General features: G+C 72.2%; 50 protein-coding genes (2 of these 50 only partly in view). 19 read left to right on the top strand and 31 right to left on the bottom strand.

The genetic code is table 11. The features are described 5' to 3' along the window. Nucleotides 1-431, top strand: the final stretch of a protein-coding gene (locus tag ACFVDP_RS04160; RefSeq protein WP_383482862.1) for an MFS transporter. It extends 904 nt beyond the left edge of the window; only the last 431 of its 1,335 coding nucleotides appear in the window; its start codon lies beyond the left edge, outside the window; it ends in the stop codon at nt 429-431. Between the two features lie 73 nt (nt 432-504). Here the strand turns inward: ACFVDP_RS04160 and ACFVDP_RS04155 are convergent, their stop codons facing one another. Next, nucleotides 505-2,091 carry a DHA2 family efflux MFS transporter permease subunit gene (locus ACFVDP_RS04155; RefSeq protein WP_383482860.1) on the bottom strand — a complete coding sequence of 529 codons (1,587 nt, stop codon included), beginning with the start codon at nt 2,089-2,091 and terminating at the stop codon, nt 505-507. Between the two features lie 106 nt (nt 2,092-2,197). Then, entirely contained in the window at nt 2,198-2,671 is a 474-nt protein-coding gene (locus ACFVDP_RS04150; protein WP_383482857.1) for a MarR family winged helix-turn-helix transcriptional regulator, read from the bottom strand. A 298-nt stretch (nt 2,672-2,969) separates the two neighbouring features. Here ACFVDP_RS04150 and ACFVDP_RS04145 point away from each other — a divergent pair, with 298 nt between their 5' ends. Further along, the gene (locus ACFVDP_RS04145; protein ID WP_383482854.1) at nt 2,970-5,180 is read left to right on the top strand and encodes an MMPL family transporter; all 2,211 of its coding nucleotides are present in this window, start codon (nt 2,970-2,972) and stop codon (nt 5,178-5,180) included. 71 nt (nt 5,181-5,251) lie between these two features. Here the strand turns inward: ACFVDP_RS04145 and ACFVDP_RS04140 are convergent, their stop codons facing one another. Further along, a complete protein-coding gene (locus ACFVDP_RS04140) occupies nt 5,252-5,842 on the bottom strand; it encodes a TetR family transcriptional regulator (protein WP_383482851.1) in 591 nt (196 codons plus the stop codon). A gap of 68 nt (nt 5,843-5,910) precedes the next feature. On the opposite strand from ACFVDP_RS04140, the gene ACFVDP_RS04135 reads away from it, so the two are divergent. Together ACFVDP_RS04135 and ACFVDP_RS04130 are read left to right on the top strand one after the other, a co-directional pair. Continuing rightward, entirely contained in the window at nt 5,911-6,729 is an 819-nt protein-coding gene (locus ACFVDP_RS04135) for a class I SAM-dependent methyltransferase (protein WP_383482848.1), read from the top strand. A gap of 160 nt (nt 6,730-6,889) precedes the next feature. Continuing rightward, a complete protein-coding gene (locus ACFVDP_RS04130; protein ID WP_383482845.1) occupies nt 6,890-7,072 on the top strand; it encodes a hypothetical protein in 183 nt (60 codons plus the stop codon). A 32-nt stretch (nt 7,073-7,104) separates the two neighbouring features. Here the strand turns inward: ACFVDP_RS04130 and ACFVDP_RS04125 are convergent, their stop codons facing one another. From ACFVDP_RS04125 to ACFVDP_RS04105, 5 genes are all read right to left on the bottom strand, one after another. Continuing rightward, nucleotides 7,105-8,562 carry a family 43 glycosylhydrolase gene (locus ACFVDP_RS04125; RefSeq protein ID WP_383482844.1) on the bottom strand — a complete coding sequence of 486 codons (1,458 nt, stop codon included), beginning with the start codon at nt 8,560-8,562 and terminating at the stop codon, nt 7,105-7,107. A 110-nt stretch (nt 8,563-8,672) separates the two neighbouring features. Then, complete coding sequence (locus ACFVDP_RS04120) at nt 8,673-9,614, bottom strand: carbohydrate ABC transporter permease (RefSeq protein WP_383482841.1); 942 nt, start codon at nt 9,612-9,614, stop codon at nt 8,673-8,675. A gap of 1 nt (nt 9,615) precedes the next feature. Beyond that, a complete protein-coding gene (locus ACFVDP_RS04115) occupies nt 9,616-10,521 on the bottom strand; it encodes a carbohydrate ABC transporter permease (RefSeq protein ID WP_383482838.1) in 906 nt (301 codons plus the stop codon). Between the two features lie 18 nt (nt 10,522-10,539). Continuing rightward, the gene (locus tag ACFVDP_RS04110; protein WP_383482835.1) at nt 10,540-11,883 is read right to left on the bottom strand and encodes an extracellular solute-binding protein; all 1,344 of its coding nucleotides are present in this window, start codon (nt 11,881-11,883) and stop codon (nt 10,540-10,542) included. Between the two features lie 91 nt (nt 11,884-11,974). Beyond that, nucleotides 11,975-13,777 carry a glycoside hydrolase family 2 protein gene (locus tag ACFVDP_RS04105; RefSeq protein ID WP_383482832.1) on the bottom strand — a complete coding sequence of 601 codons (1,803 nt, stop codon included), beginning with the start codon at nt 13,775-13,777 and terminating at the stop codon, nt 11,975-11,977. A 150-nt stretch (nt 13,778-13,927) separates the two neighbouring features. Here ACFVDP_RS04105 and ACFVDP_RS04100 point away from each other — a divergent pair, with 150 nt between their 5' ends. Next, nucleotides 13,928-14,950, top strand: a complete 1,023-nt coding sequence (locus tag ACFVDP_RS04100; RefSeq protein WP_383482829.1) for a LacI family DNA-binding transcriptional regulator — start codon at nt 13,928-13,930, stop codon at nt 14,948-14,950. Nucleotides 14,951-15,191: 241 nt separating this feature from the next. Further along, complete coding sequence (locus ACFVDP_RS04095) at nt 15,192-16,247, top strand: P1 family peptidase (RefSeq protein WP_383482827.1); 1,056 nt, start codon at nt 15,192-15,194, stop codon at nt 16,245-16,247. Between the two features lie 34 nt (nt 16,248-16,281). On the opposite strand, the gene ACFVDP_RS04090 is transcribed toward ACFVDP_RS04095, so the two are convergent. Genes ACFVDP_RS04090 through ACFVDP_RS04080 form a run of 3 tightly spaced genes read right to left on the bottom strand, consistent with a single transcriptional unit; the run spans nt 16,282 to nt 18,654 of the window. After that, nucleotides 16,282-16,689 carry a RidA family protein gene (locus tag ACFVDP_RS04090; protein WP_383482824.1) on the bottom strand — a complete coding sequence of 136 codons (408 nt, stop codon included), beginning with the start codon at nt 16,687-16,689 and terminating at the stop codon, nt 16,282-16,284. Further along, nucleotides 16,686-17,813 carry a mandelate racemase/muconate lactonizing enzyme family protein gene (locus ACFVDP_RS04085; protein WP_383482822.1) on the bottom strand — a complete coding sequence of 376 codons (1,128 nt, stop codon included), beginning with the start codon at nt 17,811-17,813 and terminating at the stop codon, nt 16,686-16,688. The genes ACFVDP_RS04090 and ACFVDP_RS04085 overlap by 4 nt, the downstream gene beginning before the upstream one ends. Before the next feature lie 37 nt (nt 17,814-17,850). After that, on the bottom strand, nt 17,851-18,654 hold the full coding sequence (locus ACFVDP_RS04080) for a creatininase family protein (RefSeq protein ID WP_383482819.1): 804 nt from the start codon (nt 18,652-18,654) through the stop codon (nt 17,851-17,853). A 41-nt stretch (nt 18,655-18,695) separates the two neighbouring features. Here ACFVDP_RS04080 and ACFVDP_RS04075 point away from each other — a divergent pair, with 41 nt between their 5' ends. Further along, a complete protein-coding gene (locus ACFVDP_RS04075; protein WP_383482816.1) occupies nt 18,696-19,649 on the top strand; it encodes an ROK family protein in 954 nt (317 codons plus the stop codon). An 11-nt stretch (nt 19,650-19,660) separates the two neighbouring features. Here the strand turns inward: ACFVDP_RS04075 and ACFVDP_RS04070 are convergent, their stop codons facing one another. Genes ACFVDP_RS04070 through ACFVDP_RS04050 form a run of 5 tightly spaced genes read right to left on the bottom strand, consistent with a single transcriptional unit; the run spans nt 19,661 to nt 24,741 of the window. Next, the gene (locus ACFVDP_RS04070; protein WP_383482813.1) at nt 19,661-20,482 is read right to left on the bottom strand and encodes an ATP-binding cassette domain-containing protein; all 822 of its coding nucleotides are present in this window, start codon (nt 20,480-20,482) and stop codon (nt 19,661-19,663) included. Beyond that, nucleotides 20,479-21,309, bottom strand: coding sequence for an ATP-binding cassette domain-containing protein (locus ACFVDP_RS04065; RefSeq protein WP_383482810.1), 831 nt, complete (start codon nt 21,307-21,309; stop codon nt 20,479-20,481). Before ACFVDP_RS04065 ends, ACFVDP_RS04070 begins: the two co-directional genes overlap by 4 nt. Continuing rightward, entirely contained in the window at nt 21,306-22,205 is a 900-nt protein-coding gene (locus ACFVDP_RS04060; RefSeq protein WP_383482807.1) for an ABC transporter permease, read from the bottom strand. Before ACFVDP_RS04060 ends, ACFVDP_RS04065 begins: the two co-directional genes overlap by 4 nt. Further along, complete coding sequence (locus ACFVDP_RS04055; RefSeq protein WP_383482804.1) at nt 22,202-23,167, bottom strand: ABC transporter permease; 966 nt, start codon at nt 23,165-23,167, stop codon at nt 22,202-22,204. Before ACFVDP_RS04055 ends, ACFVDP_RS04060 begins: the two co-directional genes overlap by 4 nt. Continuing rightward, the gene (locus tag ACFVDP_RS04050) at nt 23,167-24,741 is read right to left on the bottom strand and encodes an ABC transporter substrate-binding protein (RefSeq protein WP_383482801.1); all 1,575 of its coding nucleotides are present in this window, start codon (nt 24,739-24,741) and stop codon (nt 23,167-23,169) included. The genes ACFVDP_RS04055 and ACFVDP_RS04050 overlap by 1 nt, the downstream gene beginning before the upstream one ends. 54 nt (nt 24,742-24,795) lie before the next feature. On the opposite strand from ACFVDP_RS04050, the gene ACFVDP_RS04045 reads away from it, so the two are divergent. Both ACFVDP_RS04045 and ACFVDP_RS04040 read left to right on the top strand, forming a co-directional pair. Then, nucleotides 24,796-25,641 carry a helix-turn-helix domain-containing protein gene (locus ACFVDP_RS04045; RefSeq protein ID WP_383482799.1) on the top strand — a complete coding sequence of 282 codons (846 nt, stop codon included), beginning with the start codon at nt 24,796-24,798 and terminating at the stop codon, nt 25,639-25,641. Beyond that, on the top strand, nt 25,638-26,699 hold the full coding sequence (locus tag ACFVDP_RS04040) for a serine hydrolase domain-containing protein (protein ID WP_383482796.1): 1,062 nt from the start codon (nt 25,638-25,640) through the stop codon (nt 26,697-26,699). Before ACFVDP_RS04045 ends, ACFVDP_RS04040 begins: the two co-directional genes overlap by 4 nt. Here ACFVDP_RS04040 and ACFVDP_RS04035 read toward each other — a convergent pair. The 3 genes from ACFVDP_RS04035 to ACFVDP_RS04025 form a co-directional block, all read right to left on the bottom strand. After that, entirely contained in the window at nt 26,671-27,582 is a 912-nt protein-coding gene (locus ACFVDP_RS04035) for a GNAT family N-acetyltransferase (RefSeq protein ID WP_383482793.1), read from the bottom strand. The genes ACFVDP_RS04040 and ACFVDP_RS04035 overlap by 29 nt on opposite strands. Nucleotides 27,583-27,776: 194 nt before the next feature. After that, the gene (locus tag ACFVDP_RS04030; RefSeq protein ID WP_383482791.1) at nt 27,777-28,175 is read right to left on the bottom strand and encodes a DUF3618 domain-containing protein; all 399 of its coding nucleotides are present in this window, start codon (nt 28,173-28,175) and stop codon (nt 27,777-27,779) included. Next, nucleotides 28,172-28,558: a phage holin family protein gene (locus ACFVDP_RS04025; protein WP_383484323.1), complete on the bottom strand. Its 387-nt coding sequence runs from the start codon at nt 28,556-28,558 to the stop codon at nt 28,172-28,174. Before ACFVDP_RS04025 ends, ACFVDP_RS04030 begins: the two co-directional genes overlap by 4 nt. Nucleotides 28,559-28,909: 351 nt before the next feature. Here ACFVDP_RS04025 and ACFVDP_RS04020 point away from each other — a divergent pair, with 351 nt between their 5' ends. Then, nucleotides 28,910-30,430, top strand: coding sequence for a catalase (locus ACFVDP_RS04020; protein ID WP_383482788.1), 1,521 nt, complete (start codon nt 28,910-28,912; stop codon nt 30,428-30,430). Nucleotides 30,431-30,647: 217 nt separating this feature from the next. Then, a complete protein-coding gene (locus tag ACFVDP_RS04015) occupies nt 30,648-31,310 on the top strand; it encodes a GntR family transcriptional regulator (protein WP_383482785.1) in 663 nt (220 codons plus the stop codon). On the opposite strand, the gene ACFVDP_RS04010 is transcribed toward ACFVDP_RS04015, so the two are convergent. Both ACFVDP_RS04010 and ACFVDP_RS04005 read right to left on the bottom strand, forming a co-directional pair. Next, nucleotides 31,295-32,596 (bottom strand): MFS transporter, encoded by a 1,302-nt coding sequence (locus ACFVDP_RS04010; protein WP_383482782.1) that lies wholly within the window; start codon nt 32,594-32,596, stop codon nt 31,295-31,297. The two genes, ACFVDP_RS04015 and ACFVDP_RS04010, sit on opposite strands and share 16 nt — an antisense overlap. 88 nt (nt 32,597-32,684) lie before the next feature. Then, nucleotides 32,685-33,620: a carbamate kinase gene (locus tag ACFVDP_RS04005; RefSeq protein ID WP_383482779.1), complete on the bottom strand. Its 936-nt coding sequence runs from the start codon at nt 33,618-33,620 to the stop codon at nt 32,685-32,687. 165 nt (nt 33,621-33,785) lie between these two features. Between ACFVDP_RS04005 and ACFVDP_RS04000 the strand changes: the two genes are divergently transcribed. From ACFVDP_RS04000 to ACFVDP_RS03985, 4 genes are read left to right on the top strand one after another with little or no spacing between them, the layout of a single operon-like run. Further along, complete coding sequence (locus ACFVDP_RS04000; RefSeq protein ID WP_383482776.1) at nt 33,786-34,709, top strand: DUF2877 domain-containing protein; 924 nt, start codon at nt 33,786-33,788, stop codon at nt 34,707-34,709. After that, nucleotides 34,706-36,256 carry an acyl-CoA synthetase FdrA gene (fdrA, locus tag ACFVDP_RS03995; protein ID WP_383482773.1) on the top strand — a complete coding sequence of 517 codons (1,551 nt, stop codon included), beginning with the start codon at nt 34,706-34,708 and terminating at the stop codon, nt 36,254-36,256. The genes ACFVDP_RS04000 and fdrA overlap by 4 nt, the downstream gene beginning before the upstream one ends. 2 nt (nt 36,257-36,258) lie before the next feature. Beyond that, a complete protein-coding gene (locus tag ACFVDP_RS03990) occupies nt 36,259-37,710 on the top strand; it encodes a DUF1116 domain-containing protein (protein WP_383482769.1) in 1,452 nt (483 codons plus the stop codon). 46 nt (nt 37,711-37,756) lie between these two features. Continuing rightward, nucleotides 37,757-39,085: a cytosine permease gene (locus tag ACFVDP_RS03985; RefSeq protein WP_383482766.1), complete on the top strand. Its 1,329-nt coding sequence runs from the start codon at nt 37,757-37,759 to the stop codon at nt 39,083-39,085. Nucleotides 39,086-39,109: 24 nt separating this feature from the next. On the opposite strand, the gene ACFVDP_RS03980 is transcribed toward ACFVDP_RS03985, so the two are convergent. Then, a complete protein-coding gene (locus ACFVDP_RS03980) occupies nt 39,110-40,135 on the bottom strand; it encodes an ATP-binding protein (RefSeq protein WP_383482763.1) in 1,026 nt (341 codons plus the stop codon). 348 nt (nt 40,136-40,483) lie between these two features. Between ACFVDP_RS03980 and ACFVDP_RS03975 the strand changes: the two genes are divergently transcribed. Then, the gene (locus ACFVDP_RS03975) at nt 40,484-42,835 is read left to right on the top strand and encodes a LuxR C-terminal-related transcriptional regulator (RefSeq protein WP_383482760.1); all 2,352 of its coding nucleotides are present in this window, start codon (nt 40,484-40,486) and stop codon (nt 42,833-42,835) included. A 165-nt stretch (nt 42,836-43,000) separates the two neighbouring features. On the opposite strand, the gene ACFVDP_RS03970 is transcribed toward ACFVDP_RS03975, so the two are convergent. The 6 genes from ACFVDP_RS03970 to ACFVDP_RS03945 all read right to left on the bottom strand — a co-directional run bounded on the left by ACFVDP_RS03970 (nt 43,001) and on the right by ACFVDP_RS03945 (nt 50,856). Next, nucleotides 43,001-44,005 carry a hypothetical protein gene (locus tag ACFVDP_RS03970; protein WP_383482758.1) on the bottom strand — a complete coding sequence of 335 codons (1,005 nt, stop codon included), beginning with the start codon at nt 44,003-44,005 and terminating at the stop codon, nt 43,001-43,003. Between the two features lie 25 nt (nt 44,006-44,030). Continuing rightward, complete coding sequence (locus ACFVDP_RS03965) at nt 44,031-45,320, bottom strand: TRAP transporter large permease subunit (RefSeq protein WP_383482755.1); 1,290 nt, start codon at nt 45,318-45,320, stop codon at nt 44,031-44,033. A gap of 3 nt (nt 45,321-45,323) precedes the next feature. Then, entirely contained in the window at nt 45,324-45,893 is a 570-nt protein-coding gene (locus ACFVDP_RS03960; RefSeq protein WP_383482751.1) for a hypothetical protein, read from the bottom strand. Further along, entirely contained in the window at nt 45,890-48,022 is a 2,133-nt protein-coding gene (locus ACFVDP_RS03955) for a hydantoinase/oxoprolinase family protein (RefSeq protein WP_383482748.1), read from the bottom strand. Before ACFVDP_RS03955 ends, ACFVDP_RS03960 begins: the two co-directional genes overlap by 4 nt. An 85-nt stretch (nt 48,023-48,107) precedes the next feature. Beyond that, entirely contained in the window at nt 48,108-49,706 is a 1,599-nt protein-coding gene (locus ACFVDP_RS03950) for an FAD-dependent oxidoreductase (protein WP_383482745.1), read from the bottom strand. A 37-nt stretch (nt 49,707-49,743) separates the two neighbouring features. After that, nucleotides 49,744-50,856, bottom strand: coding sequence for a LacI family DNA-binding transcriptional regulator (locus ACFVDP_RS03945; RefSeq protein ID WP_383482742.1), 1,113 nt, complete (start codon nt 50,854-50,856; stop codon nt 49,744-49,746). Nucleotides 50,857-51,153: 297 nt separating this feature from the next. Between ACFVDP_RS03945 and manD the strand changes: the two genes are divergently transcribed. From manD to ACFVDP_RS03930, 3 genes are all read left to right on the top strand, one after another. Then, entirely contained in the window at nt 51,154-52,398 is a 1,245-nt protein-coding gene (gene manD, locus ACFVDP_RS03940; RefSeq protein ID WP_383484320.1) for a D-mannonate dehydratase ManD, read from the top strand. A gap of 92 nt (nt 52,399-52,490) precedes the next feature. Next, nucleotides 52,491-52,910 carry an ATP-binding protein gene (locus ACFVDP_RS03935; protein ID WP_383482739.1) on the top strand — a complete coding sequence of 140 codons (420 nt, stop codon included), beginning with the start codon at nt 52,491-52,493 and terminating at the stop codon, nt 52,908-52,910. A 99-nt stretch (nt 52,911-53,009) separates the two neighbouring features. Then, the gene (locus ACFVDP_RS03930; RefSeq protein ID WP_383482736.1) at nt 53,010-53,780 is read left to right on the top strand and encodes a DUF1206 domain-containing protein; all 771 of its coding nucleotides are present in this window, start codon (nt 53,010-53,012) and stop codon (nt 53,778-53,780) included. Between the two features lie 16 nt (nt 53,781-53,796). On the opposite strand, the gene ACFVDP_RS03925 is transcribed toward ACFVDP_RS03930, so the two are convergent. The 3 genes from ACFVDP_RS03925 to ACFVDP_RS03915 all read right to left on the bottom strand — a co-directional run. Beyond that, on the bottom strand, nt 53,797-55,008 hold the full coding sequence (locus tag ACFVDP_RS03925) for a sialidase family protein (RefSeq protein WP_383482734.1): 1,212 nt from the start codon (nt 55,006-55,008) through the stop codon (nt 53,797-53,799). 142 nt (nt 55,009-55,150) lie between these two features. Next, entirely contained in the window at nt 55,151-56,398 is a 1,248-nt protein-coding gene (locus tag ACFVDP_RS03920) for a phosphatidylserine/phosphatidylglycerophosphate/cardiolipin synthase family protein (protein WP_383484317.1), read from the bottom strand. A gap of 96 nt (nt 56,399-56,494) precedes the next feature. Then, on the bottom strand, nt 56,495-56,577 hold the final stretch of the coding sequence (locus tag ACFVDP_RS03915) for a chitinase (RefSeq protein ID WP_383482731.1). The gene runs 667 nt beyond the window's last position; only the last 83 of its 750 coding nucleotides appear in the window; the start codon falls outside the window, past its right edge — the gene reads right to left on this strand; it ends in the stop codon at nt 56,495-56,497.

The following is a 56,577-nucleotide window of genomic DNA, read 5'->3' as shown; positions in this document are numbered from 1 at the left end:
TCTGCGGCATGCTCATCGCCGGCCGCACGGCCGACCGGATCGGCCCGCGCAAGGTCGTCATCGCCTGGTTCGTGCTGACCGCGGTCTTCGTCTACCTCATGGGCGTCGAGATGTCGGTGGGCGTCCTGTACGCGGTCGTCTTCTTCGCCGGTCTGCTGCTCTTCTCCGGACAGACCATGGTCTACGCGACGGTCGGCACCCACCACAACGACGAGGACCGCCCCACCGCGCTCGGCTGGGTCTCGGGCATGGGCCGCTTCGGTGCCATCTTCGGCCCGTGGATCGGCGGCGCGCTGATCTCGGCGGGCAACGCCGACCTCGGCTTCACGATGTACGCCTGCGCCGCCGTCTTCGGCGCCGTGATGATGGCGCTCGCCGCACTCACCATCAAGGCTCGCGCGAAGACCGGCACCGCGCCGGCCGCCGTCTAGGACGAGGCGCCGGGCGTCCTGCGGCTCAGAGGACTCAGAGGACTCAGAGCCGAAGGACGCCCGGCAGCGCGGGTCAGTGCCCGTGCTGCGGGGCGCTCCGCCCGCGCAGGACGACCGCCGAGGCCACCGCGCCGAGCACGCACAGCAGACCGGTGACGAGCACGGCGGAGTGCACCCCGTTCATGAACGCCTGCGAACTGCCCTTCACGACAGCGGACTTGAGCCCGCCCGGCATCGATTCCGAGACCGGCGCGACGCCCATCGACACCGCGTCCTTCGCCTCCGCCAGCTGCCCGGCGGCCTGCCGCGGCACCCCGGCCGAGACCAGCTCACCGTGGAGCGTCGCCCCGACCCGGCCGCTGATCAGCGAGACCAGGACGGAAGTGCCGAGCGCGCCGCCCACCTGCAGCGCCGTCGCCTGGAGTCCTCCGGCCACGCCCGCGTCCTCGACCGGCGCGCTGCCGACGATCGCCGACGACGACGCCGACATCACCATGCCGACACCCAGACCCAGTGCCACGAACGGCGGCCACAGCGCCCCGTACCCGGAGTCCGCGCTCCAGGTCAGCATCAGGAACGACGCGGCGCCCTGCAGCACCATGCCGAGCGGCATCGTCAGACGCGGCCCGAACCGGTCGGTCAGCGCCGCCCCGAGCGGCGAGGCCACGACCGAGGCGAGGCTCAGCGGCAGCGTCCGCACACCGGCCTCGACCGGGCTGAATCCGCGCACGTTCTGCAGATACAGCATCACGAAGAAGATCCCGCCGAGCAGCACGAAGAAGTTCAGCGCGGTGATGACGGTGCCGACGGTCAGCGCCGGACTGCGGAACAGCCGCATCGGCAGCAGCGGATGCGCAATACGCGCCTCGTACAGACCGAACGCGACGAGCAGCACGAGGCCCGCGATGATCGCGCCGAGCGTCCCGGCGGAGGTCCAGCCCCACGTCTCGCCCTTGACCACGCCGAACACCACGACCAGCATGCCGAGCGCCAGCAGGACCACACCCACGATGTCGAACCTGCTCCCGGCCGCGGCCGTGTTCCTGCTCTGCGGCAGCACGAACGCGCTGACGACGATCGCGAGCACGCCGACCGGCGCGTTGATGTAGAACACCGACTCCCAGTCGACGTGCTCGACGAGCAGGCCGCCGACGATCGGGCCGAGCGCCGTCGACACGGACGACACCATGGCCCAGATGCCCACCGCCATACCGAACTTGCGCGGCGGGAACACCGCGCGCAGCAGCCCCAGCGTGTTCGGCATCAGCAGCGCCCCGAAGAAGCCCTGCAAGGCACGGAAGGCGATGACCAGTTCGATCGACCCGGCCAGGCCGATGGCCACCGAGGCGACGGTGAACCCGGCGACGCCGACCAGATAGACGGTGCGCCGCCCGAACCGGTCGCCGAGCTTCCCACCGAGGATCAACGCGGCGGCGAGCGCCAGCAGATACGAGTTGGTGACCCATTGCAGCCCGGCGGTCGAGGCATCGAGGTCGCGGCCGATCTCCGGGTTGGCGATGGAGACCACCGACCCGTCGAGGCCGACCATGAACAGGCCGAAGGCGACGGCGATCAGCGTCAGCCAGGGGTTGGCGCGCCGCCCGGCGGGCGCCGGTGGCAGGGGCGCGGGGGCGAGCGGAGCTACGGACGAAGAGGGCATGGAGCTGCCTTGTCTGGTGAATGGGTCGAGCGTGCCCGGGGGCACGAAAGAGCCCTGCCCCGGACGGCCGGGACAGGGTGGGATGCGGGGAACCTGAGGGGCTGGGTCAGTCCTCGGTCGGCCGCAGATGGACGTCGAGCGCGTTCAGCGCGCCCAGCGCGGAGCCGAGCGCGTCCAGTTCGCCGCCCGTCAGATGCCGCAGCGCGGCGGCGAGGTGACGGCGCGCGATGCCCTCCGCCTCCGCGATGCGCTCGCGCGCCACCGCGGTGGTGTGCAGATGGGCCACCCGCTTGTCCGCGGCGTCGCCGCGGCGCTCCAGCAGCCCCTCACGGGTGAGCTGCGAGACGAGGGCGCTGACATTGTTCGGCTGCATCAGCAGCGCCCGCGCCGCCTCCCGCACGGTGATCCCCTCCTGGTCCGCCACGAGACGGAGCAGGGCGATCTGGGCCTCGGGCAGCCGGTCGTGCGGGAAGTCCCCGAGGATCCGCCGGTCGAGCGTCCGGTGCAGCGTCGGCAGGCACGCCGCGAGCGCGGAGGCGACGCGGTCGATGTCCTGGCGGGCGGCGGCGGAAGCGGGCATGCCGCAGAAGATAGGTCTACGTGAATAGGTATGTCAACATAGCCAAAACATCAGGGTCGCGCTCCACCGTGGGGTTTACACCGATGGGACCCGACTCCTCCCCGGGTATGACACCCGCCCCCGGCGCCTACCGCAGCCGTGGGCGCGGACTGTGCCTCAGAGGCTGACCTCCGGGCCCGCCCGGGCGGCGAGGATGGAGTCAGATCCTGCCGACCCTTCTGACGTGCAACGACGCACCGTCGGACGGTCGCACCTGCCTGAGAGATCTCTCACGACCCCGACGGGAGCCCCCTTCGCCGTGGCTACGTTCCTGTACAAACTCGGCCGGCTGTCCTTCAGGCGCCGCCGCTACGTCGCTCTGCTGTGGGTGCTGCTGCTCGGCGGGATCGGCTTCGCGTCGTCGGCCGCGCCCGCCCCGCCCGCGGACTCCTTCTCCATGCCGGGCACCGAGTCGCAGAAGGCCTTCGACCTCCTCGACGAGAAGTTCCCCGCGGCCAACTCCGAGGGGGCGACCGCCCGCGTCGTCATCCGCGCGCCGGGCGGCGAGAAGCTGACCGACCCCGCGGCCAAGGCCGACGTGCGCAAGATGGTGACGCAGCTCGGCGAGGGACCGCAGGTCGCCTCGGTCGCCGACCCGTACAAGGCGAACGCCGTCAGCAAGGACGGCTCCACCGCCTACGCCTCCGTCACCTACAAGGTCGCCGGCACCGAGCTGACCGACAAGGCGCACGAGGCCCTCACCCAGGCCATCGACGACGCCCGCGACGACGGCTTCACCGTCGAGGCGGGCGGCGACGCCGTCGAGGCCGACCAGGACATGGGCGGCAGCGCCGAGATGATCGGCATCGCGATCTCCGCGGTCGTCCTGATCCTCACCTTCGGCTCGCTGGTCGCCGCGGGCATGCCGCTGCTGACCGCGATCATCGGCGTCGGCATCGGTGTCTCCGGCATCGCCGCGCTCGGCAGCGTCCTGAACCTGTCCGGCACCACGTCCACGCTGGCCTCGATGATCGGCCTCGCGGTCGGCATCGACTACGCGCTGTTCATCGTCTCCCGCTACCGAGCCGAGATAGCCGAGGGCCGCGAGGGCGAGGAGGCGGCAGGACGCGCCGTCGGCACCGCGGGCTCCGCGGTCGTCTTCGCGGGCCTCACCGTCGTCGTCGCGCTCAGCGGCCTGTCGGTCGTCAACATCCCGATGCTCACCAAGATGGGCCTGGCCGCCGCGGCGACCGTCGCCATCGCCGTCCTCATCGCGCTCACCATGATCCCGGCGCTGCTCGGCTTCGCCGGCAAGAAGGTGCTGCACCGCAAGGACCGCAAGAAGACCGGCCCGATCGCCGACACCGGGAAGCCCAACCTCGGCACCCGCTGGTCCCGCTTCGTACTGCGCCGCCCGCTCGGCGTCCTGCTGGTCGGCGTGCTCGGCCTCGGCGCGATCGCCGTCCCGGCCGCCAGTCTCGAACTGGGCCTGCCCGACGACGGCTCGTCGGCGCCGGACAGCACCCAGCGCAAGGCGTACGACATGCTGTCCGACTCCTTCGGCGCGGGCTTCAACGGCACGCTGATGGTGACCGTCGACGGCAAGGGCGCGGCCGGTACCGCCAAGCAGGTCGGCGCCGACCTCGCCAAGGTCGACGGCGTCGTGGCGGTCACCCCGGCGCAGGTCAACCCCGCCGGGGACACCGCGATCATCACGGTCGTCCCCAAGACGGGACCGAGCGACCACAAGACCGAGGAACTCGTGCGGACGATCCGCTCGGACGCCACGTCCTGGTCGTCGGACACGGGCGCGGAGATTCTGGTCACCGGCGCGACGGCCATGACGATCGACTTCTCGCAGACCCTGGACGACGCGCTGGTCCCGTACCTCCTGCTGGTGGTCGGCCTCGCCTTCCTGCTGCTGATGCTGGTCTTCCGCTCGGTCCTCGTCCCGCTCAAGGCCGCGCTCGGCTTCCTGCTCTCCGTCGCGGCGGCGCTCGGCGCCGTGGTCGCGGTCTTCCAGTGGGGCTGGCTCGCGGACCTCTTCGGGGTGGAACAGCCCGGCCCCATCATGTCGATGATGCCGATCTTCCTGATCGGCGTGGTCTTCGGACTCGCCATGGACTACGAGGTGTTCCTCGTGACCCGGATGCGCGAGGCCTACGTCCACGGGGCGCGGCCCGGCGAGGCCATCGTGACCGGCTTCCGTCATGGCGGCCGGGTCGTCGGCGCCGCCGCCGTCATCATGATCAGCGTCTTCTCCGGCTTCATCATGGAGAACAACAGCATGATCAAGATGATGGGCTTCGGCCTCGCGATCGCCGTCCTCTTCGACGCGTTCGTGGTCCGCATGGCGATCGTGCCCGCGGTCATGGCGCTGCTCGGCAAGTCGGCCTGGTGGCTGCCCCGCTGGCTCGACAAGGCCCTGCCCAACGTCGACGTGGAGGGCGAGAAGCTGCAGAAGAGCCTGACCACCGAGGCGCCGTCCGCGCAGGACGACGACCGTGAACTGGAGACGGCGCGCGGCTGATCCTCCGCACTGCCGCCCGTCCGGGCCCGCTCCGAGTCATCGGGGCGGGCCCGTGCGCGTGTTCGGGCCGGTCAGCCGCTGAGCGCCCCGCCCACGACCGACTCCACGATCCTGCGGACCTCCGCGCGCGCGGGCGGGCCGTCGTCGCGGCCCGCGAAGAGGAGATGGCCGGTGCCGACCAGGGTGAGGGCCAGCGTGTCGACGTCGGCGCCGGGCGCGATCCGGCCGGCCGTCCGCTCGGCGCCGAGATAGGCGATCAGCGCCTGCGTGGCCTGCGCGAGCACCGTGACGCCGGGCCGGCCCGCCGCGCGCAGCCGGGCGCGCAGTCCGTCGCGGAAGGTGATCAGGGTGACCAGGGAGAGCGCGACCGGGGTGAAGAGGGCGGTCAGCGCGTCGGTGAGGTGGTCGACGACGGAGCCGGTGCCGGCCGACCCGGCCAGCGTCGCGCCCCGCGCGTCGATCCCGCCGACCCGGTCGAGGATCAGCTCGCACAGGAACGCGTCGAAGTCGGCGAAGTGCCGGTGCAGCACGCCCTTGGCGCAGCCCGCCTCGTCCGTGACGGCCCGGCTGGTGAGCGCGGCGGCGCCGTCGCGCAGCAGGACGCGCTCGGCGGCGTCGAACAACTGCGCGCGCACATCGCGGATGGCCACCCCGGTCGGCACCTGCACATCTCCTTCGTCGGACGGTCCAACCGTAGACGAGTGGGCAAGTGCCCACCTAGAGTGGGCGCATGCCCACTCACCCTGTTCCCGGCCCGGACGAACCGCACAAGGCCCGCGGCATGGCGGAGTCGTTCGGCACCGATCCCGGCCGCTACGACCGCAGCCGGCCCCGCTACCCGGACGCGCTCGTGCGGCGGATCGCCGCGGCGGCGCCCGGCCGTGACGTCCTCGACGTGGGATGCGGCACCGGTATCGCCGCGCGCCAGTTCCGGGCGGCGGGCTGCACGGTCCTCGGCGTCGACGTCGACGCGCGCATGGCCGGCTTCGCACGCGAGCGCGGACTGCCCGTCGAGGTCGCCGGGTTCGAGACCTGGGACGACGCGGGCCGCACCTTCGACGCGGTCGTCGCCGGGCAGACCTGGCACTGGATCGACCCCGCCGCGGGCGCGGCGAAGGCGGCCGGTGTCCTGCGCCCCGGCGGCCGCATCGCCCTGATGTGGAACGTCTACCGGCCCGCACCCGCCCTCGCCGACGCGTTCGCCGCCGCCCACCGCGCGGCACTGCCCGACGCCCCGCGCATGCCATGGAAGCGCTCCGCGCCGGACGCGTACGACGCCATCTTCGAGAAGGTGGCCGACAGCCTGCGCGCCACCGGATCCTTCGGCGCGCCCGAGCGCTGGCAGGTCGCCTGGGAGCAGCCCTACACCCGGGACGCCTGGCTGGAACACCTGACGACCAGCGGCGAGGCGGCACTTCACACCCCGCGCCAGACGGCGGAGCTACTCGCCCGCACCGGAGCCGTCATCGACGAACTCGGCGGCACGTTCACGATGCCGTACGTCGCGGTGGCGGTCACCGCGGTACGCACCGGGGCAGCCGTCGCCTGACCCGCGGCCTCGGTGGCGTTGTCAGTACCGGGTGCTATCCCTGGGAAGGGAAGAGGCACAACGGACCGACGACGGAGGAGTCATCATCCAGGACGGACGGCAGCGGCGTTCCGGGCAGGATCTGTGTGTACGGCGGCATCCCGAGACACAGGTGGAGTGCGTGCTCCCCGACACGCACTACCCGCGCCCGCACTACGCCTTGGACGGAACCACCTGGCACGACGGCCTGTGCGGCGCGTGCCACGGCAGCGGGAGTCGCGACGGGGAGGTCTGCGACTCCTGCCGCGGCGGAGGCTTCTGCCTCCTGGAGATCGAGATCGACGCGGACACCGAAGGGGAGTGAGGGACGTGACGTGACGGGCGGGGACTGGGGCGTCAGTCCGTGTAGACCTCGGCCCGGTCCACACTGACGAACGAGCCGCTGGAGGCGGCACTGTGCTCGCCGGTGACCCGCACCCGCAGCGTGTGCGGGCCGCTCGTCAAGCGCGGGCTCAGATACTGGAGCGTCTCGCCGGTGCGGATCGCGCCGTAGAAGTCGACGCGCTGCTCGGGGCCGCCGTCGACACTGACCGCCGCGATCCCGTTCCCGGTGTCCTTGACCGACAGGAGCGCGATCCGGGTGCCGGTGAAGCTGAACGTCGCGGTGTTGCCCGCCTTGTCGCTCCAGTGGTCGTCGCTCCAGAAGCACTGCGCGGCGCAGCCGGTGCCCGAGTTCCAGGTGCCCGTGTACGTCACGCCGCCGGTGCCGCTGGTCCGGCTGTCGTCATTGATCCAGTAGTTGCCCGAACCGGGGTCGCCGGACGGCAGGTTCTGGGTCGCGCCCATCGCCAGCGGCGTTTCGAGGTTCGGGCTGCCGTCGGCGTTCCAGGTGATCTTCTGCGCGCGGGTCGTCCGGTTGGAGTACGTGTTCGTGGCCGTGGTCTTCGCGTGGTAGACCAGCCAGTCCTCGGTCCCGTCGGGGGACTTGAAGAAGGCGTGGTGGCCGGGGCCGAACACGCCGCGGGAGTCGGCACGGGAGAACACCGGCCCCGGGGCTTGCGTCCAGTTGCCCGGGACGAGCGGGTCGGCCTTGTCCGGCAGGGACATCATCCAGACCTGGTAGTCGGGCTTGCCGGTGTCGCAGGTCGAGTACGTCATCCACGTACGCCCGTTGCGGTTCAGGAACTCCGGGCCCTCGCGCACCTCCGGGCAGCCCCCGGCGGCGTCGATCGCGACCGCGTCGCCCGAGACGGTGTACGGGTTCGACATCGGCGCGATGTTCAGCCCGTTGTGCTGGTACGCGTTGATGCCGCTGTACGCGAGATAGAGCTTGCCGTTGTGCTGGAGGATGCCCGGGTCGATCGCGAAGTCGCCGGTGTGGTTGGGCGGGGTGAGCTTCGCCTTGAAGTGGTACGGGCCGGTCGGGTCGGCGCCCGACGACTCCAGGACGAAGAGCCGGTGGTGGTCGTCCGTGCCGTCGTCGGCCGTGTAGTACAGGTACCAGTGGTCGCCGAAGCGGTAGAACTCCGGCGCCCAGATGTGCTGGTTGCGGGAGGTGTCGGTGTCCGTCCACACCGTCTTCGGCTCGGCGTCGAGCAGGGTGCCCAGGGACGGCGAGCTCCACATCTTGATGCTGTCGCCCTGGGTGGTGGTCAGGTGGTAGGCCCCGTTCGCGTACGAGACGAACGGATCGGGGCCGGTGTTCAGCGGATTGCGGAAGGTGCCGCTCGCGGCCACGGAACTCGCCGGCTGTTCGGCGGGCTCCTGATGGGCGGCGGCCCGCGGGCTGCAGGCCAGCCCCGCGAGCAGAGCGAGGAGTGCGGGAACGAGGGCGGTACGGGACCGTGCGCGCACGAGCGGCTCCTTACATCGATGTAAGTCCCAGAACTTCAGGACCGTAGAGAAGGGATCGGGGCGGTGTCAACGAGGCACACCCGGTCAGGAGTTGTTCCTGGTGCGGATGGCTACTGTCCGCCCAGACCGGTCGTCGCGACCGACTTGACGATGTGCCGCTGGAAGAAGACGAACACGGCGACCAGCGGCAGGGCCGCGAGCACGGCCGAGGCCATCGACTGCGCGTACTGGATCCCGTACGCGTCCTTCACCGTGGTGATGCCGACCGGAAGCGTCATCAGGGACGGGTCGGACGTCGACACGAACGGCCACAGGAAGTTGTTCCACGCCCCGATGAACACGAAGATCGCGACGGCCGCGAGCATCGGCCGGGACAGCGGCAGCAGCACCGACCAGAAGATCCGCCAGTGTCCGGCGCCGTCGATCCGGGCCGCCTCCTCCAGCTCGACCGGGAGCGAGTCGAAGTGCTTCTTCAGGATGAACACCATCACGGGTGCCACGGTCTGCGGCAGGATCACCGCCGCGTACGTGTCGAGGAGATGCAGCGTCAGCATCTGCTCGAACCACGGCACGATGAGGATCTGCGGCGGCACGAGCACCGCGGCGATCGTCAGCGTGAACAGCCACTTGCGGCCCTTGAACAGCGTGCGGGAGAAGGCGTAGCCGGCCATCGCGGAGACCAGCACGGTGATCACGGTGACGGCGGCGGAGATCAGGAAGCTGTTGAGCATCCACAGGGGCAGGTCGCCGCGCTCCCACACGGTGCTGAACGCCTGGAAGGTGAAGCCGTGCTTCGGCCAGATCCAGTGCGTCGGATCGCTCGCGTCCTGTTCGGACTTGAAGGCCGTGAGCAGCGCCCACCCCATCGGCAGCAGCCAGACCAGGGCGGCGACCGCGAGGACCAGCAGGGCGAGGACGCGCGTGGTGCGGCCGGCGCCGAGCGTCAGGTTCGTGGTAGTGCGGCCGGTACCGGCGCCCGGGCGGCGCGGCGGGCGGACGGGAACGATGCGCTGCCGGGCGGGGCGCACGGGGGCGTCGGTGGTGGTCGTCATGTCACTTCTCCCGGCGGCGGAGTACGGCGAACTGGGCGGCGGAGGCGAGCAGCACGAGGGCGAAGAAGATGTAGCTGATCGCCGACGCGTAGCCGAGCCGGTAGCCGGTGAAGCCGACGTCGTAGATGTACTCGACGACCGGCCGCGTCGAGTTGTTCGGGCCGCCCTTCGTCAGCAGGTACACCTGGTCGAAGACCTTCAGGGAGGCCAGGAGCTGGAGCACGGCGATGACCGTCGTGATGCGGCTCAGCTGCGGCAGCGTGATCGAGAACAGGCGCCGCCAGGCACCGGCGCCGTCGATGGCCGCGGCCTCGTACAGGTGGTCGGGGATCGACTGGAGGGCGGCCAGGTAGAGCAGGAAGTTGAAGCCGACCGTCCACCACAGGGTCGTCAGCGCGATCGCCCACAGGGCCACCGACTCGTCACTCAGCCAGGCGACGTGGTCGAGGCCGACCGCGCCCAGGAGGTGGTTGTAGACGCCGAGATCGGGCTGGTACAGCCACAGCCACAGCAGGCCCACGACACCGACGGGCAGCAGGTACGGCGCGAAGAACGCCAGGCGCCACACCCACTGGCCGGGCAGCCCGGTGTGCACGAGGAGCGCCATGCCGAGCGCCACCACGACCAGCGGGACGGTCGAGATCAGCGTGAACAGGACGGTGTGCCACAGGGCCCGCCACATCTCGGCGTCGCCGAACGCCTCGCTGAAGTTGTCGAGGCCGACGAAGGACGGGGCGTGGGCGGACAGGGCCCGGTCCGTGAGCGCCATCCACAGGCCCTGGCCGAGCGGCCACAGCATGAACACGGCGAACAGGGCGAGGAAGGGGAGGGCGAAGAGCAGGCCCGGGGGCAGCAGCCGGCGCGCTGACAGCGGTCTCGGCCGGGGCGAGGCGTGCGGAGAGGACATCGTTGTGCCTCCAGAAGGTCAGGCCGGGCTGGGCTTGGAGAGGAAGGTGTTGACGCGGCGCACCATCGCGCGCGCCGCACGGTCCGGGGCGAGACCGTCGAGCAGGGCCTGCTGGAGCACCTGCGACATGGCGTTCTGGAAGTCGGAGCCCGCGCCGACGAACCAGGCCGCCGGGTCGAGGACCACCTGCGAGGCGGCCGACTTGTAGTGGGCCTGCGGCAGCAGTCCGGCGTACGCCTTGGTACGGGTGACCGGCGTGTACGCGGGGATGTGCCCGGCGGTCGCCCAGGTCTGGCCCGCCTTCAGGAGCGCGGCCGCCGCCTGGTGCGTGCGACGGCGGTGCGCGGCGTCCGGGCTGTCGCGGTGCGGGAGCACGAACGAGTGCGAGTCGGCGTAGATCGCCGGGGTGCCGAACACGGTCGGGAAGGGGGCGGCGTCCACCTTCTTGTCCGCGGTGCGGAACGTGCCGAGCTCCCACTCGCCGGACAGCGCCATCGCCGTCTGCCGGTTGGTGAACGCGGCGACGCTCGCGTTGTAGTCGAGCCGCCCGGGGTTGGCCTTGTCGCCGACCAGTTTGGCCATGAACGAGATGACCTCGGCCATCCGGTCCAGGTCCACCTTCGCGGGCCCGCCGGGCGGCAGGTCGAAGACACCGCCCGTCTGCTTGTACAGGCCGTAGAAGAGCCGCCAGCCCTGCGCGGTGTCGTTGACGTACCCGAAGGAGATGCCCTGCTTGCCCGACGCCTTCGCCAGCTCCCGCCCTGCGGCCAGGAACTTGTCGGGGGAGGAGAACGCGTCCAGGTCGAGCGTGCCGTCCGCCTTCAGCAGCCCCGCCTTCTTCGTCGGCTCCGGGTGGAAGAAGACGATGAAGGGGTGGGTGTCGAGCGGGATCGCGTACGTCCCGCCGTCGTACTGCGTCCGCTCCCACACCGCGTCCGCGAAGTCGCCCTTGTGGATGCCGAACTCGGCGAGCAGATCCATGTCCCACGGGTCCACGAGCCCGGTCGGCGCGTAGCCCGCGAGCCGCGACATGTGCGCGACGGCGAAGTCCGGGCCGCGCCCGCCGGCCGACGCCATGGCGAGCTTGGTGTAGTAGGGGGTGCCCCACTCCAGGACGGTGCGCTCGATGTGCGTGCCCGGCATGTCGGGCTGCGCCTTGCGCACCATCTCGTTGAGCAGGCCGCCGTCGGCCCCCTGGAACAGGTCCCACAGGCGGACCGTGCTGTCGCCCGCTGCCAGTGCGCTGCCGCAGCCGCTGAGCGCGCCCGCGCCGAGGACCGAGGCCCCCGCGGCGAGTGCGGCCGTCAGGGCGCGCCGTCTGGTGAGCGCGGGGCGACCGACGGGGGCGGGTATGCCGGTCATAGGGCTCCTTCCCGGTGGGCGGCGGGGTCGTCCCGACACCGCCGCCCACGGACATACATCGATGTAAATTGCAGGAATGGGCTGAGCTGGTTCAGTTCTCGAAGGCGGCCGCGCGGAGCTGGGCCGCCCGCAGCCGGGCGGTGTCGACCTTCTCGGCGCGGTCGAAGCGGTAGACGCCGTTGCGCTCCTGGAAGACGTCCGTGAGCTGGGTGTAGCAGTAGCCGAACATGTCCGGGTCGTCGAGCAGGACGCCCGTGAGCCCGGTGAACCGGTCGATGAACTCCTCGGCGCTGCGCGGCCGTTCGCCGTAGCCCCAGGAGTCGTCGAGCACATTGCCGGCCGCCTCCGCGGCGGCCTGCGCGTCCCACCAGATGCCGCCGAACTCGCTGCAGAAGTACGGCTGGCCGTTGTACGGCACTGACCAGGAACGCCCGTCGGGACCGGTGTTGAGGTACGGCTCGTTCTCCGCGAGGCCGCGCATCGTCTTCGCGAACGCCGCCGGGTCCTGCTCGTAGCAGTGCGAGTCGTACACGTCGGTCTCCGGCACCCGGTGCGCGTACCCGGAGGCGTCGATCACCGGACGGGTGCCGTCGGCCTGCTTCGTGGCCCGGAACATCGCGTGCGTGACGTCGTCGAGCTGCGTGATCCGGTCGTGCAGGTTCTGGTACGTCTCGTTGAGCGGGCACCAGCCGATGACCGACGGGTGCGAGTAGTCCCGCTCGACGGCCTCCAGCCACTGGGCGACGTAACTCGCGTCGGGCCGCTGGTTGTCGTCGCGGACGCCGACCTCGCAGCCCCAGTCGCCGAACTCGCCCCACACCAGATAGCCGAGCCGGTCCGCGTGGTAGAGGAAGCGCTCCTCGAAGACCTTCTGGTGCAGCCGCGCGCCGTTGAAGCCCGCGGCGAGGCCGAGTTCGATGTCGCGCACCAGGTCGGCGTCGCTCGGCGCCGTCATCAGGCCGTCTGGGTAGTAGCCCTGGTCGAGGACGAGGCGCTGGAAGACGGGCTCGCCGTTCAGGAGCAGCCGCTTGCCGTCGATGGAGACCGAGCGCAGACCGGCGTACGACGTCACGCGGTCCACCGGCGCGCCCTCGGCGTCGACGATCTCGAAGGTCAGGTCGTACAGGTGCGGGTCGGCCGGTGACCACACGCGCTGCCGGTCCGCGGGCACGGCGAGCGCCAGACGCGGGCTGAGGTCGAGGTCGGCGCGGGCCTCGGCCGTGACGACCTCGCCCCGCTCGTCGGCGAGGGTGGCGCGCACGCGGTGGCCCGGGGCGTTGCCGGTCAGCGGCAGTTCCAGGTAGAAGGTGCCCGAGGCGAGGTCCGGGGTGATCCGGGGGCGCCGCAGAGCGACCGTGCGCGGCACCGGCTCCAGCCACACCGTCTGCCAGATGCCGGTGGTGCGGGTGTAGTGGCAGTGCGAGTTCGCGTACCAGGTGGCCTGCTTGCCGCGGGCCTGCGGGCCGTGCCGGGTGTCGCGGGCCCGTACGACGAGCGTCAGTTCCTCGCCCGGGGCGGCGATGTCGCCGAGGTCCGCGGTGAACGGGGTGAAGCCGCCGCGGTGCCGGGCCACCTCCGTCCCGTTCGCCCACACCGTCGCGTCGTGGTCCACCGCGCCGAAGTGCAGCAGCACCCGGGTGTCCGTCCAGTCGGCGGGCACCGTCACGGTGCGCCGGTACCAGACGGCCTCCAGGAAGTCCGTCTCCTCGATCCCGGACAGTTCCGACTCCGGGCAGAACGGCACGGTGATGCGGTCGCTCAGCTCCCGCTCGCGCAGGCCGCGTTCCAGGCCCGTGTCGGACCGGTCGATCTCGAACTGCCAGGTGCCGTTGAGATTCAGCCAGGCGTCGCGGGCGAACTGCGGTCGCGGGTACTCGGGGCGGGGGACAGGCATGGTGCTCCTTGCCAGGTGAATGCTGTGCCAGTTGGTGCGCGGCTCATGGCACCATGGCGATTACATCGTTGTAAATATCCGGGCGGGGCGGGATCCGGCCCGAAACCGTTTCGTGATGCTCGATACGATCGCGGACGGCAGACGGAAGGAATGGACAGCGTGGCGGCCAGACCCAGGATCAAGGACGTTGCGGAGTACGCGGGTGTCTCGCCCAAGACGGTCTCCAACGTGATCAACAACTTCGAGCATGTCTCCGACCGGACCCGCGAGGCCGTCCGCGAGGCGATCGACGCCCTCGGCTACCGGGTCAACATCGCGGGCCGCCAGCTGCGGCAGGGCCGCACGGGCATGATCACCCTCGCCGTCCCCGAACTCGACGTCGCCTACTTCTCCGAGCTGGCCAAGCACGTGATGACCGAGGCCGACCGGCACGGCAGGACCGTGCTGCTGCACCAGACCGGTGGCTCGCGCGAGCGGGAACTGGCCGCGCTGCACGGCTTCGACGCCCAGTTCTCCGACGGGATCATCCTCAGCCCGCTCGCCCTGCAACCCCGTGACATCGCCACCCGCGACCGCCGGCTGCCCGTGGTCCTGCTCGGCGAGCGGCCCGCCGAGGGCAGCACCGACCATGTCGCCATCGACAACGTACGGGCGGCGCGCGAGGCCACCGAACACCTGCTGGCGCGCGGGCGTCGGCGGATCGCGGTGGTCGGCGGCCGGGTACGCGGCCGGCAGGGCACCGACCGGCTGCGCACGGACGGCCACCGGCAGGCCCTGAAGGCGGCCCATGTGCCCTTCGACAGCGATCTCGTGTTCGCGGTCGACGCCTACCACTGGCGGGACGGCGCACGCGCCGCGACCACGCTCCTCGAACAGGACACGCCGCCGGACGCGCTGCTGTGCCTCAACGACCACCTCGCGCTGGGCGCGCTGCGGGCCCTGCACGAGAAGGGCGTGAGCGTGCCGAAGGACGTCGACGTGGTCGGCTTCGACGACATCGAGGCGTCCCGGTTCAGCGTGCCCACGCTGACGACGGTGGCCCCGGACAAGAAGGAGATCGCGCGCGCCGCGGTGGCCCTGCTCGTCGACCGGATCGACGACCCCGACGGCGGGCCGTTGCAGGACCACGTGGTCGGGCACGAGGTGATGGTGCGGGAGAGCACCGGGGGATGAGGACGCCGGGGCTGAGAGAGAATCCCCGGACCGGTCGACCTGGACGGAGGATCCTGAGCGCCCGTCCACCGGCGGCTGCCACCCGTCTCGCGCCGGTGGGGACCGAACCGAGCCGCAAGGGACGACGCATCGCGCCATGACACCTCACTCCAGCCGCAGCCCCGGCAACGAGCCCGTTTCCCGATCCCGACCCCAGCCCCGCACTCGTCCCCGACCCCGGGATCTCGGCATCGCCCCGGGCGTGCTGCCGCCCGGCCCGGCGAACTCGCTCACCGACGTACCGGGTGTGCGCGTCGGGCACCTCACGCTGGACCACGACGACGCCGAGCTGCCGGTACGCACCGGGGTCACGGTCGTCGTCCCCGCGCCCGGCTCCGTGTTCCGCGACAAACCCGCGGCGGGCCTGGAGGTCGTCAACGGTTTCGGCAAAGCCGCCGGACTCAGCCAGATCGCCGAACTCGGCGTCCTGGAAACCCCGTTGGCCCTCACCAATACGCTCGGAGTCGGCGCCGCGTTCGAGGGGCTCGTGCGGCACGCGCTGGCCGGGCACCCCGAGATCGGCACGACCACGGGCACCGTCAACCCGGCCGTGTTCGAGTGCAACGACGGCTGGCTCAACGACATCCGCGGCCTGCACGTACGTCCCCGGCATGTGCTCGACGCCCTGGACGCGGCGACCGACGCCCCCGTGGCGGAGGGCGCGGTCGGGGCGGGCGCCGGCATGGTCTCCTTCGGCTGGAAGGCGGGCATCGGCTCCAGCTCGCGTCTCGTCGACGCCGGTGACGGCATCCGCTGGACCGTGGGCGCGCTGGTCCTGGCCAACTTCGGCAGCGCCGACGACCTGACCGTCACCGGGGTCCCCGTCGGCCGTACGCTCACGCCCGAACAGGCCGTGGAACAGGCCGAGTTCGCGCGCGGAGCGGGTTCCTGCGTCGCACTCATCGCCACGGACGCCCCGGCCGACGCCCGTCAGCTGCGGCGCATCGCGAAGCGGACGACGGTCGGGCTCGCCAGGACCGGCGGCATCATCCAGCACGGCAGCGGCGAGTACGCGCTCGCCTGGTCCACGACCCACCGCACCCCGCACATCCCGCAGGGCCCGGCGCGTGCCGCGTCCGCCGTCGCGGAGCACGGCCCCGTGCTCGACCTGCTCTTCCGGGCCGCGGCCGAGGCCACCGAAGAAGCCGTCCTCGCCTCACTGTTCGCGGCGCGTCCGGTCACGGGCGTACGAGGGCACCACGCACCGGCGCTGCCGGCGCGGGAGGTGGCCCGGCTGGTCGGTGCGGCCGCCCCGTGAGACCACGGGCGCCCGTGGTCCCACAGCCGCCGGATCAGGACGCGCGGCGCAGCGCCACCACGTCGATCTCGACCAGGATGTCCATCAGGTCGGAGCCGACGGTGGTGCGCACCGGACGGGGCTCGGCGAAGTGCTCCCGGTACACGGCGTCGTAGGCGGCGAAGTCCCTCTTCAGGTGCTGGAGATGGACGGTCGACTTCACCACGTCGTCCAGGTCGAGGCCGTCCGCCCGCAGTAGGGCCCGCAGATTCGCGAGGACCTGCCGGGTCTGTTCCTCGACGGTGCCGGCGACCGCGCCCGTGACCGGGTCCTGCGGGCCGAGGCCCGAGGTGAACAGATACGGTCCGGCGGCAAGCGCCTTGCTGTAGCCGCCGGCCGGCGGCGGGGCGTCGTCGCTGTGGACGGCACGCTTCGGCGCGACCTCCGTGAACTCGCCGCTCATCGGGTCAGGTCCCCTTCCTTCTCGTTCACCGCGGCGTAGTGACGCAGCTTGTCCTCGTCGACGGTGACGCCGAGACCCGGCCCGTCCGGCACGCGCAGGCGGCCCTCGCGCAGCGTGAGCGGCTCGATGATGTCGTCGGCGTGCAGGTAGTACATGGAGTCGATGGCGCGGGAGAGCACCGGCGTGCTGGCGACGACGGCGAGATGCGCGGCGGTGGCGATGCCGAGTTCGCCGCCGCTGTGCAGGTTCATGCCGAGTCCGAACGTCTCGCAGTGCGCGGCCAGCGCCTTCGTCGGCGCGATGCCGCCCCACTTGTAGACGTCACCGTGGATGACGTCGACGGCGCCGAGGCGCACCGCGGGCGCGAAGTCCTCGAAGCGGACCACGCACATGTTCGTGCACAGCGGGATGCGCACCTTCTGCCGGACCTGGCTCATCCCCTCGATCCCGACGCACGGGTCCTCCAGGTACTCCAGGTCGAGCTCCTCCAGGGCTATCCCGGCCCGCACCGAGTCGGGCACCGACCAGGCCGCGTTCGGGTCGACCCGCAGGTTCACCTCGGGCAGCGCGCCGCGCAGCGCCCGCAGGATCGCGACGTCGCCCTGCACATCGGTGGTGCCCTTGAGCTTCACGGCGGTGAACCCGCCCTCGGCGACCACGCGCGTGGTGTGCTCGGCGAGCACCGACGGCAGGTCGGCGGGGGCGGCGTCGGGCGCGTCGGCGCGGGTGATCAGCGCGGTCAGCGGCACCTCGTCGCGGACCGGGCCGCCGAGCAGGTCGGTCACCGACTGGCCGGTGGCCTTGCCCATGACGTCCCAGCAGGCGACGTCGAGCGCGGCGAGCGCGGCATAGCCGAGGTAGCCGTAGAAGAACGGCACCATGTGGTGGCGGCGGTGGAAGGACTCCAGGGCGAACGGGCTGGTGCCGATCAGGTCCTCGGCCAGATCGCGGACGATCGCGGCGACCGGCCGGCCCCACATCGTCTCGCCCCAGCCCTCGATCCCGGAGTCGGTCCTGATCCGCACCACGGTGCGGGTCTCGCCGGTCTTCGTCTCGAAGGAGCTGGTGAACGGGTTGACCAGCGGCAGATTGACCACGTGGACGTCAACGGCGGTGATCTTCATGGGAGTTGCGGGTTCCTCTCGGGGACAACAGGGGGTGTCAGCGGGGCAGGGCGGGGCGGGTCGCGGCGTCGAAGGCGAGCACCGCGCGGGCCAGGCCCCGTACGCGGACGTCCAGGAGCCGGGCGCCGTGCTCGGCGTCCGCGCCGGCCGCGTCGTCGGTGGCCCCGCCGACGCGCTCCCACTCGCCGTGGCGCTCCACGGTCAGGCCCGGGTGGGGCGGCCGGTCGAACAGGGGCGGCGGATCGACCGGCTCCCACGCCGGCCGCTCGGCCCGGACGAGGCCGGGGTGGGCCGCCAGCATCAGGGACGTCTCGAACCAGCCGGCGTGCCCCGGCACCAGCGCGGCGCGCTCGCCCTCGCTGTCGTCGCTGCCGTCACCGTCGGTCAGCGTCCAGTACGAGCACGCCGCCGCGGTCACCTCGGCGCGCAGGGCGAAACGCTTCACGGCCAGCCGCATGATCTCGTCGTTGCCGCCGTGCCCGTTGACGACGAGGACCCGGCGGTGCCCGCTCGCCGCCAGCGAGTCGAGCAGTTCGTCGAGGACCGCGCCGAGCACGGGCGCGGACAGGGTGAGGGCTGCGGCGAACGTGTGGTGCGGGCTGTGCCCGTACGGCAGCGTCGGCAGCCGGACGAGGTCGGGCACGTCGGCCCCGGCCGCGGCCTGCTCGTCGAGGAGGGTCAGTGTCCGCGAGAGGACCGCGTCCACCAGCATCGTGTCCGTCCCCATCGGCAGATGCCCGGCGTGCTGCTCCTGCGAGCCGATCGGCAGCACGGCGATCGCGTCGGGGGCCGCGGCGCGCGTCTCGCGCCAGGTGCTCTCGGTCAGATTCCGGAAGGTCATGCCGCTGTCTCCCCGGTCCGGGGGCATGACAGAGTCGGCGCATGGCGCATGAACGTATTCCTTTGCGGTTGGTTCCCGATCCGCGGCCGGACGACCCGGCCGGGGAGCGGGACGGGGGTGTGCTGGGCGCCGTCGAGGTCCTGCCCGGCACGGTGCGGGCCGCGCTGCTCACCCGCGGTGGAGTCGTACGGGACCGGGCGCAGGCCCGCTTCGACGCGACGAGCGCGGATCCGGCCGTGGTCGACCGGGCGCTTGGCGAGGCCGCCCGGGTGTGGGCCGGTCACGCCCCGGCCGGGATCGGTGTCGCCGCTGCCGGTGTCGTGGATCCGACGGGCGGCCGGATCATCGAGGTGAACGACGCGCCGGCGCTGCGCGGGTATCCCGTCGCCGACCGGCTGACGGCGCTGACCGGCGCCCCGGTGCGGGTCGAGCACCGGGCGCGGGTGCAGGTGCTCGGCGACCGCTGGTTCGGTGCCGGGCGCGGGCGTCGCTCGTTCGCCTCCGTCGCCACCGGCGAGGTGCTCGGCGTCGGCATCCTCTACGACGGCCAGGTGCTCGCCCCGGCCGGCGGGCGCAGCGGCGCCCACATGACCGTCACCGCCACCGGCGAGCTGTGCACCTGCGGACGGCGCGGCTGCTGGAAGACCGTCGCGACGAGCCGCTGGCTGCGCGGCCGGGCGGCCGAACTCGGTCTGGAATCGGGAACGTTGAGCGATCTCGTGACCTCCGACCACTCCGCCGCCCTCGGCCTCGTCGAGGAGTACGCGGAGAACCTCGTGCTCGGCCTCGCCACCGTCCAGCAGCTCTTCGCGTGCGGCCTGTTCGTGCTGCACGGCGAGGCCCTCGACGGCGGTGAACCGTTCCGCACGCTGGTCGAGTCCCGGCTGCGCGAGGATGCGCTCGGCGGCGGCGAGGCGCCCACCGTGGTGCTCGGCGAACCGTCGGACACCGGCGCGCTGCTCGGCGCGGCGGGCCTGGTGCTGTCCGGGCAGTAGGGCGGCCCCGGTCATCCCGTGGCCTGCCGCATCCGCCGGGCGCGGGCCGGATCGGGCACCGGCACGGCGTCCAACAGCCGCCGCGTATAGGCGTGTTCGGGCTCTCCGAACACCTGATCCGCGGTGCCGCACTCGACGATCCGGCCCTGCCGCATCACGGCGACCCGGTCGGCGATCTGCCGGACCACGGCCAGATTGTGCGAGATGAAGAAGTAGGTCAGGCCCAGGCGCTGCTGGAGATCGGCGAGCAGATCGAGGACGCGCGCCTGCACCGAGACGTCCAGGGCGCTCGTCGGCTCGTCGAGGACGACCAGGCGCGGCTCCAGGGCCAGCGCCCGCGCGATCGAGATGCGCTGCCGCTGCCCGCCGGAGAACTCGTGCGGATACCGGTCGAGGATCGAGCCGTCCAGGCCGACGGCGTTCAGCAGCTCACCGGCCCGCTCCCGCACCCGGGCCCGGCCGCCGCGCCCGCGCGCCCACTCCTCGTGGGTGACGAGCGGCTCACCGACGATGTCGGCGATCCGCAGCCGCGGATTCATGCTGGAGTACGGGTCCTGGAGCACGACCTGCATCTGCCGGCGCAGCGGCCGCAGCTCGGCGCCCCGCACCGCGAGCAGGTCCGTGCCGTCGAAGCGGACACTGCCCGAGGTCGGTTCCAGGAGCCTCAGCAGCAGCCGGGTCAGGGTCGTCTTGCCGCAGCCGGACTCGCCGACCAGCGCGAACGTCTCGCCCTCGCGCACGGTCAGCGACACGTCGTCGACGGCGACGTGCGGCGGCCGCCCGGGAAACTCCTTGCGCAGGCCGCTGATCTCCAGCAGCTCGTTCGTCGTCATGCGGCGGGCTCCAGACGAGGGGTGGCGGCCAGCAGGTCGCGGGTGTACGCGGCGGCGGGACGGGCGAAGACCTGCTCGACGTCCCCGGACTCGACGACCTCGCCGTGGCGCATCACGACGACCCGGTCGGCGGTCTCGGCGACCACCCCGAGGTCGTGCGTGATCAGCACGACGGCCATGCCGTGCCGCTCCTGGAGCGTCACGAGCAGTTCGAGGATCTGCCGCTGCACCGTCACGTCGAGGGCCGTGGTGGGCTCGTCGGCGATCAGTACGCGTGGGCGGGCGACGAGCGCGGAGGCGATCATCACGCGCTGGCGCAGGCCGCCGGACAGCTCGTGCGGGTACTGACGGCAGCGCCGCTCGGGATCGGGGATGCCGACCTCGTCGAGCGCGGTCAGGGCCAGGGCGCGGGCCTCGGCGCGGGAGTGGCCGCCGTGCAGCCGCAGCACCTCGGTGACCTGGTCGCCGACCCGCTGCAAGGGATCGAGGCTCGTCATCGGGTCCTGGAACACCATGGAGATGTCGGCGCCGCGCACCCGGCGCAACTCCTGCTCGCGCAGGGCCAGTACGTCCCGGCCGTCGAGCAGCACCTGCCCGCCCGCGTACACGCACGGCGGTTCGGGGTTCAGGCGCAGCGCGGACAGCGCGGTCGCCGACTTGCCGCTGCCGGACTCGCCGACGACGGCGAGGGTCTCCCCGGCGCCGACCGAGAAGCTGACGCCGCGCACCGCGTGCACGGTGCCGGAGGCGAGGGCGAAGTCGACGCGCAGGTCACGGAATTCGAGGAGCGGCGGGGTGGGGGAGTGGTCGGTCGTCGGGTCGGTCATCGGCGGTACGCCTTCGGGTCCGCGACGTCGCGCAGCGCGTCGCCCATGATGTTGATGGCCAGCGAGGTGAGCATGAGGGCGACGCCGGGGAAGACGGCGATCCACCAGGACGTGCCGAGGTAGAGCTGCCCGTCGGCGAGCATGCCGCCCCAGGTCACCGTCTCCTTCGGAACGCCCAGGCCCAGATAGCTGAGCGAGGCCTCGGCGACCACGGCCGCCGCGATGTGCAGTGTGCCGATGGTGGCCAGCGGCGCCATCACGTTGGGCAGCAGATGCCGCCGCATGATCGCCAGGTCGCTCACCCCGATCGCGCGGGCCTCGGTGATGAAGTCCCGGGTGCGCAGCGACAGCACTTCGGAGCGGACCACACGCGCGTACGACACCCAGCCGGTGATGCCGAGGACGAGGATCACGTAGCCGAGGCCCGAGCCGACGAAGCCGACGACCGCGAGCGCCAACAGGATCGCGGGGAAGGCGAGTTGGACGTCGGCGACGCGCATCACGACACGGTCGGTCCAGCCGCCGAGGTAGCCCGAGGCGAGACCGGCGGTGGTGCCGATGACGCCCGCGAGGAGAGCGGCGCCCGCGCCCACGAGCAGCGAGACCCGGGTGCCGTACACGACGCGAGAGAGCAGGTCGCGGCCGAGCTGGTCGGTGCCCAACAGGTGGGCGGAGCTGCCGCCGGACTGCCACGCGGGCGGCTGGAGCCGGGCCAGCAGGTTCTGTGCGTTGGGGTCGGCGGGCGCGATCAGCGGGGCGAACACCGCGCAGACCACGATCAGGACGAGGAGGGCGAGCGCCACGGCGGCGAGCCGGTTGCGCAGCAGCGAGCGCCACACGGACGGCTGCGTCACGGCGGTGGCGACCGGGGCGGGGGCGGGAGCGGTGGTGGTCATCGGGAGTTCCTCACCCTCGGGTCGAGGAGGCCGTAGGAGAGGTCCACGAGCAGGTTCACCACGACGAACGTGGCGGCGAACAGCAGCACCGTGCCCTGGACCAGCGGGAAGTCACGGTTGGCGATGGCCTGCACGGTCAGCTGTCCCACACCGGGCCAGGAGAAGACCTGTTCGGTGAGGATGGCGCCGCCGAGCAGACTGCCGACCTCCAGACCGACGACGGTCACGACGGGCAGCGAGGCGTTGCGCAGCCCGTGCCGCAGCACCGTGCGCACCGGGCCGAGGCCGCGCGAGCGGGCCGTGCGGATGTGGTCGGAGCCGAGGACGTCGATCAGTGACGAGCGCAGCAGCCGGGCGACGACCGCGACCGAGTAGACGGCGAGCGTGATCGACGGCAGCACCAGATGCGCGAAGGTGCCGTACCCGGAGGCGGGCAGCGCGTGCAGGCCGACGGCGAACACCAGGATCAGCAGGATGCCGATCCAGAACGGCGGCGTGGACTGGCCGACGAGGACCGCCGTGATGACGCCCCGGTCGGCCGCCTTGCCGCGGCGCATCGCCGCGATGATCCCGGCGGGCACCGCGATCACCAGGGTCACGACGAGCGCGCCCGCGGCGAGGAGCAGCGTCGCCGGGATGCGGTCGGTGAGCACCTCGCGCACCGGCTGGTTGTAGAAGAGGGAGTCGCCGAAGTCGAACCGCGGCAGGCCCCACAGATAGTCCAGGTACTGGGTCAGCAGCGGCCGGTCCAGGCCGAGGCTGTGGCGCAGGGCGCTCTCCTGCCCGGCGGTGGCGTCCGGCGGCAGCATCACCTTCACCGGGTCGCCGGAGAGGCGGACCAGGAAGAAGACGACGGTGGCGGTGCACAGCAGCACGAGGATCGCGGTGCCGAGGCGGGCGAGTGCGGGCCGCAGCGCGGCGCCGATGCGCGCCCCGACGGGCACGGTCAGGGTCTCGCTCATCACACGGCCACCTTCGCGCTCGCCATGTCCAGGACCCCGGCCGCGCCGGGCGTCCAGCTGGGGCGGTTGTTGCGCACGTAGATGTTGTCGATCTGGTAGAGCGACACGAACGGCGCCTCGTCCTTGATGAGTTGCTGGAGATCGGCGAACGCACGGCGGCGCACGGCCGGTTCGACCGACAGCTCCTCGCGGTCCACGAGCCTGTCGGCGCGCTTGTCGTGCCAGCGGCTCTGCCGGCGGTCGCTGCGCACGTTGGACTGGAGCATGCTCTCGCCGTCGAGCGTCCACACGGTCGACGCGGCCAGGTACATCGGGCCGAGCGCCCCGTGGTTGTCGGAGGTCAGACGCTGGGCGTACGTGCCCGGGTCGAGCAGGTTCACCCTGGCACGCACCCCGGCGCGGGCCAGGAGACCCGAGATCGCCTCGGCGACGTTCGCGTCGACGTTGGAGGCGGTCAGCGTGGTGCTGATGCCGTCGGGGTGCCCGGCGTCCGCGAGCAGCGCACGCGCCTTGGTGAGGGAACGCTCGTACGGCTTCAGCGTCGGATCGAAGCCGAACGCGCCGCGCGGGATCATCGCCGGGACCTCGGTGGCCTTGCCGCCGAGCACCGCCTTGATGAGCAGCGGCACGTCCACCGCGTGATTGAGGGCCTGTCGCACCCGCCGGTCGCGCAGCGGCCCGTCGGAGAGCGTGTCGAGCGACAGGTAGGAGGTGCGGATGCCGGTGTGGTGGTCGATCCGCACATCCGGATAGCCGTCCAGCTGCTGGGCCGCGTCCGGCGTCATCCCGGCCACGATGTCCACGCCGCCGCTCTGCAAGGCGGCCAGCGCGGACGACGAGTTCGGGGCGGGGACGAAGACCAGCTCGTCGACGTGCGGACGGCCCTGCCAGTGGTGCGCATAGGCGGCGAGCCGCAGTTCGTGGTCGCGCTGCCAGTGCTTGAAGACGAACGGCCCGGTGCCGACCGGACGTGCGGCGAACCGCTCGTCGCCCACCTCCTTGAGGTACTTCGGAGGCACCACGACACCGCCGAACAGCGACAGCTTCGCGGGCAGGATCGGATCGTGCACCGAGGTGTGCACGTCCACCGTGTACCGGTCGACGACCGTGACGTCCTGCACGTACCGCAGCTCCACGATCGGCGACTTGGTCGCCGGATCCAGCAGCCTCTTGATGCTGTACCGGACCGCCTCGGCGTCGCACGCCTCGCCGTTGTGGAACGTCACCCCGCGCCGCAGCGTGAACCGCCACACCTTCGGCTCGATCGCCTTCCAGGTCAGGGCGATGCGGGGTTGCAGGGTGTTGTCGCGGCCCCGGGTGGTGAGCGTGTCGAACAGGTTGATCAGGGCGTTCATCGACGTCATGTCGCCCTGCTTGTGCGGGTCCATCGTCTTGGGGTCCCCGGTCTGGGAGACCCGCAGGACGTTCCCCGCCGCCTGCGCGGGCGGCCCGCCGCACCCGGTGAGCAGGGCGGGGGCGGCGAGGGCGGGCACCGTGAGCGCCCCGGCACGCAGCACGGAGCGGCGGGAGCGGCCGACGGGCGGGCCGCTGCTCCCTCCATGTATTCGTTCCATTGAACAACACACCCGTTCCGGTGGATGGAATGCAGTTCGGGTAAGGTAGGTCACATGGGGAAATCGGTCAACAGTCGTTCGCAGGATCAGACCGCCGCCGCGGCGGACACCGGAGCGGCGGCGTCCGCGCCCGGCCCGGTGGACAAGGCGATGGAAGTGCTGTCGGCGCTCTCCGGCACGGGGGCGCCGCACCGGCTCGCTGACCTCGCCCGCCGCACCGGGCTCGCCAAACCCACGGTGCACCGGCTGCTGCGCGCGCTCGCCGCGGCCGGCTACGCCGCACCGGCCGCCGGGGGCAGCTACCGGCCGGGGCCACGCCTTCTCGGGCTCGCCGCAGGTGCTCTCGCCGACGACGCGGCGCTGCGCGCGGCCGGCCCGGTACTCGACGAACTCCGTGTACGTACGGGCCTGTTCGCGTCCTACGCGGTACGGGACGACCGCACCGTCATCCATCTCGACGTCCGCGCGCCGGTGCAGGCGCTCGGCCTCGACCTGCGGCCCGGCGCCCGGGAGGGCGTGACGGCCGGCGCGGCGGGATACGCCCTGCTGGCCGGGCTGTCACCCGAGGAGCGGGACGATCTTCTGAGGCCCGAGCCGTCCGCGGAGACCGACGGCGACGGTGGCGAGGCGCTGCGGACCGCTCTGAGCGAGGCGGCCCGCGACGGCTACGCGTTCGACGGCGCGGACGCCTGGCGGGACCGGCGCGCACTCGCCGCCGTGGTGCGCGACGCCACCGGCGACACGGTCGGCGCGCTCGTCCTCACCGGACTCGCCTTCACCCTCGACGACGCCGCCGCACAGCTCTACGGACCGATGGTGCGGTCCGCCGCGTCCGCCGTCTCGGCGGGCCTCGCGGCACAGTCGGGGCCACGGCTCGGCGTGATCGGGGGCGAGCGGTGACGAGCACGGCAACGGACGAGGCGGCCACCCGTCGCGCCCTGCTCGAACAGGGCCGGGCCGCGGGCCAGTTCTCGGGCGCCGCCTGGTCGTTCGGGGACGCGGACGGACCCCGCGACCGGGGCTGGACCGGTACCCGCGCGCACGGCGGAGCCCCGCTGGACGGCACCGACCTGTGGGACCTGGCGTCGGTGACCAAACCGATCGTGGGCCTCGTGGTGCTGGCCCTCGTGGAACGCGGAGTGCTCGGGCTCGACGACACCGTGGGCCGCCACCTCGCGCGCTACCGCGACAGCCCGCACGCGGACCGCACCCTCGCCCAACTCCTCGACCACACCTCGGGACTGCCCGGCGGCGTCCCCCTCTACCGCGACCACCCCACACGCGAGTCGCTGCTCGACGCGATCGGCACCCTGCCCCGGAACTCCGCGCCGGGCACCCATGTCGCGTACTCCTCGCAGGGGTTCATCCTGCTCGGCCTGGTCGCCGAACAGGCCACCGGGCAGGGCCTCGACCAGTTGACGGCCGAGCTCGTCAGCGCGCCGCTCGGCCTGTCCGACCTGTGCTTCCGGCCCGGCCCCGCGGCCCGGAAGCGCGCCGTGGCCACCGAGGACTGCCCCTGGCGCGGGCACACCGTCGTAGGCCAGGTGCACGACGAGAACGCGGTGGTGCTCGGCGAAGTCGCGGGCCACGCGGGCCTGTTCGCCACTCTCGCCGATCTCGAACGCCTCGCCGCCGCCCTGCTGGCCGGCGGCCCGCCGCTGCTGAAGCCGGACACCCTCGCCCTGATGACGGCGCCGCGCACGGACCGTCTCAACCTGCGCCGCGCCCTGGCCTGGCAGGGGCGGGACCCGGTCGGCTCACCGGTGGGCGACATGTTCGGGCCCGCCTCCTACGGGCACACCGGGTTCACCGGTACGAGTCTGTGGCTCGACCCGGAGGCGGGCCGGTACGCGATCCTGCTCACCAACCGGGTCCATCCCGACCGCGAGGAGCGGGGTTTCGCCGCCCTGCGCCGCGCGGTCCATGGCATCAGCGCGGACCCGCGCCCGGTGCCGTGACGCGCTTCTCGAACCACAATTGCGCGTAGGGCTCGTCGTTGAAGGCCGCGGCCTCCTGGAACCCCGCCGACCGGTACAGCCCGATCGCCGAGTCGAGCGCCTTGTTGGTGTCCAGGCGCAGCACGTCGCGGCCGTGCGCGGCGGCCAGTACTTCCAGCTCGGCGAGGAAGCGGCGGCCCAGGCCGAGGCCCCGGGCGTGCGGCGCGATCCACATCCGCTTGACCTCGGCCGGCGCGTCGGCCGGAAGCTTCAGGCCGGCGCAGCCGACGGCCTCGCCGTGCAGCCGCGCGAGCAGGAACAGGCCGTGCGGCGGCCGGAGTTCACCGGCGTCGGGCAGCAGGCTGCGCGCCGGGTCGAAGCCCGTGTCGAAGCGGTCCTGAAGCTCGGCGAAGTAGGAGTGCAGGCAGGTCCGGGCATCCGGATGGTCCGGGTCGACGGTGTCCAGGGTGACCGTCGCCGCCGTCAGCAGCCGGTCGACCTCCGCCATGGCGGCGACGAGCCGGGCGCGCTGGCCGGTGTTCAGCGGGGCCAGCAGGGAAGCGGCCAGTTCGTCGCTGCGGCCGTCGAGCGCGGCACGCTCCGCGCGGCCCGCCCCGGTGAGCCGGACGGTGCGCACGCGCCGGTCCCGGGGCAGCGGCTCCACCGTGACCAGGCCGTCGGCCTCCAGCGCGCGCAGCAGCCGGCTGGTGTACCCGGAATCGAGTCCGAGCCGCTCACGCAGCTTGCGTACGTCCTGGCCACGCTCGCCGATCTCCCACAGCAGGCGTGCCTCGCCGATCGGCCGGTCGAGTCCCAGGTAGTGGTCGTGCAGCACGCCCACGCGTTCGGTGACGGTGCGGTTGAAACGGCGCACCTGATCGATCTCTGTCGTCTCCGCGGTCATCCTCTGACTTTAGTCAGAGAAACCCGGTGCCGGGAGCAGGAGCTGGAAGCAGGCGAAAGCCGGGGACCGCGCACACCTGATGTTCCGGCGTGATCCCGCGGTGCCCCGGCTGCCGTCCGCCTCACTGCCGAAGCGAACCTCGTGGCCCGGGCGGGTGCCGTCGCCGGCCGGGCCTGTGTCTCACGTGCCGCGCGTCATCCCTTCCGGCGCCGCCGGGTCAGCCAGAGCACGAGCGCTCCGGTGGAGGCGGCGGCGGCCAGGAGTGCGGCACGGTGGTCCCGTACGGAGCGCGATCCCTGTGCTCCCGGCGGACCGGCCAGCTTGTCCTGCGCCTGGTGGGCGATGTCCGAGACCTTGGTCCTGACCGCGTCCACGGTGTCCGTGGTCTGCGCCCTGAGCGCGTCGGCCTTGGCCGTCGCCTGGTCCTTGACCTGCGCGGCCCGGTCCTTGGCCCGGCCCTTGACGTCGGCCTTGGCCGCGAGCGCCTCGACGGTGTCGCCGAGTTCGGCCCGGGTCCGCTCGACCCGCTCGCGCAGCTCCTCCGACTCCGACGCGGCCGGTTTCCCGCGCGGCGACTGTGGCTTCTGTGTCATCGGTGGGCACTCTCCTTGATCTCGGCCACGTCGGCCTTCAGGTTCTCGAGGGCCGCGGCGGGTGCCGGGGGAGCGGCCCTGCCGAACTGACGCCTGCCCCGGGCGGCCAGTACCGCGGCGAGCACCCCGAGCACCCCGGTCACGATCAGCGCGGCGGCCCACACCGGCCACACGACCGAGATTCCGGCGATCGCGGACGCCACCCCCGCCTGGAGCATCAGGAACCCGACGACCCCGGCACCGCCGAAGAGCCCCCCGCCCCTGCCGTAGCGCCTGCCCTTCTCCTTCATCTCCGCCTGGGCCAGCTGCAGCTCACCCCGCACGAGCTCGGTGAGCTGGTGCGAAGCTCGCTGGACCAGTTCGCTGACCGGCTCCTGACCCATGTCGCTGCCTTCCGTGGCGGCATGCGGCTGGACGTCCGGCACGGCGGTCACCTCCCACTCACATTTAGGGCGTCGGAGCGGCCGGGTACCCAGACGGGCCGGGACCATCCGTTTAGAGGCGCGCCGCTCGGACAGCCGGGGGGTGGCCCCGTCGGGGACGGGGCGCGCGGGATCCGATGTCCGACAAATGGCCGTCTCATCGAAGGGGCCGCAGGATGGAAGAGTTGCCGGGGCGTCGTGTACGCCCCCGAGCGCGGAGGAGATGCCTCTCGGAAAAGGGTCCCCTTGCCGCAGAGCCGGCAAGGCCCATGAGGCGTGGAGAAAACCCCCATCGAAAGGCACGCGTATCCCATGAGTGACGGCACAGGCAAAGCGACCACCACGGATGCCGGAATCCCGGTCGAAAGCGATGAGCATTCGCTCACGGTCGGCGCCGGTGGCCCGATTCTGCTGCAGGACTCGTACCTGATCGAGCAGATGGCCCAGTTCAACCGGGAGCGGATTCCCGAGCGGCAGCCGCACGCCAAGGGCAGCGGCGCCTTCGGCCGCTTCGAGGTGACCGCGGACGTCACCGCGTACACGAAGGCCGCCCTGTTCCAGCCGGGGACCAGGACCGACCTCGTGGCCCGGTTCTCCACCGTCGCGGGCGAGCGCGGCAGCCCCGACACCTGGCGCGACCCGCGCGGATTCGCGGTGAAGTTCTACACCACCGAGGGCAACTACGACATGGTGGGGAACAACACGCCGGTCTTCTTCATCAAGGACCCGATGAAATTCCAGCATTTCATCCGGTCCCAGAAGCGCCGGGCGGACAACAACCTCCGCGACCACGACATGCAGTGGGACTTCTGGACCCTCTCGCCGGAATCCGCCCATCAGGTCACGTGGCTGATGGGGGACCGGGGCATCCCGCGCAGCTGGCGCCACATGAACGGCTACACCTCGCACACGTACATGTGGATCAACGCCCAGGGCGAGCGGTTCTGGGTGAAGTACCACTTCAAGACCGACCAGGGCGTCGAGTACTTCACCCAGGACGAGGGTGACCAGATGTGCGCGGCGGACACGGACTACCACACCCGTGACCTCTTCGAACACATCCGCGACGGCGAGTTCCCGAGCTGGACGCTGCATGTGCAGGTCATGCCGTACGAGGACGCGGCGGACTACCGCTTCAACCCGTTCGACCTGACGAAGGTGTGGCCGCACGCCGACTACCCGCTCATCGAGGTCGGCCGGATGACGCTGGACCGCAACCCCACGGACAACCACGCCGAGATCGAGCAGGCGGCGTTCCAGCCCAACAACCTGGTGCCGGGCATCGGCGCCAGCCCCGACCGGATGCTGCTCGGGCGGCTCTTCTCGTACGCCGACGCCCACCGCCACCGGATCGGCGGCAACTACCAGCAGCTGCCGGTCAACGCTCCCGTCGCGCCCCTGCGCACGTACTCCAAGGACGGGGCGATGGCCTTCCGCAAGACGGAGGACCCGGTGTACGCGCCGAACTCCAAGGGAGGACCGGCGGCCGACACCGACCGCTACGCACCGCCCAGCTGGCACGCGGACGGTGACATCACCCGCGCCGCCTACGTCGACCACTCCGAGGATGACGACTGGGGTCAGGCGGGCACCCTGGTGCGCGAGGTCCTCGACGACGCCGCGCGCGACCGTCTCGTGGACAACGTCGTCGGCCATCTGCTCAACGGGGTGAGCGAGCCGGTCCTCGCCCGCGCCTTCACGTACTGGTCGAACATCGACAAGTCCATCGGGGAGCGCATCGAGCAGGGCGTGCGCGCCAAGGCGGACCAGAAGGACCCCAAGGCCGACCAGCAGGCCAATCCCGCCCGCAGCAGCATGCAGGACAAGGCCTGACCGTCTGACCCGGCCGGGTCACCACCGCCCGCCGCCCGAAGGGGCGGCGGGCGGTGGCGATGTCAGCCGAGGTCGGACAGCAGGCGCAGCACCTCCGTCGGTGCCGTGCTCCTCACGTGTACGTGTCCTCCGCTCGTCCGCCCCGTGGCCGTCCCACGGCAACCAGCCACCAAGGCGTGCCGGCCGGTGCCGTGACCTGCGATGGGACAATGACGGCATGACAGGCGCTGAGGAGTTCACCCCCGAGTCGGAACGTGTCATGCGCACTCTGCGCGATCAGATCATCGAGGGCACACGGGCGCCGGGCAGCAAGCTTGTCGAGCGGGAGATCGCCCAGGAGCTGGGGGTGAGCCGGCTGCCCGTGCGGGACGCCCTGCGGGACCTGGCGGGCGAGGGCCTGGTGACGCCGCGGCCGCGCACCTGGGCCGTGGTGCGCGAGTTCACGCCGTCCGACATCGCGGACCTCGGCGAGGTGCGGTCGGCGCTCGAGGTGCTCGGCTTCCGGCTGGCCGCGCGCCGCCGCACCCGCGCCGGACTGGCCCGGCTGCGCGCCGATCTCGACGCTGAACTGGACGCCGCCGCGAAGGGCGACGGCGCCCAGGCCCGGAGCGCGGCCGCGGACTTCCACGAGACGGTCACCGAACTCGCCGACAACGCGCTGCTGAGCGAGCTCAACGAGACGCTGCGCAGCAGGATGCGCTGGCTGCTCGGCCAGCACGACGACTTCGGGGCCGTGGCCGACGAGCACGAGGAGCTGTACCGGGCGATCGAGGCGCGGGACGTGCAGCGCGTCGAGGAACTGATGGAACGGCACCTGGCGACCAGCGAGGTGGAAGCCGTCGCGCACCAGCGCGGCGGGCCGGTTCAGACCCCGCGGTAGCGCCACAGCGCCGGCATCCGCAGCGCGAGACAGGCCAGGAACGCGACGAGGATCAGGGCGCTGACGAACGTGGTCGTGGCCACCCCCACGTACTGGGCCGAGGCGCCGAGGACCAGCGAGGACAGCGGCATGACGCCGATGGCGAGTTCCTGCACGCCCAACGCCCTTCCCTGCACGGCCGGTTCGGTCGTCATCAGCAGCAGGGTCGTCTGCAGCACGGCGAACGCGGCACTGAGCAGGCCGATCCCTGCCATCAGTACGAACGACACCGCCACCTGGTGCGACAGCGCGAACGCTCCCCACAGGGCCGCCCAGCCCGCGGTGCCGAACACGAACAGGCCGCCCTTGAAGGGGAAGTCGCCGAGTGCGGCGATGACGGTCGAGCCGATGAGCCCGCCGACGCCGCTGCACGTGAGCAGCCATCCCAGCCCGTCGGCGTCGAGCCCCAGCGACGCTTGCGCGAACACCGGCATGAACGCCTGGTACACCGGCCACAGCAGCACGTTCGCGGCGAGGGTGACACCGAGGACACCGGTGGCCAGCCGGCTGCTCAGGATGTGACGCACACCGCCGACGAGCATGACCCTCAACGACTCCTCCACGCGCGGGAGTTCGGCGTCCCGCGCGCCCCGGGCCCGGCGCAGCGGACGCAGCGCGAGCAGCGAGAGCCCGTACCACCCGGCGGAGATCCACAGCGCGGCCGCGGCGCCGAAGGCACTGATCAGCGCGCCGCCCAGGGCCGGACCCACCACCTGGGTCATGTTCATCGCCATGGCGTTGAGGGCGTTGGCGTTGCTCAGGTGACGGCGTCCGACCAGGGAGAGGACGAGCGCCGAGCGGGCCGGCTGCGAGGGGGACTGCGCCAGACCGATGGCGAGGCCGCCCAGCACCAGCGCCCAGTACGGCACCTGTCCCGTCGTCTCCAGGGCCGACAGGGCGACGGCGGCGCCCAGCGCCCAGCAGCAGGCGAGCGTCAGCAAACGTACGCGATCGTGACGATCGGACAGGACGCCGGCCAACGGCCCCAGGAGCATCGGGGCGAGGCGCACCGCGGTGAAGACCGCGAGCAGGAACTCCGAGCCGGTGGTGTCGAAGACGATCCAGCCCAGCACCATCGTCTGGGTCCAGGCTCCGCCGAAGAAGAACACATTGGAGATCCACAGGGCGCGGAACTCCCGGCTCGCGCGCAACGCGGCGAGCGGACCCGCCCGGCCGGGCGGGGCGGCCCGGGCTGTCGGTGCTTCCTCTGCGGTCGACGTGGGTGCGTCCGGCGGATTCCTGCGCACCGTGGCGGTGCTCCTCTCTCGGCTGTTCCCGACGGTCCGAGCGACGCGATCGGGACTTGGTATACCGGATGGTGCGGTGTCGTCCGGGTCAGGCGCCGACGAAGACGACGCCCTCGGGCACGTCGGCCCGGATCTCCGTGCCGATCTCGCGGGCCAGCAGGTCGTCGAGACGGTCGAGCGGGCCGATCAGGGCGCGTCCTCCGGCCTCGGCCACCCGCACCGCGGCCTCGACCTTGGGCCGCATCGACCCCTCGGCGAACTCCATCGCCGCCAGGCCCTCCGGGGAGGCGGTGAGGATGTCGCGCTGCTCCGGCGTGCCCCAGTTCTCGCTGACGAAGTCGCCGTCGGTCAGCATGATCAGCATGTCCGCCCGCAGGTCCGCGGCGAGTGCGGCGCTCGCCGCGTCCTTGTCGACGACGGCCTGCATACCGATCTGGCGGCCCCGCGAGTCGGTGCGCACCGGCACCCCGCCGCCGCCCACGCAGACCACCAGCGTGCCGTGGTCGAGCAGCGTGCTGACCAGGGGCGCCTGCATGATGCGCAGCGGGTGCGGGGACGGCACGACCCGGCGGAAGGCGCCGCCGTCCTTGGCGATCGTCCAGCGGTATTCGGCCGCGGCCTCGGCGGCGTCCTGCGCCGAATAGGTCGGGCCGATCAGCTTGGTCGGCCGCTCGAAGGCCGGGTCGGCCTCGTCGACCTCGGTGGTCGTGACGAGGGCGGCCACCTCGCGCTCGCCGGCCAGGGCGTTGGACAGCTCCTGCTGGATGACGTAGCCGATCATGCCCTGGGTCTCGGCGCCGAGGATGTCCAGCGGGTAGGCCGCCACGTCCTGATAGGCGAGGTTCTGCAGGGCGAGCAGCCCGACCTGCGGGCCGTTTCCGTGCGTGATGACGACCTCGTGCTCGCGGGCCAGACCGGCCAGCGCCCGGCAGGCGCCGCGGACGTTCGCGCGCAGCCGGTCGGCCGTCATCGGCTCCCCGCGCCTGGCCAGAGCGTTGCCTCCGAGAGCGACGACGATGCGCATGTGGATGCCCCTTGGTGAGAAGTGCGTGCCGAGAAGTGTTTACACAGAAGTGCAGGTACAGGTGTTCGCCTACGAGACGCCGAATGGTATACCAAGGTGGGTGTTCCGCAGAGGGCGCCGACGGAAGTGCTCGCACACCGGTGAAGGCTGAAGGAGGGCGCGGCGATGTGCCATGAGAAAACCGTCGAGGCACGTACGGTGTCCGCGCTCTCCGGCGACGCCGAACTCCTTGACCGTCTGCACGAGGCGACCGGCCAGGGCCGGGTCCACTCGGTCTTCGCCCGCGTGATCAACCTGCTCACCCCGGACGGCACGCTCGTCACGCTCGCCGCCCGCGACGGCGGAGACGCTCCCCGGACCCTCGTCGTCGACATCCCCGACTGGAGCGGCACGGCACTGGCCGCCGACCAGCACGTGACGTTCGCACCCGGAAATCTTGAGCTCGGGACCGGCCCCCACGCGCTGCGCGTGACCAGCACCGGCGCGCGGCCCTGGCACCCGACGGCCCCGTCCCTCGCCCACCTCGCCCCCGGCGCCCTCGCGCGCATCGCGGACCGACTCGACCGGCTCAACCGGGAGTTCGGGCCCCGGGGCGGCATGCTCGGTCCGGTCCCCGGCGCCGGTCCGCTGGAACTGGCCGTCGCCCGCGCCCTCGACGCGGGACGCACGGCACTGCTCACCGCACTGCGTCACGGCGGGGACGACGCGGAGATCCGGCGCGGCGTCCTCGCCCTGCTCGGCCTCGGCCCCGGCCTCACCCCGGCCGGCGACGACTTCCTCACCGGCCTCACCTTCGTCGCCGCCCTGCCCGGCAGCGCGCCGACCGGCCTCGTCCCCGCCGTGCGCGCCGTCCTCGCCGAGCACCGCGGGCGCACCACCGACGTCTCCCACGCGACGCTGACCGAGGCCACCCGCGCCCGGGTCAGGGCCGAACTCATCGACGTACTGCGGCAGTCGACCGACGACGACCGGCCGCCGCAACCGCCTGTCCGCAGGCTGCTGGCCATCGGCCACACCTCCGGCAGCGACACCCTGTCCGGCCTGGTGGCCGGACTCCACCTGGAAGAAGAACTGCGAGGTTCGCTGTGAGTACCACCACAGCCGTCGTACGGAAGAACACGTACTACGACTCCGTGTCCCTGATGTCCGTCTCGACCAGGGCCAACGCCCTGGAGGGGGTGGAGCAGGCCTTCACCGCCATGGGCACCGAGATGAACAAGGGCGTCCTGGACGACCTGGGCCTGCTCACCGCCGAGTTGAGGGCAGCGGCCAGCGGCGACCTGATGATCGTCCTCGTCGCCGCCGAGGACGCCGACACGCAGGCCCTGCTGGGGCAGGTCGAGGAGTTGCTGGAGCGCAGGGCTCCCGCGTCCGCCGCGGCCGGAGCCGTCACCTACCGCACCGTCACCGGCGCCGCCGAGGCCATCGACGGAGCCAACCTCGCGGTCATCGCCGTCAACGGCGCGTACGCGGCCCGCGAAGCGCGCAAGGCCCTCGCCAGCGGTCTGCACGTGATGCTGTTCAGCGACAACGTCTCCGTCGCCGACGAGGTCGCCCTCAAGCAACTCGCCCACGACAAGGGCCTGTTCATGATGGGCCCGGACTGCGGCACCGCCATCATCAACAACGTCGCCCTCTGCTTCGGCAACAAGGTGCGCCCCGGCTCCGTCGGCGTCGTCGCCGCCTCCGGCACCGGATCGCAGGAGGTCTCCGTCCGCGTCCACGCGCTCGGCGGCGGCATCTCGCAGCTCATCGGCACCGGCGGCCGTGACCTCAGCGAGGAGGTCGGCGGCATCATGATGACCGACGGCATCCGCGCGCTCGCCGCCGACCCGGCGACCGACGTCATCGTGCTGGTGTCCAAGCCGCCGGCGCCGTCCGTCGAGAAGAAGGTCCTGGCCGAGGCCGCCGCCGCGGGCAAGCCCGTCGTCGTCTACTTCATCGGCGGCTCCGAGGAGGCGGTCACCGCCGCGGGCGCGCACTTCGCCGCCTCCAGCCTGGACGCGGCCCGCCAGGCCGTGGTCCACGCGGGCATCGAACCGGCCGTCACCACCGAGGAGTTCGACGCCGAGGCCGCGGCCGGCGCCGTCGTCGGTCGCCTCGCGGACGGCCAGCGCCACGTCCGCGGGCTGTTCTGCGGCGGCACCCTGTGCGACGAGACGATGTACGCGGTCCGGGACGCGGGCGTCGACGTGTACAGCAACATCCAGAAGGACCCCGCCTTCCGTCTCCCCGCCGGGGCGGCCTCCACGGGCCACACGTTCCTCGACTTCGGCGACGACGACTTCACCAACGGCCGCCCGCACCCGATGATCGACCCCGCCCTGCGCCTGGAACGGCTCGTCGAGGAGGCGAAGGACCCGTCCGTCGCCGCGCTGGTCCTGGACTTCGTCCTGGGCTTCGGCTCCCACGACGACCCGGTCGGCACCACCCTCCCCGCCATCCGGGAGGCACAGCGCATCGCCACGGAGGCGGGCCGCCACCTGCCGGTGATCGCGTACGTCCTCGGCACCGACCTGGACACCCCGTCCGTCGCCGCCCAGAGCGCGGCCCTCGAAGCGGCCGGCGTCATCGTCACCCGCAGCTCCACCGAGACGGGCCAGTTCGCCCGCGAGATCGCCCGGAAGGCCAAGTAGTCATGAGCACCCCCGAAGCGACCACCCCCGCCGCCGCGTTGTTCGCCGCCGGCCTGAACGTCGTCAACGTCGGCCTCGCCATGTTCGACACCGACATCGCGGCCCAGGGCGCCCAGGTCACCACCCTCGACTGGACCCCGCCCGGCGGCGGCAGCGTCGAGGCGGCGCGCGCCCTCGACGCCCTGGACGCGCCCGCACTCGCCGCCCGCATCGAGGCGGCCAACGCCGAGGCAGTCGAGCGGATCACCGCCGCCCGCCCGGTGCTCATCGGCTACGGCCGCGCCCTCGACGTCGTCCCCGGCATGACCGCGACCACGATCCTGCACGCGGGCCCGCCCATAACCTGGGACCGAATGAACGGCCCGATGAAGGGCGCGGTCACCGGCGCCCTCGTCTTCGAGGGACTCGCGAAGGACCTGGCCGAGGCCGCCGAGGTCGCCGCCTCCGGCCGGATCACCTTCAAGCCCTGCCACGAGATGGACGCGGTCGGCTCGATGGCCGGCGTCACCTCCGCCTCGATGTACGTGCACATCGTCAGGAACGAGACGCACGGCAACACCGCGTACACCAACCTGTCCGAGCAGATGGCGAAGATCCTGCGGATGGGCGCCAACGACGAGTCCGTCGTCGAGCGGCTGGTCTGGATGCGGGACGTCTTCGGCCCGATGCTCAAGGAGGCCGTCGAGTTCACCGGCCCCATCGACCTGCGGCTGCTCCTGTCCCAGGCGATCCACATGGGCGACGAGTGCCACAACCGCAACGGCGCGGGCACCCTCCTGCTCTTCCAGGCCCTCGCGCCCGGCCTCCTCCAGTCGTCGTTCACGACCGCGCAGAAGAAGGAGGTCTTCGACTTCGTCGCGTCCTCCGACTACTTCTCCGGGCCGACCTGGATGGCGATGGCCAAGGCCGCCCTCGACGCCGCGAACGGCATCGAGCACTCCACGATCGTCACCACGATGGCCCGCAACGGCGTCGAGTTCGGCATCCGGATCGCCGGGCTGCCCGGTCAGTGGTTCACGGGCCCCGCGCAGCAGGTGATCGGCCCCATGTTCGCCGGGTACAAGCCCGAGGACTCCGGCCTCGACATCGGCGACAGCGCCATCACGGAGACGTACGGCTTCGGCGGCTTCGCGATGTCGGCCGCGCCCGCCATCGTCGCCCTCGTCGGCGGCACCGTCACCGAGGCGATGCAGTACACCCGGGACATGGGCGAGATCACCACGACGGCCAACCCCAACGTCACCATCCCCGCCCTCGACTTCCAGGGTCTGCCCACCGGCATCGACGTCCGCAAGGTCATCGACACCGGCATCCTGCCGATCATCAACACGGCCATCGCCCACAAGGAAGCGGGCATCGGCATGATCGGCGCGGGCATCACGCACCCCCCGGCCGAGGCATTCACCAAGGCGGTCACCGCCCTCGCCGAAGCGTTCACCGGCTCTCCCTCCTGACGGTCCCGACGCGCGCGAGCGCCCGCCCCGGAAGCCCACACACACGATGAACACACAGCACTCCGCAGTCGACCCGGCCGGCCGGCCGGACACCACGGCCCTCGACGCCGAGTACGAGCACAGCCCGGTCCCCGCCGACCGGCGCAAGTCGTTGTGGACGGTCTCGGCCGTCTGGTTCGGATTCCCGATGATCCTGACCAACGCCGTCCCCGGCGGCGTGGTCGTCGCCATGCTGGGCTTCTGGCGCGGGATGGCCGCCATCGCGGCGGCCAACCTCGTCATGCTCGTCTACGTGGGGATCCTCAGCCACCGCGCGGGCTCCACCGGCGAGAGCTTCTCGCTCCAGGCCACGCGCACCTTCGGCCGCGCCGGATACATCGTGGCCGCGGCCTTCCTCGCCACGATCGTGGTCGGCTGGTTCGCGTTCAACACCGGTGCCACCGGCGCCACCCTGCACCAGGCGTTCGGCTGGCACGAACAACTCGTCGCCGTCCTCGCCGGGCTCGGGTTCATAGCCCTGACCTACCTCGGCATCAGGGCCCTGTCCTGGCTGGGGGCGGTGGCGGCCCCGCTCTTCATCGTCGCGGGCGTGACCGCCCTGGTCATCGTCGCCGGTGACCACGACCTGGGCGCCGTCTTCTCCTACGAGGGCGTGGGCGGCGCCTCCACGCTCACCTTCGGCGCCGCCGTCTCGACGATCATGGCGACGTTCGCCGACTCCGGCACCATGACCGCCGACTTCACCCGCTGGTCCAAGAACGGCCGACAGGCCGTCCTCGCGACCATCAGCGCGTTCCCGGTGGCCAGCGTCGTCGCGCAGATCACCGGCGGTCTGGTCGTCGCGGCGGGCGCGATCGCCGCCCCGGCCGTCACCGGCGGCGACTTCCTGCCGATCCTGACCGGCGAACACTCGGGCGTCCTCAACGTGCTGGCCGCGGTGTTCGTCTTCGTCAACCTCGGCTCGGTGTGCAGCCACTGCCTCTACAACGGCGCGCTCGGCTGGTCCCATCTCACCGGCCGCACCATGCGCCTGATGACGATCGTCCTGGGCCTCGTCGGCACGGCCGCCGCGCTCGCGGGCGTCTGGGACCACTTCCTCGACTGGCTGGTGATCCTCAGCGTCTTCGTCCCGCCGCTCGGCGGGGTGCTGATCGCCGACCAGTTCTTCGCCCGCGGCGGCCGCGGCGCGATGGACCGCCGCGCGACGGTCGCCGTGCGGCCCACCGCGTTCGGCGCCTGGGCGATCGGCGCGGGCGCCGCCGCCGTCGCCCACTGGTCGGCGCCGCAGCTCTCCGACGCCGTCACCGGCCTCGTCGTCGCCGTCCTCGCGTACGCCGTGCTCGAACGGTGCTTGAGCGCGCCCGCGGAGCGTTAGGGCGCCGGGCCGGGCGGGACGTGCTCAGGAGCCGCCCCGCCCGCGCCAGGCCCGGTAGCGGGCCTGCTGCCGGGCGCTCTCCCCGAGCGCGACCAGGAGCCGCATCCCGTACGTGCGTACGGTCACCGGCAGCCAGAACGCGCCGGCCCGGCCGTGCAGCAGGGACCCCTCCGCGAGTCCGCCGAGTTCGCCCGCGACGTCCGGCAGCAGCCGGTCGGCGCAGACCGCCTCGGCGTCCCGCGCGGTGAAGGCACCGATGAAGACGGACAGCCGCGCCCACAGCAACCGCTGCGCGGGAGTGCACAGTTCGTGACTGCGGCCCAGCACGGTGCTCAGCGAGTGATGGTGCGCGGGGCGCCGGTCCGGGTCGCAGTCCGCGGGCGCGAGATCGTCCCCGGTGTCCAGGGCGTGCTCCAGCTCGCTCAGGCTCAGCGAGGAGAGCTTCGCCGCGGCGAGCTCCAGAGCGAGCGGCAGCAGATCGAGACGCCGGCACAGACTGCGCGCGAGCACGTCGTGCAGCGGTGTACCGACCAGCCCGGGCGCCGCCGCCCGCGCCCGGTCCAGGAACAGCTCCATGGCCGCCTCCTCGCTCAGCGGCCCCACGACGAGCAGCCGCTCCACCGCCGTCCGCAGCGGCAGCCTGCTGGTGACGAGGACCCGCACACCGGGACAGCGCCACAGCAGTTCGGCGACGAAGACCCGGCACGCGTCGGCGAGATGCTCGGCGTTGTCGAGGACCAGCAGCACGTCCCGGTCCGCGAGGTGGGACAGCACACCGTCGCGCACCGGGCGGCCGTCGCAGGCGTCGAACCCGACGGCGGCGGCGATCGTGTGCGGCAGCAGAGCGGCCTTGCGCAGCGGCGTGAGATCGACGACGTGCGCACCCCGCCGCGCGGCCGGCTGCGCGGCGACCACCCGGGCGAGCCGCGACTTGCCGACACCGGGAAGCCCGCTCAGGGTGAGGTGGCGGCCCTCGGCGAGCAGCGCCCCGGCCTCCGCCAGGAGCGGGCCGCGTCCCACGAACCCCGCGTCGGAGGTACTGGCGTTCATGAGGGGCTCCCGCCTGTCGTGCGCCGCCGTGAAGGACGTCCTGCCGTGTGCGGGAAACAGAGTCGGTCGGGGAGAGGATGCGCGGCGTCCGCAGGATGACCCATAGGAGGTACGGAAAACAGGGCCGGACGGTACCCGGCGGTGGGCCGTCCGGCGCATCCCGGGACGGACCCGGTGGACCGGCATACCTACGGAGACGGCCGAGCGGACCGTCCCAGCCCGTCAGTCTTTCAAACTCTCGCCTCGTACGGGCAGTTCTGTGCGGAACCGGGGTGTGGCGGTCGGTTTCCTCCCTAGCGTGATCACACGCCCCGTCACAGCAGTCCAGTCCTGGGAGCAGCACCGCTCATGAACGAACGCGCCAGCCGTCGCACCTCCGGCGAACTCCCCGCCGACGCGACCCACTTCATCGGCCGTCGCCGCGAACTCGCCCGGCTCGCCGACGTGCTCGGCCGCGCCCGGCTCGTCACCCTCACCGGACCCGGCGGCGTCGGCAAGACGCGTACCGCCGTCCGCGCCGCCCACCGGGCCCGGCGGGACTTCCCCGAAGGCGTGTACATGGTGCACCTGTCGGCGCTGACCGATCCCGCACTGCTCGCCAACACCGTGGCCGCGGCCCTCGATCTGCCCGAGCAGGCGGCCCGGCCCGCGATCGAGATCGTCGCCGACCATCTGGAGGACAAGGCGGCCCTGCTCGTCCTCGACACCTGCGAGCACCTCGTCGACGCGTGCGCCATGCTCTGCGACGCGCTGCTGCCCGCCGCGCCGAAACTGCGGATCCTCACCACCAGCAGGCAGCCGCTCGACGTGGTGGGGGAGCACGTCCTGCCGGTCCCCCCGATGGAGGTGCCCGACGGCCCGCAGGACGCCGGCGCCGCCGCGACGTGCGATGCGCTGCTGCTGTTCGAGGACCGGGCCGAGGCCGCCGTGGCCGGATTCACCGTGAACGACGACAACCGCGCCGAGGTCCTCTCCCTGTGCCGCCGCCTGGACGGCATTCCGCTCGCCATCGAACTGGCCGTCTCCCGGCTGCGCGTGCTGTCCCTGGAGGAGATGCTCGGCCGCCTCGACGACCGCTTCCGCATCCTCACCGGCGGCCGGCGCACCTCGGTCCCGCGCCATCAGACACTGCGCACCGCGATCGCCTGGAGCCACGATCTGTCCACGCAGGCGGAGCGGGTGCTGTGGGCCAGACTGTCCGTGTTCGCGGGCGAACTGAGCCTGGCGGCGGCCGAAGAAGTCTGCTCCGACGACCGGACGCTGCCGCCCGAGGACGTGCTCGACGCGCTCATCGGCCTCGTCGAGAAGTCCGTCGTCCTCCGTGTGGAGACGCCGGACGGCACCCGCTACCGGATGCTCGACACCATCCGCGAATTCGGCCTCGACCAGCTCGTCGGGACGGGCGAGGAGGACCGCACGCGCGCCCGCCACCTGGCGTACTTCCTCGGCATGGCCCGCGACTTCGACGCCCGGTGGACGTCCGACGCCCAACTGCCGCTGCTGCGCGCCCTCGTGCACGACCAGGCCAATCTGCGCGCCGCACTGGAGTACTGCGCGTCGCCGCAGGGACCGGCCTGCGACGGCCTGGAACTCGCGACCGCCCTGTCGGGGTTCTGGCACTGCACGGGGCTGCTCACCGAGGGCCGCTACTGGCTGCGCCGCGCCCTGGACGGCTGCCCCGGCGACAGCCCCACCCGCGTCAAGGCCCTCTGGCTCAAGAGCTGGTACATGGATCTCCAGGGCGAGCGCGGCAACAACGAGGTCCTGCTGACCGAGGCGGAGGAGACGGCCGCCCGGATCGGCGACCAGCGGGGCCAGGCCTGGACGCTCGCCTTCCAGGCCCACCGCCGCTACTTCGCGGGCCGCTTCGAGGGATGCGCCGACGACTTCGACGAGGCACGGTCGCGGATGTCGGGCCTCGGCGACGAGCAGGGTCTGCTCATGCTGGGCTTCTACGCGGGCTTCATGCTGATCCTCAGCGGCGACCTCGACAAGGGCATCGCCTGGTGCGACGACTCCCTCTCCCGCAACGCCGAGCACCCGCGCGAGCAGTGGGCCCGCAGCTGGGCGCTGTGGGTCAAGAGCGTCGGCCTGTGGCTGCGCGGGGACAAGGAGGGCCGGGACGCCTCGGTCGAATGCGCCCGCGAGGGCATCCGCTGCAAGGCCGTCCTGCACGACATGATGGGCCTCGCCCACTTCCTGGAGGGCCTCGCCTGGTACGCGGCGAGTCTGCGCCACTTCGAGCGGGTCGCCGTCCTCCAGGGCGCCGCCGACGCGCTGTGGCGCCGGGCCGCCAAGGAGGCACGGTTCGCCATCCCCGTGCTCCACGATCTGCACGCCGCGGCGGCGCGGGAGGCCCGGGAGGCGCTGGGCGCCGCCGGGTACCACGAGTCGTTCACCGAGGGCGGCCGGCTCTCCCCGGACGCCGCGGTGGACGCGGCGCTGCAGCAGAGCACGGCGGAGGCCGCCCCGGCGGTGCCGGCCCAGCGCCCGGGCCCCGCCGAGGGGCTCACCCCGCGCGAGCGGCAGGTCGCCGCGCTGGTCAGTGAGGGTCTGACCAACAAGGAGATCGCCGCGAAACTCGTCGTGTCGAAGCGGACGGTCGACTCCCACGTCGAGCACATCCTGACCAAGCTGGGCTTCGGGTCCCGTTCGCAGATCGCGGCGATGCACGGGCCTGGCGGCGCCGTGCGGGGGTGATCTGTTCGTCCGCGGCTCCGGTGGGGGCTGGTCGCGCAGTTCCCCGCGCCCCTGGAGATGCGCACTTCGTGCGCCACCTCCATCGATGAAGGCATGCGGCGAAGCCGCAGTCTTCAGGGGCGCGGGGAACTGCGCGAGAAGCGGCCACCGGAGCCGCGGACGAAATCAGCCCTGGGCGACCGCGATCGCCCCGGCCAGCCGCTCACCGGCCTCGTACACCATGTACGGCACCCCGCCCTGCGTACCGAACGACGGCGACGCCGAGCGCCCGTTCTCCGGCGCCTGCGACCGCGAGTCGTAGAAGACACCCAGGTGCCTGCGCAGCGAGAAGTCGGCCCCGACCTCCGTGATCATGAGGTCGCCGCCGCTCTCCTTGTCCTTGTTGTAGACGACGTACGCGGATCCGTCGCGGGTCAGCAGGTGCGGGCCGCCCACGTTGACGGCGCCGACGTCCGAGTGACGCACCAGCGGGGTCTGGTCGAAGGTCCAGTTCCTGCCGTCGGCCGACCAACCCCAGCCGATGTCACGGTGGTTGGTGGTGTTGTTCAGCATGAACAGCATCACGTAGTGGGCGCCGCGAGCCGGCAGGTCGTGCCGGAAGACCCGCGCGTACGACGTCTCGGTCGTCCCGGACGGCATCATCGACGTCGACAGGACGACCTTGTCGTAACTGAAGTGCACCCCGTCCTTCGAGCGGGCGAGCCGGGTCGTGGTGTTCTCGCCGTGGAAGTACAGCCAGAATTCCTTGGCGTCCTCGTTCCACAGCACGTGCGGGGACGAGACGTGGCTGACCGAGTAGTGCGGGTCCCACTTGTTCGACACGATCGGGTTCGCCGGGTACTCGGTGAACGGGCCCTCCAGCGAGTCCCCGTACGCCAGGCAGATGCCGCCGGGGGCGTCGTGCGGCGCGTAGTACAGGTAGTAGCGGCCCAGCGGCGACGCCAGCTTGTCGTACACCCCGCGCACGGTCGGGAAGATGATCTCTCCCGTCGGGTTGTACTTGAGCTGAGACGGCGTCAGGAGGGTGCGGACGTATGTGTAGTCGGGGAATCCGCCGGGCGCGGCCGACGCGGACGGCACGGACAGCCCGCCGAGCGCGAACGCGGCGCCGGTGACGGCGGTGGTGCGCAGGAACATACGACGGTCGAGGCCGGACTGCGGCTCTTGCATGATCGGCTCCTTGAGTCGGTGGGGATCAGAGGTAGTTGACGGCCGTGACGCACAGACCGCCGAGCGCCACCGCCCACACGTAGGGCAGCGTCCTGACCATGACCGCCTGGGGTGAGACGCCCGCGTACTGCGCGCTCCACACCGTCTGGGTGCTGGTCGGGTCGGCGACGCCGAAGACCTGGTTGTACGAGGTGGCCATGCCGAGGACGGCGACGGCCGGGTAGATGCCGGTGGCGACGAGGACACCGGCGATGCCCGCGCCGAGGCCGTACACGTTCAGCGGGCCGCGGTACAGGCACAGCGGGACGAGCAGCGTGAAGACGAGGACGAACAGCACCGCGTTCTGCGGGCTGACCGCCTTGACCAGAGGTTCCAGCGCGTCGACGGCGCCCGGCAGCTTCACCGCGGCGAGCAGGATGCCGATCGCGACGAACAGCGTCATCGGCGGCGCCGCCACCTCGAAGCCGCCGTAGAGGGTGCGCAGCAGACGGCGGTTCATCTCGCGCGGCCGCGTCGTCGTCACCAGCGCGTACAGCACCCCCGCGAGGAGCGAGGGAATGATCGCCACGTCGAGGCCGAGGGCGAGGACGAGCGGCACCACCGGCGTGAGCAGCGCGTACCAGGGGGCGTCCCCCAGCCGCTGGCGCCGGCCCGCACGCGAACCCGGCCGTTCCTGAACCGACTTGAGCGCCCAGGCGTGCTCCACTCCCCGGCGCCGCGACTCCACCAGGACGTACGCGATCGCCGCCGCCAGCGCGAACGGGAACAGCTTCAGCATGAAGCCGCGCACCGTGTCGACCGGCAGATCGAGCGCCGTGGAGAAGAACTGCCACACCGGCAGCTCGAACGGCATCCCGGCCGCGATGCCCATCAGAATGGTGCCCGCCGCGGTCACCTTCGGGATGCCCACCGCGATCATCGCGGGGATGCCGATCAGACCGGCGAGCATCGCGGCGGGCGCGGACCCGGTCACGGTGCCGACCAGCGCGGACACCGCGAGGACGCCGAGCGCCACGAACACCGGCCGGTCACCGCCGAACTCGACGATCTTGCGGACCAGGGTGCCCGCGATACCGGTCTCCTCCAGGAGCTTGCCGAGCCACGACCCGAGCAGGATCGCGATCATGGTGGCGGCGAGCGCCGGCGCGCCCTCCTGGAGCACCGTGTCGAACACGCTGTTCTTGCCGGTCAGCGGCGCGCCCGCGAGGAACGCGATCACGACGGCGAGGACCACGAGCGCGAACGCGGTGGGGAGCTTGCGGCTGAGCATGGCGGCCACTCCGGCCGCCATGACGAGCAGGATGACGACACCCATCGGTCAGTTCTCGCTTTCGCAGGACGCGGTGGCGGCCAGCGCCTCCGTCAGCAGCAGGGGATTGCGGCCCAGGCCGCACGCGGCCCGGGCATAGGCGTGCGCGGCGAGTTCGTCGGCGCCCGCGACATGCGCGTACAGGCGGCGCCGTCCGACGCGCAGCGCCGTGTGGCCGAGGGCCCGCTTGAACTCGGCCCGCACGGGGGCGTGCTGGAGCCAGGCGTGCGCCTGCTCGTGGGCGAGCGCCGCCGCCCGCACGGAGCCGTGCGGGAACCAGTGCCGCCAGCCTCGCTCCTCGATCAGCCGCTCGGCGCGGTCGATCGTGTCGACGTACAGCTCGACCGTCGCGGGGCGCGACCGGTACCGGGCGAGGAGCCCGGCCGCGAGCCCGCCGTCCCGCTCCTCGATCCGGACCGGTACCGGCTGCGGGGTCATGCGACCGCCGAACTCGGTTGCTGCCAATGCCCATTGACGGAGAGTCACGTCATCGCGTCCCTCGTGCGTGGGCGTCCCGGCGAGCAGCCGCACCGCAAGCTCCACGTCCTCCTCCGCGACGTCCTCCTCCGGGCCGCTCATGTCCGTGACTCCACGACCGCGACCACCGGCTCGTCGGCGCCCCGGGTGCGCAGTTCGCTGCGGGCCAGTGCCAGCAGGGCCTCCGGTTCGAGGACGCCGGACAGATCCGCGATCCGCCCGCCGACCAGAAGCCGCACGGCCGGGGCGCGGACACCGCCGTCGCCGTACGACGTCGCGTCCCGCACCAGCGAGGCGAGCGCCTCACCGGACGCGCCGACCGTCGTGGTCGACACGCGCGCGTCCGGCACGCCGAGGCGCACCACGCCGTCCGCGTCCACCACCCGCACCGGCTGCCGGTCCTTGCGGAACCTGCGGTGCACCTCGGTGCCGTACACGGTGTACGCGTCCGTCCCCGCCAGCACCTTCACCCGCGTGGCCTGCGCCTTGAGGCTGGTGGCGGCGGCACTCAGCCGTTCGGTGTCGTCGGCGCGGTGCGCCCGGTCCTGGGTGCGCAGTTCGGTCGCGCCGGTGGCGACGGCCCGCACCGTGCTGGTCTGCGGGTCGACCGTCACCTCCACCTCGACGCCGTCGGCGGCGGCGCCCTGGGCGACGACCGCCCGCTCGGCCTCGGCGCGCACCGCGAGGATCTGCTCCTGCGTGGCGCCGGGGATGATCCGCTCGACCTGCTCGCGGACCAGCGCGAGGGCCACGCCGATCGGGCTGATCACCTCGCTGTGCCGGGCGATACGCCCTTCGAGACCGGCCTCGGCGGCCAGATGCGGGGTCACCGCCGCCGCGCCGCCACCGCCGCCGACCAGGACAGCGGTGTCCCGGTCGAGCCGGTAGTCCCGCATCATCGCGTCCACGACCGACCTGACCTGCGCCGTACCCGCGTCGAGGACGGCCCCCGCGGCGCCCGCCACGTCCGTGCCGAGCGCGGCGGCCAGCGGCGCGAGCGCGGCCCGCGCCACCTCCTGGTCGCAGCGCGCGAAGTCGCCCTCGGGCACCCGGCCCAGCGCGTTCGCCGCGCACGTCATCGTCACCGCGAACCGGCCGCCCGCCGCGTCGAGCACCAGATAGTCGTCCGGGTCGCCCGCCATCGGCCGGACCGTCGCGATCCGCGCGTCCCGCAGCTCGTCGGCCGTGGCGAAGCACGCGTACGGCAGCCCGGCGATGTGCGCGCTGCGCGGGCCGACGCCCACCACCCGGTTCCCCGCGATCCGTACCATGGAGCCGCCGCCGACCCCCACGGTGCGTACGTCGAGCGCGTTCAGGTACGAGGTCCGGCCGAGGACCGTCGCGTGCCGCACCGCCACCTTGCCGCGCCGCACCACGCTGATGTCCGTCGACGTGCCGCCCGTCTCCAGGAACACGCCCTCGCTGATCCGCTCCTGCATCAGCGCGCCCGCGACGCCCGCCGCGGGCCCCGACAGGATCGTGAGCAGCGGGCGCCGGCGCATCTCGTCCAGTGACATGACACCGCCGTCGCAGCGCATCACCATCAGCGGCGCCGTCACCCCGGCCTTCGTGATCGACGCGTCCACGAGATCCGCCGTGGCGAGCATCCGGGGCAGGATCGCCGCGTTCACCACGGCCGTCCGTGTCCGCTTGTGCAGCCCGTACAGCGAGGTGATCTCGTGGGCCGCCGTGAGCGGAAGACCGGAGGCGCGCGCCGTGTCCAGGACCGCTTCCTCACCCTCGGGACGGTCCACGCCGAACGGCTCGGTGGCCACGAGGACCTCGGCCCCCGCCTCTCGAACCCGGTCCACCGCGGCGCGCACGGCGTCCGCGTCGAACGGGTCGGCCACATGCGCGTACGTCAGCGGCAGCCGTTTGCCCGGGGTGAGTTCGAGCCGGCCGAACGACGCCAGCCGGCGCGTGAACACCGCCCCCGCGCCGCCGCCGATCCCGATCAGGCCGACCTTCGCGACGTCTCCCTCCAGCAGGGCGTTCGTCGCCTGGGTCGTGCCGTGCGCCAGGAACGTGACCTCCGCCGGGATCCGGCCGACCTCCTCCAGGAGCCGTTCGAGCGCCTTGACGATGCCGTGGGCGACACCGTCCTCGTGGTGATGGCTGGTGGGCACTTTCACCTGGCCCACCAGGGCGAGCGTCGCGGCATCCACGGCCACGGCGTCCGTGAACGTGCCGCCCACGTCGATGCCGACGCGGATACGACGGTCAGGGGTCATGTCAGGGCACCTCCTTGTGCTTTGACGTGCGTACGTTGCTGAAGGCGTGGGGGGGGGAGAGAAGGGGAAGGGGAGGCCGGTGGTGTCAGTAGCCGCGGACGTCGGGCCAGTGCCGCTGCACGCCCGACCGGTCCAGGACCCGCGCGAACTCCTCGAACCGCTTGTCCTCGGCCTGCACCTGCTGCGGCTCGACCTCCTCGGACAGGCAGTGGGCGGCGAGCGCGCCCGCGACCTCGCCGATGTTCCACTCGACGGGGTGCAGCCGGTAGCAGCCGTTGGTGATGTGGGTGGTGCCGATGTTCTTGCCGGCCGGCAGCAGATTGCGCACCCGGCGCGGGACGAGCGCGCCCAGCGGGATCTCGAACGGCACCGAGCCGATGTCGATGTAGGAGTCGCCGCCGGTGGAGGGGTGCAGATCGATGCGGTAGTTGCCGACGCCGACCGGGTCGCGGTACCGGGTCCTGCCGTACGGGCCGACGACGTCGATGGCGACGTCCTGCTCGACGACCGTCGTCACCGCCTTGATGCGCCGCGACTCGCGCACGTACGCCGACTTGGCGAGACCGTCGGCGGTGCCGGTGACGTCCGGGCGGATGCGCAGGCCCGGGAAGCCCGTGCCGCCGTCGGCGCGCGGCGCCTCGGTCTGCAGCCAGTACAGGACCGAGAGCGACAACTGCCGCGCCTCGCGCAGCGCTTCGGCCTCCTGCCCGATGTACGGCTTCAACCAGTAGTCGTTCAAGGGCCAGTTGACGAGCGTAATGTCCGAGTCGAAGGCGCCGGGACGGTGCAGCTTGCGGGCCAGGATCCGGCGGAAGCCCCACAGCTCCTTGTCGCCCGCGTCCGCGCTCTGGTCGGCACTGACCGCGAGTGGGTCGAGATCGGGGTTGGGCACGAAGGTGCGGGGGACCGGCTCCAGGGTGCGCGGGTCGGGCGCCTCGAAGCCGAGCAGCGGGCCCGGCCAGAAGTCGGGCCGGTAGTCGCGCCAGAAGGCGTAGTCCCGCGGCCGCTCGATCGTGTGGTCCTCGCCCTCGTGGTGCGAGAGCGCGAAGCAGACGGTGATGCCCTGCTGGTTGTCGGGCTGCGCCTCGGCCGGGGCGTGCGGCTCGTCGAACTCGCCCTGCGCCTCGGCACCGTTGGCGTGCTCCACGTCCGCGAGCGCGAGGAGTTCGCCGGTCTCCGTGGCGTCGATGACGTACCGGGCGGTGACCGTCCTGAGCGTGTCGGCCCGCAGATCGCGCAGGGTGACGGCACGGATGACATCGTTGTCCGCCTCGGCGGAGACGGCCCGGTGCTCGGTCAGGACGGTCAGCAGCCCGGACGCCCGGTGCGGGGCGAGCATCGCATCGAGCACCGCGAGCGCGATCCGCGGCTCGTGGCACAGCTTGCTGACGCGGCCCGCGCCCGGGTTGAGGTCCGCGAGGCCGAGCGCCTCGCCGCGCAGCGGGTACCACTGCCGGTAGTAGGCCCGGATGCCCTCGCGCAGCGCCCGGTACGACGCCGTGCTGCCGAACTGCTCCACCCACGGGTGCTCGTCCGGGGGCACAGCCTGCGCGGTGAGCTGGCCACCGATCCAGTCGGTCTCCTCGGTCATCACCACGCGCCGGCCCGCCCGGCAGGCGGAGAGCGCCGCGGCGACACCGCCGAGGCCGCCGCCGACGATCAGGATGTCCGGTTCGGCTATCACTGTGCTCCTTGGGGTTGTGCCTCAACTGCCAGACAGATCAAGAAAGTTGAACGGGGCCCGGTCCGGCCGTCGTGCCGGACCGGAAGTCGCACGCCACCAGCGGTTCCTGGGCCTGCTCACCGGCGACCAGCGCGGCGAGCAGCCGGACCGCCGCCGCGCCGAGCGCGTGCCGGGGCACGTCGAAGCCCATCGGTACCGGCTCCCCGGCCGCGACATCCGGCGGGGGGCTGCCGAGCAGGGCCAGCGACACGTCCTCGGGGCAGGACAGCCCGGCCGCCCGCACGGCAGCGGTCGTCGCCCGCCAGGCGGCCCCGGTGTCCGTCTCCTCGGCGACGAACGCGCTGACGCCGTCCGCGACCAGCGCCCGGACCCGGTCCGCCGTCAGCTCGGCCACCGGATCGGCGCACCGCAGCACCGCGTCGGCGCCGCCCGGCAGACCGGCCCGCGCGAGCCCGTCGAGAAAGCCCTCCTGACGGTCGCCGGAGGCGGGGGCGTCGTCGTCCTCGCGCACCAGCACGATCCGCCGGTGCCCCAGCGCGGCCAGCCGGGACACGACGTCGCGGCTCGCGCTGACATAGTCGGCGCCCACCCAGGCGAGCCCTTCGAGCTCCTCGCGGCGCCCGAGGTGCACCACGGGGAAGCCGTCGGCCACCATGCGCTTCAGCTCGGCGCGCGGCACGTGGCGACCCAGGAAGAGACACCCGTCGGCGAGCCGCACCCGGCTGAGCGCGTCGGGGCCCGCGGCCCCCGCGCCGCCGCTGCTCGACCCGGTGAACAGCACGAGGTCGTAGCCGCGCGCGGCCGCCTCCTGCTCCACGCCGACCAGGAACGGGTAGTACGAGTGCTGCACGTCGGTCGGGAACGTCGCCGTGAAGGAGAAGACGCCCAGCAGGTTGTTGCGCGCGGCGGCCAGTCTGCGGGCCGCCGGGTCCGGGACGTAGCCCAGAGACCGTGCCGCGTCGAGGACGCGCTTGCGGGTGTCCTCCGAGATCGTCGCGCCCTTGCCGTCACGGCGGGCGTTGAGCACCAGCGAGACGGTCGCCTGCGAGACCCCGGCGAGGCGTGCCACCTCGGCCTGGCGCGGCCGGGACGTCCGCCCCGTCGGGGACGGGGCCCGGCCCGGCTTCGCACGCTTCCTGGGTTGTTCCACGCCTGCCGCTCCTCGCTGGATCGCCGCGTCCGCCGCTGATGACGCGAGCTGGTAATGCGTATTACCTAATGCGCATTAGCCCGTACTGTGCGCGTGCGGCCGCAACCCGGTCAAGGGGTGGGACGGAACTTTCCGGTCGGGGCGGCCCGGGGCGGTCTACCCCCGGGCCGCAGCAAGATCTACGGTGCGGTCGGCGCCTTCGCCACATCCTCGATCGAGGGAGATGTCCACGTGTCCACCGCACGGCCCGCGCAGAGCACCCAGGAACCCGGCGTCGCCCGGGACTCCGCCACCCGCATCGCCTCCGCCGAGGTGCTCGTCGCCTCGCCCGGCCGCAACTTCGTGACCCTGCGCCTGACCACCGAGGACGGGGTCGTCGGACTCGGCGACGCGACCGTCAACGGCCGCGAACTGGCCGTCGCCTCCTACCTCGACGACCACGTCACCCCGCTGCTCACCGGGCGCGACGCCCACGCGATCGAGGACACCTGGCAGTACCTCTACCGGGGCGCGTACTGGCGGCGCGGCCCCGTCACCATGGCGGCGATCGCGGCGGTCGACACGGCACTGTGGGACATCAAGGCGAAGCTCGCGGGCCTGCCCCTCTACCAGTTGCTCGGCGGCCGCAGCCGGCGCGGATGCCTGGCCTACGGGCACGCCAGCGGCGCCGACCTGGAGGAGCTGTTCGACTCCATACGCGACCACCTCGACCAGGGGTACCGCGCCATCCGCGTCCAGAGCGGCATCCCGGGACTCGGCTCCGTCTACGGCGTCGCCTCCAGCGCGAACGCCGCGGTCGGCGAGGACGGCGCCACCTCCCGCTACGACCACGAACCCGCCCGGCGCGCGAGCCGGCCGGTCGAGGAGGAGTGGGACACCCGCGCCTACCTGCGGCACGCCCCCAAGGTGTTCGAGGCGGTGCGCGCCGAGTTCGGCCCCGAACTGCCCCTCCTGCACGACGCCCACCACCGCCTGACGCCCATTCAGGCGGCTCGCCTGGGCAAGGACCTGGAGCCGTACGACCTGTTCTGGCTGGAGGACGTCACCCCGGCGGAGAACACCGCGATGCTGCGCCGCGTCCGTGAGCACACCACGACACCGCTGGCCATCGGCGAGGTCTTCAACACCATCTGGGACTACCGCGAGCTGTTCGAGGAACAGCTCATCGACTACGTCCGCTCGCCCGTCACCCACGCCGGAGGCATCACCGCGCTGCGCCGGATCCTCGACTACGCGGCCGTCTACCAGATCAAGTCGGGCGTCCACGGCCCCACGGACATCTCCCCGGTCGGCCTCGCCGCCGCCCTCCACCTGGGCGTCGCGATCCCCAACTTCGGCATCCAGGAGTACATGAAGCACTCCCGCGCCACCGACGAGGTCTTCCGGCCTGCCTACCGGTTCACCGACGGCCTGCTCACCCCGGGCGAGGAGCCCGGTCTCGGCGTCGGCTACGACGACGAGGCGGCCCGGGCGCACCCCTACGCCCCCGCCTACCTCCCCGTGAACCGGCTCCAGCTCGACGGATCCCTGCACGACTGGTGAGCCCTCGCAGGAGTGCCGCCCCGGAGCCCGGGCAGGCGGGAGGTGACAGGCGGACATCCACGCACCCAGCGATCTCAGGAGGAAGCCTCGACATGAGCGCTCTCCACATGCCCGATGCGGGGCGCACGACCTGTTCGCAGGCGCGGGCCGAGACCAGCGCCGCCGTCCAGCCGCTGTGCGCGGCGGTCCCGTGGCGCCTGGCGCGCAGGCTGTCCGAGGACGCGATGCTGGTGGCCGGCGAACTGGTCTCCAACGCGCTGCGCCACGGGGACGGGATGACCCGCTTCAGTGCCTGCGTCCACGACCGCGACCTGGTGATCCGGGTCCGCGACCGCAGCGCGCACCTCTCGGGCGACCAGCCCTACGATCCGGCGCGGCCCGGTGGCTTCGGCTGGATGATGATCCAGCACCTGTCCCGCCGCGTCAGCATCGACCGGCACGACGACGGCAAGACCATCACCGCGGTCCTGGCCGGGGTACGACCGGGCGAAGAGGCGCTCGTCAGGAGTTGACCGCGGATCCGGGGGCAACTGGGTCTCATGGCAACTGGATCGGTCGGAACACAAGGTCTCGGACACGCCCGGCGTGCGGCGAGGAGCCCGGCGGTCGCGATGGCGGCCCGCGCGGGCTTCGTCGCCCGCGGGGTCATCTACGTACTGATCGGACTGCTCGCCCTGCGCATCGCCTTCGCCGACGGCGGCGGCAAGCAGGCGGACCGCGGCGGAGCCGTCGCGGAGATAGCCGACAAGCCCTTCGGCACGGTCGTGCTGTGGCTGCTCGGCGCCGCACTGGCCGGAATGGCCCTGTGGCGGCTGTCCGAGGCGGCGTTCGGACAGGCGGGCGCCGACGGGAAGAAGGCGAGCAAGCGGGCGATGGCCGCCGGCCGTTTCGTCTTCTACGGGTTCGTCTCCTACTCGGTGCTGTCCTTCGCCGCCGGTGACAAGTCCAGCGGCAGCGGCAGTTCCGACAAGAGCTCGAAGGACGTCACCGCGACGGCGCTGGACTGGCCGCAGGGGCAGTGGATCGTGGCCGCCGCCGGTCTCGGCGTCGCCGTCGCGGGTGTGTGGATCGCCGTACGGGCCGTCCTGCGCAAGTTCCACAAGCACCTGAAGATGTCCGAGCTGTCGGGCCGTACCCGCAAGGCCGTCGACTTCTTCGGGGTGTTCGGCGGCGCCTCCCGCGGCACGGTCTTCGCCGTCGCGGGAGGGTTCGCCGTCGCTGCCGCCCTCCAGCACGAGCCGGGCCGGGCCAAGGGCATGGACGACACCCTGCGCTCCTTCACCGACACCCCGGCCGGGCCCTGGCTGCTCGTACTGATCTCCGTCGGCCTCGCCGCCTTCGGGATCTTCTCCTGGGCGAACGCCCGCTGGCGCAAGGTCTGAACGATCGTGCCGGGCGTCAGCCCGGCACGGCGGCCGACGCGAAGTACGGCTTGCACACCGTCCCGTCGTAGTCGGTGGCGATCTCCAGCAGGCCGGTGCCGTCCGTCGACGGCAGCAGCGCCGAGCTGTAGTTGGGGCAGTAGTCGACGGTCGTCGACGTCACCGACACAGGGGCCTGGATCTCGCGCCAGGTGCCGGAGCCGCCCGCGTCGTTGACCCAGACGGTGCCGCCGCTGCCGGAGGCCGGGGACCCGTCGGCGTTGTACATCACCTGCCCGACGAGGAAGAGCCGGCCGCTCGGACTGCCCGCCAGCGGGGACCAGGCGACGGTCGGGGCATGCTTGAAGTACTTGCCGTCCGGGGTCTCCGGCCGGAAGCCGAGATGCGTGGGATCGCCCCAGTTCCAGCCGTCGGACGAGGTCCGGTAGTGCACGACGCACACGTACTGGCCGCTCGCCGCGCAGATCTCGTACGACATGAAGTACGAGCCGTCGCCGAGTCGCCGCACCACGGCCATGCCGGGCCGGTCCGAGGCCAGTGCGCTGGCGACGGTGTCGTGGTGGCCGGTCCAGGTGACGCCGTCGGAGGTGCGGGCCGCCACCAGCTTCTGGCTGTGCACCCCGTCGGTCTCGTCGGAGTAGTGGCACACCAGGTTGCCGTCGGCGTCGACGGAGAACTCGGGCTCCCACAGACCCTTGTCGTTCGTGGCCGTGGCCACCGTGGACAGATAGCTCCAGGTGCGGCCGACGTCATTGCTGCGGAAGACCCGGATGGCCATCCGGCGGCCGGTCTCGTCCTGGCCGACCGAGGACGCCCAGAGCAGGGTGCCGGCGGGCAGGGAGCCCACGGCGCGGGGCAGTTCGAAGAGGGTGGAGCAGCACAGACCCCGGCCGCCCGCCGCCTCCGGGTCGCCGACCGAGCCGACCTGCGTGAAGGTGGCCCCGCCGTCGGTGCTCTCGTGGATCGCGCCGAGCCCGTCGTTGCCGGAGAACGTGACCACGGACGCGAGGACACGCCCATTGGCCGCGCCGCTGTGCTCAAGCCGCACGGCTCGTGGATACAGCCCGGTCCCGTCGCGCAGCAGGGTGCCGGTCGCCGCGTGCGCCGTCGTCGGCGGCGCGATCAGGGCGACCAGCAGACCGAGCAGAAGCGCGACGAGCAGCGGCGGACCGGCCGCCGCCGGCCGGTCCGCCGATGGGCGGGTGAAGATGCGTGGCCGGGACGTCATCGGGCCTCCTGCGAGCCGTGGGGGAGGGGCACTTGGCGCTGTGGGATGCGGGGGGACGGGCGTGACCCGTGTGGGGCACGAGTCGATTTACATCGTTGTACTCACCCGCTGAGGCGCCGTCAAGTGGCCCTGGATCCCACGGTCACAGGAAGTGCTGGATGGCGCGGGTCGTCTTCTCCGCGGCGCGGAACGCCAGCGGCCGATCGGCCCAGCGGTCCGGCTGTACGCGCATGCTGTGCGAGACGTCCTGCTCGTAGTCGGCGTCGAGGGCGGCCGTGAAGGCGTCGTCGATGACGGCGAGCATGACCTCCTCGTCGTGGTCCAGGGAGCGCCGGTTGAGATTCGTGGAGCCGACCAGCGACGCGATCCCGTCGATGGTGACGACCTTGCAGTGCAGCATGGTGCGCTGGTACTCGCGGACGACGACCCCGCACTCCAGGAGCCGCGCGTAGTGGTGGCGGCCTGCGATCCGGCTCACCTGCTTGTCGGTGTGCGGTCCCGGCACGAGCAGTTCGACCTCGACGCCCCGCCGGGCCGCTTCGCAGAGCAGGTCGACGAAGTAGACGTCGGGCGAGAAATAGGCGGTGGCCAGGCGCAGCCGGGTCTGGGCGGACTGGATCACCACGCGCAGCAGGGTCTGCATGTCCTGCCAGCCGATGCTGGCGGAGCCGCGCACGACCTGGACGACGGCGTCGCCGCTCGGCTCGTGGTCGACGAAGCGGTCGCGCTCGTCGAAGAGTTCGTCGTGGCACTCGGCCCAGTTCTGGGCGAAGGCCGCGCAGATGCCGTCGACGGCGGGCCCGCTGATCCGTACATGGGTGTCGCGCCACTCGCTCGGGTCGCGGGCGTCGCCGCACCACTCCTCGGCGATGCCGACGCCGCCGGTGAACGCCGTCGTCTCGTCGACGACCAGCACCTTGCGGTGGCAGCGGTGGTTCTGCTTGAAGGGGGAGATCAGCAGCGGCTTGCGGAACCAGGCGACGTCCACCCCGGCCTCGTCCATGAGGGCGAGCAGGTCGTTCTCGATGGTGCGGCTGCCGAAGCCGTCGAGGAGCAGGCGCACCCGGACGCCGGCCCGGGCGCGGTCGGCGAGGGCGTGCGCGAAGTCACGGGCTATCTCGCCGCGCCAGTACACGAAGGTCATCAGGTCGATGGTGTGCCGCGCGCCGCGTACGGCGTCCAGCATGGCGGGGAAGATCTCGTCGCCGTTGCGCAGCGGCGTCAGAGCGTTGCCTTCGGTGGCGGCGATGCCGATGAGGCGCTCCAGGCGCCGCCGCAGACGCTGACGGGGATCCTGCGGACGGTCGTCAAGGTCTGCGGCGGGGCTCGCGGGGGCCGTGGTGCTCGCGGTCAAGGGATGCTCCGGAGGTCGGGGACAGTGGCAGGACATCCACTGCCCCGTCACGAACCCTTCACGCGGCCTTCCGGCGACCGATTGCTGGTCAAGGGCGTGTCATGGCTCACCGTCCGAACCGTCCCCGGCGGGTCAGCAGCTGAGGTTGCCGCCCGCTTCGACGCCCAGGATCTGCGTGAACTTCTCGTAGTTGTCGATGCGGCTCTGGACCTGCG

Source organism: Streptomyces sp. NPDC057694, assembly GCF_042799415.1.
GTDB lineage: Bacteria > Actinomycetota > Actinomycetes > Streptomycetales > Streptomycetaceae > Streptomyces.
Note: the sequence above shows the minus strand (reverse complement) of the source record. Positions and strands in the feature narration are given on the sequence as shown.

Bases quoted from the DNA above. Each gene is read 5' to 3' on its own strand.
- ACFVDP_RS04075 (WP_383482816.1), top strand. From the start codon at position 18,696: ATGGCGCATGAACGTATTCCTTTGCGGTTGGTTCCCGATCCGCGGCCG.
- ACFVDP_RS04120 (WP_383482841.1), bottom strand. From the start codon at position 9,614: ATGACGACCACCACCGACGCCCCCGTGCGCCCCGCCCGGCAGCGCATC.
- ACFVDP_RS04060 (WP_383482807.1), bottom strand. From the start codon at position 22,205: ATGACCACCACCGCTCCCGCCCCCGCCCCGGTCGCCACCGCCGTGACG.
- ACFVDP_RS04105 (WP_383482832.1), bottom strand. From the start codon at position 13,777: ATGCCTGTCCCCCGCCCCGAGTACCCGCGACCGCAGTTCGCCCGCGAC.
- ACFVDP_RS03970 (WP_383482758.1), bottom strand. From the start codon at position 44,005: ATGCAAGAGCCGCAGTCCGGCCTCGACCGTCGTATGTTCCTGCGCACC.
- ACFVDP_RS03925 (WP_383482734.1), bottom strand. From the start codon at position 55,008: ATGACGTCCCGGCCACGCATCTTCACCCGCCCATCGGCGGACCGGCCG.
- ACFVDP_RS04055 (WP_383482804.1), bottom strand. From the start codon at position 23,167: ATGAGCGAGACCCTGACCGTGCCCGTCGGGGCGCGCATCGGCGCCGCG.
- ACFVDP_RS04090 (WP_383482824.1), bottom strand. From the start codon at position 16,689: ATGAGCGGCGAGTTCACGGAGGTCGCGCCGAAGCGTGCCGTCCACAGC.
- ACFVDP_RS04030 (WP_383482791.1), bottom strand. From the start codon at position 28,175: ATGACACAGAAGCCACAGTCGCCGCGCGGGAAACCGGCCGCGTCGGAG.
- ACFVDP_RS04080 (WP_383482819.1), bottom strand. From the start codon at position 18,654: ATGACCTTCCGGAATCTGACCGAGAGCACCTGGCGCGAGACGCGCGCC.
- ACFVDP_RS04000 (WP_383482776.1), top strand. From the start codon at position 33,786: ATGTGCCATGAGAAAACCGTCGAGGCACGTACGGTGTCCGCGCTCTCC.
- ACFVDP_RS03920 (WP_383484317.1), bottom strand. From the start codon at position 56,398: ATGTCCTGCCACTGTCCCCGACCTCCGGAGCATCCCTTGACCGCGAGC.
- ACFVDP_RS04020 (WP_383482788.1), top strand. From the start codon at position 28,910: ATGAGTGACGGCACAGGCAAAGCGACCACCACGGATGCCGGAATCCCG.
- ACFVDP_RS03930 (WP_383482736.1), top strand. From the start codon at position 53,010: ATGGCGGCCCGCGCGGGCTTCGTCGCCCGCGGGGTCATCTACGTACTG.
- ACFVDP_RS03975 (WP_383482760.1), top strand. From the start codon at position 40,484: ATGAACGAACGCGCCAGCCGTCGCACCTCCGGCGAACTCCCCGCCGAC.
- ACFVDP_RS04035 (WP_383482793.1), bottom strand. From the start codon at position 27,582: ATGACCGCGGAGACGACAGAGATCGATCAGGTGCGCCGTTTCAACCGC.
- ACFVDP_RS04100 (WP_383482829.1), top strand. From the start codon at position 13,928: ATGGACAGCGTGGCGGCCAGACCCAGGATCAAGGACGTTGCGGAGTAC.
- ACFVDP_RS04015 (WP_383482785.1), top strand. From the start codon at position 30,648: ATGACAGGCGCTGAGGAGTTCACCCCCGAGTCGGAACGTGTCATGCGC.
- ACFVDP_RS03935 (WP_383482739.1), top strand. From the start codon at position 52,491: ATGAGCGCTCTCCACATGCCCGATGCGGGGCGCACGACCTGTTCGCAG.
- ACFVDP_RS04050 (WP_383482801.1), bottom strand. From the start codon at position 24,741: ATGGAACGAATACATGGAGGGAGCAGCGGCCCGCCCGTCGGCCGCTCC.
- ACFVDP_RS03985 (WP_383482766.1), top strand. From the start codon at position 37,757: ATGAACACACAGCACTCCGCAGTCGACCCGGCCGGCCGGCCGGACACC.
- ACFVDP_RS04070 (WP_383482813.1), bottom strand. From the start codon at position 20,482: ATGACGACGAACGAGCTGCTGGAGATCAGCGGCCTGCGCAAGGAGTTT.
- ACFVDP_RS04135 (WP_383482848.1), top strand. From the start codon at position 5,911: ATGCCCACTCACCCTGTTCCCGGCCCGGACGAACCGCACAAGGCCCGC.
- ACFVDP_RS04115 (WP_383482838.1), bottom strand. From the start codon at position 10,521: ATGTCCTCTCCGCACGCCTCGCCCCGGCCGAGACCGCTGTCAGCGCGC.
- ACFVDP_RS04150 (WP_383482857.1), bottom strand. From the start codon at position 2,671: ATGCCCGCTTCCGCCGCCGCCCGCCAGGACATCGACCGCGTCGCCTCC.
- ACFVDP_RS03965 (WP_383482755.1), bottom strand. From the start codon at position 45,320: ATGGGTGTCGTCATCCTGCTCGTCATGGCGGCCGGAGTGGCCGCCATG.
- ACFVDP_RS03990 (WP_383482769.1), top strand. From the start codon at position 36,259: ATGAGCACCCCCGAAGCGACCACCCCCGCCGCCGCGTTGTTCGCCGCC.
- ACFVDP_RS03980 (WP_383482763.1), bottom strand. From the start codon at position 40,135: ATGAACGCCAGTACCTCCGACGCGGGGTTCGTGGGACGCGGCCCGCTC.
- ACFVDP_RS04085 (WP_383482822.1), bottom strand. From the start codon at position 17,813: ATGAAGATCACCGCCGTTGACGTCCACGTGGTCAATCTGCCGCTGGTC.
- ACFVDP_RS04005 (WP_383482779.1), bottom strand. From the start codon at position 33,620: ATGCGCATCGTCGTCGCTCTCGGAGGCAACGCTCTGGCCAGGCGCGGG.
- ACFVDP_RS04045 (WP_383482799.1), top strand. From the start codon at position 24,796: ATGGGGAAATCGGTCAACAGTCGTTCGCAGGATCAGACCGCCGCCGCG.
- ACFVDP_RS04065 (WP_383482810.1), bottom strand. From the start codon at position 21,309: ATGACCGACCCGACGACCGACCACTCCCCCACCCCGCCGCTCCTCGAA.
- ACFVDP_RS03955 (WP_383482748.1), bottom strand. From the start codon at position 48,022: ATGACCCCTGACCGTCGTATCCGCGTCGGCATCGACGTGGGCGGCACG.
- ACFVDP_RS04025 (WP_383484323.1), bottom strand. From the start codon at position 28,558: ATGGGTCAGGAGCCGGTCAGCGAACTGGTCCAGCGAGCTTCGCACCAG.
- ACFVDP_RS04110 (WP_383482835.1), bottom strand. From the start codon at position 11,883: ATGACCGGCATACCCGCCCCCGTCGGTCGCCCCGCGCTCACCAGACGG.
- ACFVDP_RS03960 (WP_383482751.1), bottom strand. From the start codon at position 45,893: ATGAGCGGCCCGGAGGAGGACGTCGCGGAGGAGGACGTGGAGCTTGCG.
- ACFVDP_RS04155 (WP_383482860.1), bottom strand. From the start codon at position 2,091: ATGCCCTCTTCGTCCGTAGCTCCGCTCGCCCCCGCGCCCCTGCCACCG.